This window comes from Rhodobacter sp. SGA-6-6 (assembly GCF_011043545.1).
In the GTDB taxonomy this organism is placed as follows: Bacteria; Pseudomonadota; Alphaproteobacteria; order Rhodobacterales; family Rhodobacteraceae; genus Pseudogemmobacter.
This window is the reverse complement of the sequence record NZ_JAAKGP010000002.1, coordinates 549,271-604,943: the sequence shown is the minus strand read 5'-3', so window position 1 is coordinate 604,943 and position 55,673 is coordinate 549,271. Positions and strand designations below refer to the sequence as shown.

General features: G+C 66.4%; 57 protein-coding genes and 1 tRNA gene (2 of these 58 only partly in view). 39 read left to right on the top strand and 19 right to left on the bottom strand.

Annotated elements, in window-relative coordinates; genetic code table 11:
- The 4 genes from G5B31_RS06355 to G5B31_RS06340 form a co-directional block, all read left to right on the top strand.
- A protein-coding gene (locus G5B31_RS06355; protein WP_205911810.1) for a DUF1801 domain-containing protein crosses the window boundary here: on the top strand, positions 1–333 show its 3' portion. It extends 54 nt beyond the left edge of the window; the window shows 333 of its 387 coding nt (coding positions 55–387); its start codon lies beyond the left edge, outside the window; it ends in the stop codon at positions 331–333.
- Between the two features lie 16 nt (positions 334–349).
- On the top strand, positions 350–985 hold the full coding sequence (locus G5B31_RS06350; RefSeq protein WP_165014732.1) for a CatB-related O-acetyltransferase: 636 nt from the start codon (positions 350–352) through the stop codon (positions 983–985).
- 44 nt (positions 986–1,029) lie between these two features.
- Complete coding sequence (locus G5B31_RS06345) at positions 1,030–1,248, top strand: hypothetical protein (protein ID WP_165014729.1); 219 nt, start codon at positions 1,030–1,032, stop codon at positions 1,246–1,248.
- Between the two features lie 64 nt (positions 1,249–1,312).
- Positions 1,313–1,388, top strand: a tRNA-Trp gene (locus G5B31_RS06340).
- 46 nt (positions 1,389–1,434) lie between these two features.
- Here G5B31_RS06340 and G5B31_RS06335 read toward each other — a convergent pair.
- A complete protein-coding gene (locus G5B31_RS06335) occupies positions 1,435–2,019 on the bottom strand; it encodes a hypothetical protein (RefSeq protein ID WP_165014726.1) in 585 nt (194 codons plus the stop codon).
- A gap of 194 nt (positions 2,020–2,213) precedes the next feature.
- Between G5B31_RS06335 and G5B31_RS06330 the strand changes: the two genes are divergently transcribed.
- The 5 genes from G5B31_RS06330 to G5B31_RS06310 all read left to right on the top strand — a co-directional run bounded on the left by G5B31_RS06330 (position 2,214) and on the right by G5B31_RS06310 (position 8,259).
- On the top strand, positions 2,214–3,464 hold the full coding sequence (locus tag G5B31_RS06330) for a sarcosine oxidase subunit beta family protein (RefSeq protein ID WP_165014724.1): 1,251 nt from the start codon (positions 2,214–2,216) through the stop codon (positions 3,462–3,464).
- Between the two features lie 73 nt (positions 3,465–3,537).
- Entirely contained in the window at positions 3,538–3,822 is a 285-nt protein-coding gene (locus tag G5B31_RS06325; protein ID WP_165014721.1) for a sarcosine oxidase subunit delta, read from the top strand.
- The gene (locus G5B31_RS06320) at positions 3,819–6,767 is read left to right on the top strand and encodes a sarcosine oxidase subunit alpha family protein (protein WP_165014718.1); all 2,949 of its coding nucleotides are present in this window, start codon (positions 3,819–3,821) and stop codon (positions 6,765–6,767) included. The genes G5B31_RS06325 and G5B31_RS06320 overlap by 4 nt, the downstream gene beginning before the upstream one ends.
- Positions 6,760–7,323 carry a sarcosine oxidase subunit gamma gene (locus G5B31_RS06315; protein WP_165014715.1) on the top strand — a complete coding sequence of 188 codons (564 nt, stop codon included), beginning with the start codon at positions 6,760–6,762 and terminating at the stop codon, positions 7,321–7,323. The genes G5B31_RS06320 and G5B31_RS06315 overlap by 8 nt, the downstream gene beginning before the upstream one ends.
- Before the next feature lie 276 nt (positions 7,324–7,599).
- On the top strand, positions 7,600–8,259 hold the full coding sequence (locus G5B31_RS06310; protein ID WP_165014711.1) for a cupin domain-containing protein: 660 nt from the start codon (positions 7,600–7,602) through the stop codon (positions 8,257–8,259).
- Between the two features lie 56 nt (positions 8,260–8,315).
- Here G5B31_RS06310 and G5B31_RS06305 read toward each other — a convergent pair whose 3' ends face one another.
- The 6 genes from G5B31_RS06305 to G5B31_RS06280 all read right to left on the bottom strand — a co-directional run bounded on the left by G5B31_RS06305 (position 8,316) and on the right by G5B31_RS06280 (position 11,597).
- Complete coding sequence (locus tag G5B31_RS06305) at positions 8,316–8,594, bottom strand: hypothetical protein (protein ID WP_165014708.1); 279 nt, start codon at positions 8,592–8,594, stop codon at positions 8,316–8,318.
- Positions 8,591–9,271 (bottom strand): hypothetical protein, encoded by a 681-nt coding sequence (locus G5B31_RS06300; protein WP_165014705.1) that lies wholly within the window; start codon positions 9,269–9,271, stop codon positions 8,591–8,593. Before G5B31_RS06300 ends, G5B31_RS06305 begins: the two co-directional genes overlap by 4 nt.
- A 65-nt stretch (positions 9,272–9,336) precedes the next feature.
- Positions 9,337–10,773, bottom strand: a complete 1,437-nt coding sequence (locus G5B31_RS06295) for an APC family permease (protein ID WP_240904305.1) — start codon at positions 10,771–10,773, stop codon at positions 9,337–9,339.
- Between the two features lie 9 nt (positions 10,774–10,782).
- Entirely contained in the window at positions 10,783–10,950 is a 168-nt protein-coding gene (locus tag G5B31_RS06290; protein WP_165014702.1) for a hypothetical protein, read from the bottom strand.
- A 9-nt stretch (positions 10,951–10,959) separates the two neighbouring features.
- A complete protein-coding gene (locus G5B31_RS06285) occupies positions 10,960–11,337 on the bottom strand; it encodes a hypothetical protein (RefSeq protein WP_165014699.1) in 378 nt (125 codons plus the stop codon).
- A gap of 2 nt (positions 11,338–11,339) precedes the next feature.
- Positions 11,340–11,597: a hypothetical protein gene (locus G5B31_RS06280; RefSeq protein WP_205911809.1), complete on the bottom strand. Its 258-nt coding sequence runs from the start codon at positions 11,595–11,597 to the stop codon at positions 11,340–11,342.
- A gap of 265 nt (positions 11,598–11,862) precedes the next feature.
- On the opposite strand from G5B31_RS06280, the gene G5B31_RS06275 reads away from it, so the two are divergent.
- From G5B31_RS06275 to glnT, 4 genes are read left to right on the top strand one after another with little or no spacing between them, the layout of a single operon-like run.
- Positions 11,863–12,759, top strand: coding sequence for a glutamine amidotransferase family protein (locus tag G5B31_RS06275; RefSeq protein ID WP_165014693.1), 897 nt, complete (start codon positions 11,863–11,865; stop codon positions 12,757–12,759).
- Positions 12,760–12,763: 4 nt separating this feature from the next.
- Positions 12,764–13,453, top strand: a complete 690-nt coding sequence (locus tag G5B31_RS06270) for a GXGXG domain-containing protein (RefSeq protein ID WP_165014690.1) — start codon at positions 12,764–12,766, stop codon at positions 13,451–13,453.
- 7 nt (positions 13,454–13,460) lie between these two features.
- On the top strand, positions 13,461–14,789 hold the full coding sequence (locus tag G5B31_RS06265) for an FMN-binding glutamate synthase family protein (RefSeq protein WP_165014687.1): 1,329 nt from the start codon (positions 13,461–13,463) through the stop codon (positions 14,787–14,789).
- A gap of 31 nt (positions 14,790–14,820) precedes the next feature.
- On the top strand, positions 14,821–16,128 hold the full coding sequence (gene glnT / locus G5B31_RS06260) for a type III glutamate--ammonia ligase (protein ID WP_165014684.1): 1,308 nt from the start codon (positions 14,821–14,823) through the stop codon (positions 16,126–16,128).
- Positions 16,129–16,200: 72 nt separating this feature from the next.
- On the opposite strand, the gene G5B31_RS06255 is transcribed toward glnT, so the two are convergent.
- Positions 16,201–16,563: a cupin domain-containing protein gene (locus G5B31_RS06255; RefSeq protein WP_165014681.1), complete on the bottom strand. Its 363-nt coding sequence runs from the start codon at positions 16,561–16,563 to the stop codon at positions 16,201–16,203.
- Between the two features lie 115 nt (positions 16,564–16,678).
- Between G5B31_RS06255 and G5B31_RS06250 the strand changes: the two genes are divergently transcribed.
- The 8 genes from G5B31_RS06250 (at position 16,679) to G5B31_RS06215 (ending at position 25,835) form a co-directional block, all read left to right on the top strand.
- Positions 16,679–17,092, top strand: a complete 414-nt coding sequence (locus G5B31_RS06250) for a universal stress protein (protein ID WP_165014678.1) — start codon at positions 16,679–16,681, stop codon at positions 17,090–17,092.
- A 177-nt stretch (positions 17,093–17,269) separates the two neighbouring features.
- Positions 17,270–18,613, top strand: a complete 1,344-nt coding sequence (locus G5B31_RS06245; RefSeq protein WP_165014676.1) for an NAD(P)-binding domain-containing protein — start codon at positions 17,270–17,272, stop codon at positions 18,611–18,613.
- A 392-nt stretch (positions 18,614–19,005) separates the two neighbouring features.
- Complete coding sequence (locus G5B31_RS06240; RefSeq protein WP_165014673.1) at positions 19,006–20,769, top strand: APC family permease; 1,764 nt, start codon at positions 19,006–19,008, stop codon at positions 20,767–20,769.
- Between the two features lie 167 nt (positions 20,770–20,936).
- The gene (locus tag G5B31_RS06235; protein WP_165014670.1) at positions 20,937–22,076 is read left to right on the top strand and encodes an aminomethyltransferase family protein; all 1,140 of its coding nucleotides are present in this window, start codon (positions 20,937–20,939) and stop codon (positions 22,074–22,076) included.
- 77 nt (positions 22,077–22,153) lie between these two features.
- A complete protein-coding gene (locus tag G5B31_RS06230) occupies positions 22,154–22,771 on the top strand; it encodes a dimethylamine monooxygenase subunit DmmA family protein (RefSeq protein ID WP_165014667.1) in 618 nt (205 codons plus the stop codon).
- On the top strand, positions 22,768–23,730 hold the full coding sequence (locus G5B31_RS06225; protein ID WP_165014664.1) for a PDR/VanB family oxidoreductase: 963 nt from the start codon (positions 22,768–22,770) through the stop codon (positions 23,728–23,730). The genes G5B31_RS06230 and G5B31_RS06225 overlap by 4 nt, the downstream gene beginning before the upstream one ends.
- Before the next feature lie 10 nt (positions 23,731–23,740).
- Complete coding sequence (locus tag G5B31_RS06220; protein WP_165014661.1) at positions 23,741–24,811, top strand: DUF3445 domain-containing protein; 1,071 nt, start codon at positions 23,741–23,743, stop codon at positions 24,809–24,811.
- A gap of 46 nt (positions 24,812–24,857) precedes the next feature.
- Positions 24,858–25,835 carry a GlxA family transcriptional regulator gene (locus G5B31_RS06215; protein ID WP_240904304.1) on the top strand — a complete coding sequence of 326 codons (978 nt, stop codon included), beginning with the start codon at positions 24,858–24,860 and terminating at the stop codon, positions 25,833–25,835.
- A gap of 2 nt (positions 25,836–25,837) precedes the next feature.
- Here the strand turns inward: G5B31_RS06215 and G5B31_RS06210 are convergent, their stop codons facing one another.
- Positions 25,838–26,689, bottom strand: coding sequence for a DMT family transporter (locus tag G5B31_RS06210; RefSeq protein ID WP_165014655.1), 852 nt, complete (start codon positions 26,687–26,689; stop codon positions 25,838–25,840).
- A gap of 123 nt (positions 26,690–26,812) precedes the next feature.
- On the opposite strand from G5B31_RS06210, the gene G5B31_RS06205 reads away from it, so the two are divergent.
- Together G5B31_RS06205 and G5B31_RS06200 are read left to right on the top strand one after the other, a co-directional pair.
- A complete protein-coding gene (locus G5B31_RS06205) occupies positions 26,813–29,191 on the top strand; it encodes a DUF1989 domain-containing protein (RefSeq protein ID WP_165014652.1) in 2,379 nt (792 codons plus the stop codon).
- A gap of 78 nt (positions 29,192–29,269) precedes the next feature.
- Complete coding sequence (locus G5B31_RS06200) at positions 29,270–29,656, top strand: group II truncated hemoglobin (protein ID WP_165014649.1); 387 nt, start codon at positions 29,270–29,272, stop codon at positions 29,654–29,656.
- A 91-nt stretch (positions 29,657–29,747) separates the two neighbouring features.
- Here the strand turns inward: G5B31_RS06200 and rpoC are convergent, their stop codons facing one another.
- The 9 genes from rpoC to G5B31_RS06155 all read right to left on the bottom strand — a co-directional run bounded on the left by rpoC (position 29,748) and on the right by G5B31_RS06155 (position 43,437).
- On the bottom strand, positions 29,748–33,986 hold the full coding sequence (gene rpoC, locus G5B31_RS06195) for a DNA-directed RNA polymerase subunit beta' (protein ID WP_165014646.1): 4,239 nt from the start codon (positions 33,984–33,986) through the stop codon (positions 29,748–29,750).
- A gap of 96 nt (positions 33,987–34,082) precedes the next feature.
- Positions 34,083–38,216 (bottom strand): DNA-directed RNA polymerase subunit beta, encoded by a 4,134-nt coding sequence (rpoB, locus tag G5B31_RS06190; RefSeq protein ID WP_165014643.1) that lies wholly within the window; start codon positions 38,214–38,216, stop codon positions 34,083–34,085.
- 246 nt (positions 38,217–38,462) lie between these two features.
- Entirely contained in the window at positions 38,463–38,837 is a 375-nt protein-coding gene (rplL, locus tag G5B31_RS06185; protein WP_165014641.1) for a 50S ribosomal protein L7/L12, read from the bottom strand.
- Between the two features lie 68 nt (positions 38,838–38,905).
- Positions 38,906–39,421: a 50S ribosomal protein L10 gene (rplJ, locus tag G5B31_RS06180; RefSeq protein ID WP_165014638.1), complete on the bottom strand. Its 516-nt coding sequence runs from the start codon at positions 39,419–39,421 to the stop codon at positions 38,906–38,908.
- Between the two features lie 266 nt (positions 39,422–39,687).
- A complete protein-coding gene (rplA, locus tag G5B31_RS06175; RefSeq protein ID WP_165014635.1) occupies positions 39,688–40,386 on the bottom strand; it encodes a 50S ribosomal protein L1 in 699 nt (232 codons plus the stop codon).
- A gap of 5 nt (positions 40,387–40,391) precedes the next feature.
- Positions 40,392–40,844 carry a 50S ribosomal protein L11 gene (gene rplK / locus G5B31_RS06170; RefSeq protein ID WP_165014632.1) on the bottom strand — a complete coding sequence of 151 codons (453 nt, stop codon included), beginning with the start codon at positions 40,842–40,844 and terminating at the stop codon, positions 40,392–40,394.
- A gap of 90 nt (positions 40,845–40,934) precedes the next feature.
- The gene (gene nusG, locus G5B31_RS06165; protein WP_165014629.1) at positions 40,935–41,468 is read right to left on the bottom strand and encodes a transcription termination/antitermination protein NusG; all 534 of its coding nucleotides are present in this window, start codon (positions 41,466–41,468) and stop codon (positions 40,935–40,937) included.
- A gap of 179 nt (positions 41,469–41,647) precedes the next feature.
- Complete coding sequence (secE, locus tag G5B31_RS06160; protein WP_165014626.1) at positions 41,648–41,839, bottom strand: preprotein translocase subunit SecE; 192 nt, start codon at positions 41,837–41,839, stop codon at positions 41,648–41,650.
- Between the two features lie 374 nt (positions 41,840–42,213).
- Complete coding sequence (locus G5B31_RS06155) at positions 42,214–43,437, bottom strand: NAD(P)/FAD-dependent oxidoreductase (RefSeq protein ID WP_165014623.1); 1,224 nt, start codon at positions 43,435–43,437, stop codon at positions 42,214–42,216.
- A 230-nt stretch (positions 43,438–43,667) separates the two neighbouring features.
- Between G5B31_RS06155 and G5B31_RS06150 the strand changes: the two genes are divergently transcribed.
- The 16 genes from G5B31_RS06150 (at position 43,668) to G5B31_RS06075 (ending at position 55,468) form a co-directional block, all read left to right on the top strand.
- Entirely contained in the window at positions 43,668–44,513 is an 846-nt protein-coding gene (locus G5B31_RS06150) for a DMT family transporter (RefSeq protein WP_240904303.1), read from the top strand.
- A 280-nt stretch (positions 44,514–44,793) separates the two neighbouring features.
- Positions 44,794–45,165 (top strand): 30S ribosomal protein S12, encoded by a 372-nt coding sequence (rpsL, locus tag G5B31_RS06145; RefSeq protein ID WP_165014620.1) that lies wholly within the window; start codon positions 44,794–44,796, stop codon positions 45,163–45,165.
- A gap of 11 nt (positions 45,166–45,176) precedes the next feature.
- Positions 45,177–45,647: a 30S ribosomal protein S7 gene (gene rpsG / locus G5B31_RS06140; protein WP_165014614.1), complete on the top strand. Its 471-nt coding sequence runs from the start codon at positions 45,177–45,179 to the stop codon at positions 45,645–45,647.
- Positions 45,648–45,656: 9 nt separating this feature from the next.
- A complete protein-coding gene (gene fusA / locus G5B31_RS06135; RefSeq protein ID WP_165014611.1) occupies positions 45,657–47,774 on the top strand; it encodes an elongation factor G in 2,118 nt (705 codons plus the stop codon).
- Between the two features lie 86 nt (positions 47,775–47,860).
- Entirely contained in the window at positions 47,861–49,036 is a 1,176-nt protein-coding gene (gene tuf, locus G5B31_RS06130) for an elongation factor Tu (RefSeq protein WP_165014608.1), read from the top strand.
- 70 nt (positions 49,037–49,106) lie between these two features.
- Positions 49,107–49,415, top strand: coding sequence for a 30S ribosomal protein S10 (gene rpsJ / locus G5B31_RS06125; protein ID WP_023666234.1), 309 nt, complete (start codon positions 49,107–49,109; stop codon positions 49,413–49,415).
- A gap of 12 nt (positions 49,416–49,427) precedes the next feature.
- Positions 49,428–50,153, top strand: coding sequence for a 50S ribosomal protein L3 (gene rplC / locus G5B31_RS06120; RefSeq protein WP_165014605.1), 726 nt, complete (start codon positions 49,428–49,430; stop codon positions 50,151–50,153).
- Positions 50,150–50,770, top strand: a complete 621-nt coding sequence (gene rplD, locus G5B31_RS06115; RefSeq protein WP_165014602.1) for a 50S ribosomal protein L4 — start codon at positions 50,150–50,152, stop codon at positions 50,768–50,770. Before rplC ends, rplD begins: the two co-directional genes overlap by 4 nt.
- Positions 50,767–51,063, top strand: coding sequence for a 50S ribosomal protein L23 (locus G5B31_RS06110; RefSeq protein ID WP_165014599.1), 297 nt, complete (start codon positions 50,767–50,769; stop codon positions 51,061–51,063). The genes rplD and G5B31_RS06110 overlap by 4 nt, the downstream gene beginning before the upstream one ends.
- Positions 51,064–51,223: 160 nt before the next feature.
- Complete coding sequence (rplB, locus tag G5B31_RS06105) at positions 51,224–52,063, top strand: 50S ribosomal protein L2 (RefSeq protein WP_165014595.1); 840 nt, start codon at positions 51,224–51,226, stop codon at positions 52,061–52,063.
- A gap of 3 nt (positions 52,064–52,066) precedes the next feature.
- A complete protein-coding gene (gene rpsS / locus G5B31_RS06100) occupies positions 52,067–52,345 on the top strand; it encodes a 30S ribosomal protein S19 (RefSeq protein ID WP_165014592.1) in 279 nt (92 codons plus the stop codon).
- 3 nt (positions 52,346–52,348) lie between these two features.
- The gene (gene rplV, locus G5B31_RS06095; protein WP_165014589.1) at positions 52,349–52,729 is read left to right on the top strand and encodes a 50S ribosomal protein L22; all 381 of its coding nucleotides are present in this window, start codon (positions 52,349–52,351) and stop codon (positions 52,727–52,729) included.
- Positions 52,729–53,445, top strand: coding sequence for a 30S ribosomal protein S3 (gene rpsC, locus G5B31_RS06090; protein WP_165014586.1), 717 nt, complete (start codon positions 52,729–52,731; stop codon positions 53,443–53,445). The genes rplV and rpsC overlap by 1 nt, the downstream gene beginning before the upstream one ends.
- Before the next feature lie 13 nt (positions 53,446–53,458).
- Positions 53,459–53,872 carry a 50S ribosomal protein L16 gene (rplP, locus tag G5B31_RS06085; protein WP_165014583.1) on the top strand — a complete coding sequence of 138 codons (414 nt, stop codon included), beginning with the start codon at positions 53,459–53,461 and terminating at the stop codon, positions 53,870–53,872.
- Between the two features lie 151 nt (positions 53,873–54,023).
- Entirely contained in the window at positions 54,024–54,503 is a 480-nt protein-coding gene (locus G5B31_RS06080) for a VOC family protein (RefSeq protein WP_165014580.1), read from the top strand.
- 341 nt (positions 54,504–54,844) lie between these two features.
- Positions 54,845–55,468 carry a TIGR02466 family protein gene (locus G5B31_RS06075; protein ID WP_165014577.1) on the top strand — a complete coding sequence of 208 codons (624 nt, stop codon included), beginning with the start codon at positions 54,845–54,847 and terminating at the stop codon, positions 55,466–55,468.
- On the opposite strand, the gene G5B31_RS06070 is transcribed toward G5B31_RS06075, so the two are convergent.
- Positions 55,465–55,673: the 3' portion of a type II toxin-antitoxin system RelE/ParE family toxin gene (locus tag G5B31_RS06070; RefSeq protein WP_165014574.1), read on the bottom strand. Its footprint extends 109 nt past the window's final position; only the last 209 of its 318 coding nucleotides appear in the window; its start codon lies beyond the right edge, outside the window; its stop codon occupies positions 55,465–55,467. The two genes, G5B31_RS06075 and G5B31_RS06070, sit on opposite strands and share 4 nt — an antisense overlap.

Below are 55,673 nucleotides of genomic sequence, written 5' to 3'. Positions count from 1 at the left end.
GACCGGCCGGGGGAACTCGGCGCCCTCGCGCGGCGTTGGTTCAGGGTGATGCGCGGCTGCGGCGAGGATGTGCGGGAGTTGCTGCATGACGGCTGCCCGGTTGCCTGCGTCGAGGAGGCGGCCTTCGGCTATGTCGACGTTTTCCGGGCGCATGTGAACGTGGGGTTCTTCCGCGGCGCCGGGCTGGACGATCCGGCGGGGCTGCTTCAAGGCACCGGCAAGCGGATGCGGCATGTGAAGCTGCGGCCCGCGACGCTGCCGGACGAGGCTGCCCTGACCGCGCTGATCCGCGCCGCCCATGCCGACATGCGCCGCTGCCTCGGCCGGGAGTGACCTTTCGGAGATTGCCATGCCGCTGTTCGACCCGACCCTGCGCCATCCGATGCGGTTTCCCGACGGCACCGTGAACCGCTGCATCGCGCATCTGCCCGCCGTCATCGACCATCCGAACATCACGGTCGGCGACTACAGCTATGCCAATGACTTCGACCCGCCGGAGGATTGGGCGGCGCGGCTGGCGCCCTATCTCTATCCCGGCGCGCCCGAGCGGCTGGTGATCGGCAAGTTCTGCCAGATCGCCCATGGCGCGCGCTTCGTCACCGCCAGCGCCAACCATGCCATGCAGGGCGCCACGACCTATCCTTTCGCGATCTTCGATCATACGGCGCTGGAGGCGTTCAAAGGCGCCTTCGAGACCCTGCCGGACACGCGGATCGGCCATGATGTCTGGCTCGGCCATGGTGCGCTGGTGCTGCCGGGAGTGCGGATCGGCAACGGCGCGATCGTCGGCGCCGGGGCGGTGGTGACGCGCGACGTGCCGGATTATGCCGTGGTGGCGGGCAATCCGGCCCGCGTGCTGCGGATGCGGTTTGCGCCGGAGGTGGTGGCGCATCTGCTGGACCTGTGCTGGTGGGACTGGCCGCCCGAGCGGATCGAGGCGGCGCTGCCCGCGCTGGTCTCCGGCGATCCCGCGGCTCTGGCCTGAGGCGCGGGCAGGGGCTATGCTGGGGTCGTTTCGGAGAGACCCGCATGACCCGCCTGCTGCCCCTCTGCCTGCTTCTGCTGGCCGCCTGCGTCCCCCGCGAACCCGGGCTGACCGCCACCGAGGAATACGAGATCCGGCAATATGTGCCCGATGCCGACCTGTCGGACCTGACGCCGGCCCAGGCCAGCGCCCTGTCCAGCGCGCTGCACCACGGCGACGGTTTCGACATCCCCGCGCAGATCCGGTCGATCCTGATGTGGTGAGCGGCCAGCCCGCGAGAATCCCTTGACCTTCCCCGCCGCCTGCCGTAACCCCTGCGCCGACCACAGGGGTATAGCTCAGCTGGTAGAGCGACGGTCTCCAAAACCGTAGGTCGCGGGTTCGAGCCCTGCTGCCCCTGCCATTCCCTCCATCATCGCCGAACGTGACCCGGGCCGCCGGGGAAAGCGCTATTTCTCGCTGTCCAGCTTCAGCAGGCGCGGGGCGGCGGGCTGCGCCTCCTCTCCGGCCGCGGTCTCCGGGGCAGGAGGCTCCACCAGGTTGAACACCATGCCGCGGAAGACGGCGGTGTTGGCGGGGGCCAGGTCCTGCATCTCGGCGACATAGCCGGGCGAGAACACCGCCGCCATCGGCCCCGGCGCCCAGTGAAACAGGTTGTGGAAGGTGCAGACCGCCACCATCACCCCGATCCCCTGCAGCCCGACATGCTCTTTCGAGGACAGCCGGAACATCTGCGCCAGCACGAAGGAGGCGGCCATGCCGAAGCCCACGGTGATCAGCAGGTCCATGTCGCTGGTCTGGTCCCCCGCCGCGCCATCGGCGAGGTGGAAGCGGATGTAGCGGCCGAGGCCGACGGCCAGCAGGCCCAGCAGGAAAGCCCCGGCCAGCGACAGCGGGTAGAGCGCATTGGTGGCGATCTCCCGCCCGGCCGCAGGCGGGGTGCCGCGGCCGGGCAAGGGCGCGGGGGCGCCGCTGTGCTGCTCCTGCTGGCGGATGCGGTCCAGGCGTTGCTGAAACTGGTCCTGCTGCGACACGGCCGACTCCCCCCTCCTGTCCTTTCCGCCTCGCTCTGCCGGACCAATCGGGCGGAACTTTGGCGCCCCTGCGGCGCGATGGCCTGCTCACATCGGCGGGAATGGCGAAAACCGCAGCGGCCTTGGCGGAAACGGAAGCGGTGTCGCGGATGGCAGGAGTAGAGATGGGGCGAACAGGCAAAGGAGGGCGCGGGATGCGCTATTCCGGTTTCCGGGTGATTGCCGAGGCACTGACGGGCCACAAGGGCTGGAAGCCCGTCTGGCGCGATCCGGCGCCGCAGGCGGAGTATGATTTCGTCATCGTCGGCGGCGGCGGGCACGGGCTGGCGACGGCCTATTACCTGGCCAAGGAGTTCGGGCAGGCGCGCATCGCGGTGATCGAGAAGGGCTATCTCGGCGGCGGCAACGTCGGCCGCAACACCACGATCATCCGGTCGAACTACCTGCTGGACGGCAACGAGCCGTTCTATGAATTCTCGCTGAAACTGTGGGAAGGGCTGGAGCAGGACTTCAACTACAACGCGATGGTCAGCCAGCGCGGCATCCTGAACCTGATCCACACCGACGCGCAGCGCGACGCCTTCACCCGGCGCGGCAATGCGATGATCCTGAACGGCGCCGATGCCGATCTGCTGGACCGCGAGCAGGTCCGGGCGATGTATCCTTGGCTGAACTTCGACAACGCCCGCTTCCCGATCAAGGGCGGGCTGGCGCAGCGGCGCGGCGGCACAGTGCGGCACGACGCGGTGGCCTGGGGCTATGCCCGCGGCGCCGACATGCGCGGGGTGGACCTGATCCAGAACTGCGAAGTCACCGGGATGCGGATCGAGCAGGGGCGCATCAAGGGGGTGGAGACCACCCGCGGCTTCATCGGCGCGAAGAAGGTGGGCGTGGCGGTGGCCGGGTCGTCCAGCAAGGTGATGGCGCACGCCGGGATGCGGCTGCCGATGGAAAGCCATGTCCTGCAGGCCTTCGTGTCGGAGGGGCTGAAGCCGCTGATCGACGGGGTGATCACCTTCGGCGCCGGGCACTTCTACGTCAGCCAGTCCGACAAGGGCGGGCTGGTGTTCGGCGGCGACATCGACGGCTACAACTCCTATGCCCAGCGGGGCAACCTGCCGGTGATCGAGGACGTGGCCGAAGGGGGCATGGCGCTGATGCCGGCCATCGGCCGGGCGCGGCTCTTGCGCACCTGGGGCGGGATCATGGACATGTCGATGGACGGCTCGCCCATCATCGACCGCACCCCGGTCGAGGGGCTCTATTTCAACGGCGGCTGGTGCTACGGCGGGTTCAAGGCGACCCCCGCCAGCGGCTGGTGCTTCGCGCATCTGATGGCGAAGGACGAGCCGCACAAGGTGGCCCGGGCCTATCGTTTCGATCGCTTCCTCAAGGGGCTGATGATCGACGAAAAGGGCCAGGGTGCCCAGCCGAACCTGCATTGAGGGGCGCGATGAGCATTTTCAGCAAAAGTGGGAACCGGTTTTGCGGTTCGAAAATGCGAAAAGGACTTCTCGCATGATCATCAACCATCCGATCCTCGGGCCGCGGGATTCGCAGGAATTCGTCTATCTCGGCTCGGCCGAGCTGATGAACCGGCCCGACGGCATGACGACGGGCGTCGAGGCGTTCCACAACTGGCTCTACAACCGGGACAACCCGGCCGGGGAGCATCGGGAGCTGTGGTATCACGAGCAGGGCGACCGCTCCTGGCTGGTGGTGACGCGGAACACCGTGACGCATGAGATCAGATCGGTGGAGCTGGCCCGCGACGTGGCCAAAGCCATGGGGCGGACGAAATGAGCCAAGAGAACCGCATTTCCGGCGGCCAGATCGACCGCAGCAAGACCTGGCGCTTCACCTTCGACGGCGTGTCCTATCAGGGGCATCCGGGCGACACCCTGGCCTCGGCCCTGCTGGCGAACGGCGTGCGGCTGATGGGCCGCAGCTTCAAGTATCACCGCCCGCGCGGACCGCTGTCGGCCGGGTCGGAAGAGCCGAACGCGCTGGTGCAGCTGCGGTCGGGCGCGCGGCAGGAGCCGAACACGCGGGCCACGGTGGCCGAGTTGTTCGACGGGCTGGAGGCGACCAGCCAGAACGCCTGGCCCAGTCTGAAGTTCGACGCGATGGCGATCAACGACCGGCTGAACACCTTCTTCACCGCCGGTTTCTACTACAAGACCTTCATGTGGCCGGCGTCCTTCTGGGAAAAGGTCTACGAGCCGATCATCCGCCGCGCAGCGGGGCTTGGCGCGCTGACCCGTCAGGAGGACCCGGACGACTACGACAAGGGCTTCCTGCATTGCGATCTTCTGGTGATCGGCGCCGGGCCGGCCGGCCTGTCGGCGGCGCTGACCGCGGGCCGGGCGGGCGCCCGGGTGATCCTCGCCGATGAGGATTTCCGCATGGGCGGCCGGCTGAACGCCGAGACGCTGGAGGTCGGCGGCCAGCCTGGGGCGGACTGGGCCCTGGGCGCGGTGGCCGAGCTGTCGGCGATGCCGAACGTGCGGCTGATGACGCGGACGACGGTGATCGGCGCCTTCGACCACGGCATCTACGGCGCGGTGGAGCGGGTGAGCGACCACCTCGCCGTGCCCGCCAAGGGCAAGCCGCGGCAGACCCTGTGGCGGATCTATTCCCGCCGGGCGATCCTGGCGGGCGGGGCGACGGAACGCCCCATCGCCTTCGAGAACAACGACCGGCCCGGGGTGATGCTGGCAGGCGCGCTTCGCGCCTATGCCAACCGCTGGGGCGTGGCGGTGGGGGATCGCGTCGCGGTCTTCACCAACAACGACGACGGGCTGCGCAGCGCGATGGACCTGAAGGCCCGGGGCGTGGACGTGGTGGCGGTGATCGACGCCCGCAAGGACGGCGATCTGCTGCCCGGTGTCCGCCACCTGAAGGGGGCCGAGGTCGTGGATACCGCTGGCCGGCTGGGGCTGAAATCGGTCACCATCCGGCAGGCCGACGGGCGGACCGAGACGGTGGCCGCCACCGCGCTGGGTGTTTCGGGCGGCTGGAACCCCAACGTCAACATCTCCTCCCACCACCGCTCGCGTCCCGTGTGGGACGAGGGCATCCAGGGCTTCGTCCCCGGCGAGGACGGGCCTCCGGGCCTGACCGCGGCCGGGGCGGCGGCGGGCGTGCTGTCCACCCATGGCGCGCTGGCCGGAGGCCAGGCGCAGGCGGTTGCGGCGCTGGCCGATCTGGGGATCGCGGCCAAGGCCGGCGACCTGCCGCGGGCCGAGGATGCGCCGGTGTCCATCGTGCCGAAATGGTATGTCTCGGGCGGCAAGGGCCGGGCCTGGATCGACCCGCAGAACGACGTGACGCTGAAGGACGTGAAGCTGGCGCAGAAGGAGAACTTCTCGTCGGTGGAGCATCTGAAGCGCTACACCACGCTGGGCATGGCCACCGATCAGGGCAAGACCGGCAATGTGCTGGGGCTGGCGGTGATGGCGGGCCTGACCGGCAAGACCATCCCGGAGACCGGGACGACGATCTACCGCCCGCCCTATACGCCGGTGGCGATGGGCACCCTGGCGGGCCGGTCGCGCGGCAAGGAGTTCAAGCCCTTCCGGCTGACGCCTTCGCACAAATGGGCCGAGGAGCAGGGCGCGGTCTTCGTCGAGGTCGGCATGTGGCTGCGGGCGCAATGGCTGCCGCGCCCCGGGGAAACCCATTGGCGCCAGTCGGTCGACCGCGAGGTGCTGGCCACCCGCAAGTCGGTGGGCATCTGCGACGTGACCACGCTGGGCAAGATCGACATCCAGGGCACCGATGCGGCGGCCTTCCTCGACAAGGTCTATGCCAACAACTTCGCCAGCCTGGCCGTCGGCAAATGCCGCTACGGGCTGATGCTGCGCGAGGACGGGATCGTCTACGACGACGGCACCACCGCCCGGATGGGCGAGAACGAATACGTGATGACCACGACCACCGCCAATGCGGTGCTGGTGTTCCGCAATCTGGAATATGCCCGGCAGGTGCTGTGGCCCGAGATGGACGTGCAGCTGATCTCGACCACCGAGGCCTGGGCGCAGTTCTCGGTCGCCGGGCCGAACGCGCGCAAGCTGCTGCAGAAGGTGGTGGACCAGGACATCTCGGACGCGGCCTTCCCCTACATGGGGGCGGGGAACATCACCGTCGGCGGAGTGCGGGCGCGTCTGTTCCGCATCTCGTTCAGCGGCGAGCTGGCCTATGAGATTGCGGTCCCCACCCGCTATGGCGATGCGCTGGTGCGTCGGCTGATGGAGGCGGGGCAGGAGTTCGACGCCATCGTCTACGGCACCGAGGCGCTTGGCGTCATGCGGGTCGAGAAGGGCCATGTGGCGGGGAACGAACTGAACGGCCAGTCCACCGCGCTGAACATGGGCCTCGGCAAGATGGTGTCGAAGAAGAAGGACTCCATCGGGATGGTGCTGTCGCAGCGCGAGGGGATGGTGGACCCGAACGGCTATCGGCTGGTCGGCGTGAAGCCGGTCGATCCGAAGGGCCAGCTGACCGCGGGCAGCCATTTCCTGGAACATGGCGCCGCGCCGGTGATCGAGAACGACGGCGGCTGGCTGACCTCGAAGGTCTACTCGCCGCATCTCGGCTGCGACATCGCGCTTGGATATCTGAAGGCGGGCGACCAGAAGATCGGGAAGCGGATGCGGGCGGTGAACCTGCTGGCGAAGACCGAGACCGAGGTCGAGATCGTTTCCCCGCATTTCTTTGACTCGGAAGGGGAGAGACTCCGTGGCTGACACCTTGCATGCGCTGACCGCCCTGGGGCAGGCCGCCCCGCAGACCCATCAGGTCGGGCCCTACCGGATCGAGGAACGCTTCGACGTGGCGCTGGCCTCCGTCGCCATCCGCAAGGGGCGGGCGGCGGATGTGACCCGGGCCGCGCAGGCGGCGGGGATTCCGCTGCCCGAGGCCGCGCGCTTTGCAGCGGGCAATCCGTATTCGGCCTTCTGGGTCGCGCCGGAGATGTGGTTTGTCGAGGCGCCCTTCGCCACGCATGAGGACATCGTGGCGGCGGTGAAACCGCTGTTCGGCGATGCCGCCTCGATCACCGAACAGACCGATGCCTGGGTGCGTTTCGACCTGTCCGCCCCCGACCTGGGGCCACTGATGGAGCGGCTGTGCAACGTCGATTTCGCCACTGCGCCGGACGGTTTCGCCACCCGGACGGTGATCGAGCATATCGGCTGCTACCTGATCCGCCATACCGCCGGGGCGGTGACGCTTTACGGCGCCCGCTCCTCGGCGAAAAGCCTGCTGCATTGCCTGGAGGTGACGGCGGCGGCGGTGATCTGACCCGTCGCCCGCCGTGGCGCAGCCGGCGTCCCCGCTTTCGCGGGGCCGACAGTTCGCGTGGACATGGCAGCCCGGGCCGAGCGTCCGGCTTCGACCCCGCAAGGCCCGGCGCGGCTGGCGAATCCCCCCGCTATCCCCAGCCGCCCGCGGCCCCGTAGCGGGGGCGGCAGGGTGCCGCGTGAAACTGTCGCGGAAATGGCGGGCTTGTTGCGAAGCATGTTTCCCTGTAGTGAAATTCACCGTAAGATTTGATTGGTTCCCTTGGTGAGGCCCGCTATGGAAGACATCGTCGAAACCCCCGCCCTGCCGCGCAACAAGCCGGCCTTCGATCAGGACCCACATCGCGTCCGCGAAGTGGCCGAGCGCAACCTGGAGGCGGCGATCGGCCGCGAGGTGCGCAACTTCCGCCGCCAGCAGGGAATGACGGTGGCCGATCTGGCCGCGGTGACCGGGCTGTCGATCGGGATGCTGTCGAAGATCGAGAACGGCAACACCTCGCCCTCGCTGACCACGCTGCAGGTGCTGAGCCATGCCTTCTCGGTGCCGGTGACAGCCTTCTTCAAGAGCTACGAGGAAAAGCGCGAGGCGCAGCATGTGCGGGCGGGCGAGCATATCGAGATCGAACGCCGCGGCACCCGGGCGGGGCACCAATACAACCTTTTGGGCCATATCGGCTCGAATTCCTCGGGCGTGGTGGTGGAGCCCTATATCATCACCCTGACCACCGAGAGCGACACCTTCCCGGCCTTCCAGCACGAGGGGCTGGAACTGCTGTATATGCTGGAGGGCGAGGTGGATTATCGCCACGGCGAGCAGGTCTATCCGCTGAAGCCGGGCGACAGCCTGTTCTTCGACGCCGACGCGCCGCACGGGCCGGAGGTGCTGGTGAAGCTGCCGGCACGCTATCTGTCGGTGATCTCCTACCCGCAGGGGTAGGCTCGTCGTTCGCCTTCGGCTTCTCCTCGCGGTAGTTCTGCGACGAGGGACGAAGTCTACCGAGGAGCGTTTTCCTTGTGCTGCCACAGCGCATGGCGGATTCGCGCCGTCTTGTAGGCGTCGAACACCGCCATCGCCCAGACGAACAGCCCGCCGGAGACCTTGCCGACGAAGGAGACCTCGGGCGCGGCGGTCTTCAGGGTGAAGGCGCCCAGGAGCAGCACGAAGAAGACGAAGATCAGCCCGCGGATCGGCTGGCGGTTCAGCACCTGGCCCATGCCGGGCAGCAGGATCGCCACGGCCAGCACCAGGCGGGGGTTCGGGGGCTTTCTCATCCGTTGCCTTTCGTCCAGTCCAGAAGGTCGTCGCGCAGCGCCAGCAGGCTTTCCAGCAACGGCGCGATGCGGGCGGGCGAGACCGGCATCGCGCCCATCTCGGCATCGCGGAAGATCAGGTAGCGGCCGCGGTCGGCCTCTTCCGCCAGGATCACCAGCCGCAGGCCCTTGGGCGAGATCAGCAGTTCCTTCACCTTCGGATCGGCGAAGATCGCAGCATGGCGTGCGACCAGCCCTTCGGGCGGCAGCGCCGCGGCGTTGTCCGTGCGCAGCGCGATGCCCTCGGGCGTGCCGGCGGGGGCGGGCAGCATCTGCGGCAGGGTGGAGAAATGGGTGAACGGCTCCTGTCCCGAGGGGCGGGCCATGATGTCCAGCGTGGCCGCCAGCGGCAGCGGCTCGGGCAGCGAGACCATGACCCAGAGCGCCGGCAGCTTGCGGAAGGTCAGCGTGTCGGTCACCGCCTGCAGGTCGAAGCCGTGCGGGCCGCGCCGCCCGGTCATCCGGGGAAAGCCCGAGGGCTGGATCCGCGTCCTCACCCCGTCGAACAGCGGGTGCAGCGCGTCGAAATAGCCGGCGCGCGACAGGCGGCGGCCGTGCTGCGCGCGGACGAGCCGCCAGGTCAGCCACAGCAGCAGCGCGGCCGCGGGGATGGCGATCAGGGGATAGGTCGGGGGCATCGGGGCCTTTCTGTCACGGAAACGGCCCGCCGGGCGGGCGGGCCGTCAGAGGCTTCGGCGCGGGATCAATAGCCCGCGGGCTTGGGCCAGGGCATGGTGAACTGCGTGCCGCGGTTCACGAAGCGGTAGCGCCAGAAGTGGAACCACAGCGACACCACGATGTAGAAGCCGATCATCGCCACCAGCTGGGTGCCGTAGCCCAAGAACACCGCGAAGAAGACGGTGGCGCAGATGGCCAGCAGCACGATGGCGGGCACCGGGTGGAACGGATGCTCGTAGCCGCGCTTGATGGTGCCCATCGGCCACTTCTTGCGGAACATGATGATGTTCAGCGGCATGAAGGTGTATTCCAGAAGGCCCGACAGGATCGAGAAGGTGATCACCTGGTCCAAGGGCGCGCCGAGCGCGAAGATCAGCGCGATCGGCACCAGGAAGATGATCGAGCGGTAGGGCGTGCGGAAGCGGGGATGGACCGCGCCGAACCAGCCGGGCAGATACTTGTCCCGGCCCATGGCGAACCAGGCCCGCGAGGCGTCGTTGATGCAGCCGTTGGCCGAGGCCAGCGTCGCGAACAGCGTCCCGAAGCCCAGGAACCACAGCAGGCCGGTCGAGCCCGACAGCCTTGCGGTGTCGAACAGCGGCGCGACCGAGCCGTTCACCCCGTCGCCCAGGTATTCCCAGGGCAGCACGCCCGAGCAGAGATACCAGGTCAGCGTTGCGGCGATGGCCAGCGTCATCACCCCGGCCAGCGTGCCGAAGGGCAGGGCGCGGGCGGGGGAGCGGACCTCCTCGGCGGCCTGGGTGGTGCCCTCGATGCCGAGGTAATACCACAGGCCGAAATGCATCGCCGCCAGGACGCCGATCCAGCCGTAGGGCAGTTCGTGCCCCTCGAACAGGGCGGCGTGCTGCATGATGCCGCCGCCGAGGATGCCGGAGGTGGACAGGAACAGCACGATGATGGCGCAGAAGGCGATGGCGGTGATGACCAGGTTGAAGGTCAGCGTCGCCAGCACGCCGCGATAGTTCAGCCAGGCCAGGAACATGATGACCAGGATGATGAACGGGCGCTGGTCCAGCTCGCCGGAATAGCCGGTCATCGAGGCCACGACCGAGATCAGGTAGCCCGCGGTGATCGCATTCGCGGCCTCAAGCATCGTATAGGCGAAGACGAGGTAGAGGCCGACGTTGAAGGCCATCAGCGGGCCGACGATGTGCTTGGCCTGGGTGTATTGCCCGCCCGCCGCGGCGACGGTGGAGGTGACCTCCGAGTCGATCATGGCGACGCAGGTGTAAAGGATGCCGGCGACCCAGCAGGCGATCAGCGCCGCATAGGCCCCGCCCTTGCCGACGGCAAAGTTCCAGCCCATGTATTCGCCCACGAGGACGATGCCGACGCCGAGCGCCCAGATATGCGCCGGGCCGAGGACGCGCAGGAGGCCGACCTTGGTGCCGTGCGGCCCCATGCCGTCGATGTCTTTCGAGGTGATGTCGATATCAGCCATGTTGCGCTCCTACACGTGGTGCTCTTCGGTGATGGCCTCGAGCTCGCCTTCGCGCGACGAGGTGAGGACATCCTCGCTGTAGGTGCTGTCCACCCGCAGCCAGTCGACGAGCATGTAGAGTGCGAGGAGCGCCGAGACGCCCCAGGCCGCGTATTCCAGAAGGTTCCAGGTTTCCATGTGTTCGCCTTACTTGCCGAATTTCTCGGCGATGACTTCACGATACTCGACCTCCGAGAACCGCAGCATCAGCCAGTAGTAAAGGACGATGACCGCGATCATCACGAGCAACGCGCCGAAGGTGAAGCTGTAGTCGAAGCGGGCAAGGATCAGGTCGTGCGCCGTTTCCGGGGTGAAGCCGAGCTTTTCGTATTGCGCGGCCTGCACGGCGTTCTGGCCGAGGCTTTCCCAGGTCGGATTTTCCTCGGGCGAGGCGACGGTCTTGGCCGCGCCGGCCATGTTCAGGATCAGCGGCACGAACAGGGCGCCGACGGTCAGCGCGACCAGCACCAGCACGTCGATCAGCTGGCTGGCCTTGCTCTGCTTGGGGGCTTCGTAATGCGCCATGGTCACCCCCTCCGGCCGCGGGCTTCATCAAGGAACTTGATGTCCAGCCCATACATGAAGTCGCGGTCTTCGCGGTAATGCCGCAGCATGGCGAGGATCGCCGCCGTGTTGAACAGAAGCACGATGGCGCCGGCGATCAGCAGGATGGTCCGGGCCGTGCCGTCGGGCGCCAGGTTCCACGTGGCCAGCGCCACGAAGATTATCGCAAACCACAAACCGATCACGAAGGCCCATGCCACCAGCACATCGCGCCGGTGCATGGACGCAATTCTCTGAGCAAGATCTGCCACAGTCTCCTCCCTGGGGCCATGGCTCCGGTGCGGGCGCGGCCCTTGACGCCTTTTCTCTCACCGGCAAATTTGTTTTCTGGAAGGAAAACCTTCCCGAGACCATCTGTCAACAAAAACCGGGGTTCCTGACAGCAACAGACACATGTTTCCCGGCAGGTAAAAAAAGTTTCTTCCCAGTTGATAGGCCGATTCTTCGGTGCTAGCGTTTCGGCGAAAGCAGCAGGGAGACGAATCCATGTGTGGCATCGTTGGACTTTTTCTGAAGGACCCGAAGCTGGAACCGAAACTGGGCGAGATGCTGACCGACATGCTGGTCACCATGACCGACCGGGGCCCCGATTCCGCCGGCATCGCCATCTACTCCGGGGCCCGCGACGGCCTCGGCAAGATCACCATCCAGTCCTCGCAACCCGAGTCGGACTTCAAGGGCCTGGACGGCGCCTTGAAGGAAGCCATCGGCAAGCCCGTGACCTTGCTTGAGAAAAGCACCCATGCGGTGATCGAGTTGCCGATCGACCAGATCCAGGCCGCGCGCTCGGCGCTGGCCAAGCTGCGTCCCGGCGTCAAGGTGATGAGCGTGGGCGACTCCATCGAGATCTTCAAGGAAGTGGGCCTGCCCAAGGACGTGGTCAAGCGCTTCGACGTGGCGAAGATGAAGGGCACCCATGGCATCGGCCACACCCGGATGGCGACCGAATCGGCGGTGACCACGATGGGCGCGCACCCGTTCTCGACCGGCTCGGACCAGTGCCTGGTGCACAACGGCAGCCTGTCGAATCACAACGGCCTGCGGCGCGAGCTGGTGCGGCTGGGCAAGACCTTCGAGACCCAGAACGACACCGAGGTCGCTGCCGCCTATGTCAGCCGCAAGCTGGAAGAGGGGCAAAGCCTGGGCGAGGCGCTGGAATCGGGTCTGGACGACCTGGACGGTTTCTACACCTTCGTCGTCGGCACCAAGAACGGTTTCGGCGTGGTGCGCGACCCCATCGCCTGCAAGCCCGCCGTCATGGCCGAGACCGACCAGTATGTCGCCTTCGGCAGCGAATACCGTGCGCTGGTGAACCTGCCCGGCATCGAGGATGCCCGTGTCTGGGAACCCGAGCCTGCCACCGTCTACTTCTGGGAGCGTTGAGAGAATGCAGAGCTTTGATCTTGGCAAAGAGGGCCTGCGGGCGCTGAACAGCGCGCTGCACGCCCTGAAGGGCCAGACCAACATGACGAAGTGGGAAGTGGTGAACCCGAAAGGGGCGCATGCCATCGCGGCCGGAGTGGACGCCCCCGTCGACATCACCGTGCGCGGCTCCACCGGCTATTACTGCGCCGGGATGAACAAGCTGGCGACGATCCGCGTCAAGGGCAGCGCCGGTCCCGGCGTGGCCGAGAACATGATGTCCGGCACCGTCATCATCGACGGCAACGCCAGCCAATATGCCGGCGCCACCGGGCGCGGCGGCCTGCTGGTGATCAAGGGCAATGCCTCGTCGCGCTGCGGCGTGTCGATGAAAGGCATCGACATCGTGGTTCATGGCAGCATCGGCCACATGTCGGCCTTCATGGCGCAGTCGGGCAACCTGGTGGTGCTGGGCGATGCCGGCGACGCCCTGGGCGACAGCCTCTACGAGGCGCGGCTCTTCGTGCGCGGCAAGGTCAAGAGCCTGGGCGCCGACTGCATCGAGAAGGAGATGCGGGACGAGCATTACCAGATCCTCGAGGACCTGCTCCGCCGCGGCGAGGCCGACGGCAAGGCCAAGCCGGAAGAGTTCCGCCGCTACGGCTCGGCCCGCAAGCTCTACAACTTCAATATCGACAACGCTGCGGCGTACTGAGGCAAGAATGAGCGATTTTCCCCATACCCCGCCCCGCTACTCGGCCACCTTCACCCCGGCGGTGAACGCCGAGATCCGCCGCGCCGCGGCTTCCGGCATCTACGACATCCGCGGCGGCGGCACCAAGCGCCACCTGCCGCATTTCGATGACCTGCTGTTCCTTGGCGCCTCGATCTCGCGTTATCCGCTGGAAGGCTACCGCGAGAAATGCGCCACCGACGTCTGGCTGGGCACCCGCTTCGCCAAGAATCCGATCCACCTGGACATCCCGGTCACCATCGCCGGCATGAGCTTCGGCGCGCTGTCCGGCCCGGCGAAGGAAGCCCTCGGCCGCGGCGCCTCGGAAGCCGGCACCTCGACCACCACCGGCGACGGCGGCATGACCGAGGAAGAGCGCGGCCATTCCAAGACGCTGGTCTATCAATACCTTCCCAGCCGCTACGGCATGAACCCCGACGACCTGCGCCGCGCTGACGCCATCGAGGTCGTGGTCGGCCAGGGCGCCAAGCCCGGCGGCGGCGGGATGCTGCTGGGCCAGAAGATTTCCGACCGCGTGGCGATGATGCGCAACCTGCCCAAGGGCATCGACCAGCGCTCCGCCTGCCGCCACCCGGACTGGACCGGGCCGGACGACCTGGAGATCAAGATCCACGAGATCCGCGAGATCACCGACTGGGAAAAGCCGATCTACGTCAAGGTCGGCGGCGCGCGGCCCTATTACGACACCGCGCTGGCGGTGAAGGCCGGGGCCGACGTGGTGGTGCTGGACGGGATGCAGGGCGGCACCGCGGCGACGCAGGACGTGTTCATCGAACACGTGGGGATGCCGATCCTGGCCTGCATCCCGCAGGCGGTGAAGGCGCTTCAGGACCTGGGGATGCACCGCAAGGTGCAGCTGATCGTCTCGGGCGGCATCCGCTCGGGCGCGGACGTGGCCAAGGCGATGGCGCTCGGCGCCGATGCGGTGGCCATCGGCACCGCGGCGCTGATCGCGCTCGGCGACAACGATCCCAAGCTGGAAGCCGAATACCAGAAGCTGCAGACCACCGCCGATGCCTATGACGACTGGCACGAGGGCAAGGACCCGGCCGGCATCACCACCCAGGACCCCGAGCTGTTCAAGCGCTTCGACCCGGTCCTCGGCGGGCGGCGGCTGAAGAACTACCTGAAGGTGATGACGCTGGAGGCGCAGACCATCGCGCGGGCCTGCGGCAAGAACCACCTGCACAACCTGGAGCCCGAAGACCTCTGCTCGCTGACCATCGAGGCGGCGGCGATGGCGGGCGTGCCGCTGGCGGGCACCAGCTGGATCCCCGGCCGCAATGGCGGCTACTGAAAAACGATAAGATCGACAGGGAGTTTCTTAGATGACGAATGACCTTGCCAAATGGGCAAAGGATAAGGGCGTCAAATACTTCATGGTGTCCTTCACCGATCTGGCCGGGGCTCAGCGCGCGAAGCTGGTCCCCGCCCAGGTGATCAACGATGTGGTCTCCGGCGGCGCGGGCTTCGCCGGGTTCGCGGCGGGCTTCGTCGTGACCCCGGCCCACCCCGACACGCTGGGGATGCCGGACCCCAGCAGCGTGATCCAGCTGCCGTGGAAGCCCGAGGTGGCCTGGGTCGCCGCCAACTGCACCATGGAAGGGCAAGAGCTTTCCCAGGCGCCGCGCAACGTGCTGCGCCGGGTGATCGCACAGGCGGCCGAGGAAGGGCTTCGCGTCAAGACCGGCGTGGAGCCCGAATTCTTCCTGCTGACGCCGGAAGGCGACAAGGTCGCGGACCCCTGGGACTGCGCGGCCAAGCCCTGCTACGACCAGCAGGCGATCATGCGCCGCTACGACATGATCGCCGAGGTCTCGAACTACATGATCGACCTCGGCTGGGAGCCCTACCAGAGCGACCACGAGGATGCGAACGGCCAGTTCGAGATGAACTGGAAATACGACGACGTGCTGCAGACCGCCGACAAGCTGCAGTTCTTCAAGTTCATGCTGCGCTCGGTGGCCGAGAAGCACGGGCTGCGGGTGACCTTCATGCCCAAGCCCTTCCTCAAGCTGACCGGCTCGGGCCTGCACGCCCATATCTCGGCCTGGTCGATGGACGGCAAGCAGAACGCCTTCTACGACCCCGAAGGCGAGCTTGGCCTGTCGCAGAAGGGCAAGCACTTCCTGGGCGGGATCATGAAGCACGCCTCGGCGCTGGCGGCGATCACCAACCCCACGGTGAACAGCTACAAGCGGATCAACGCGCCGCGCACCTCGTCCGGGTCGACCTGGGCGCCGAACACCGTCACCTGGTCGGGCGACAATCGCACCCATCTGGTGCGCGTGCCGGGCAAGGGCCGGATCGAGCTGCGGCTGCCCGACGGGTCGGCCAACGCCTATCTGATGCAGGCGGTGATCGTGGCGGCGGGCCTGGACGGCGTGCGGACCAAGGCCGATCCCGGCAAGCGGCTGGACATCGACATGTATCAGGACGGCCACAAGATCAAGAACGCGCCGCGGCTGCCGCTGAACCTGCTGGATGCGCTGCGCGCCTATGACAAGGACACCACGCTGAAGTCGATCCTGGGCGAGGAATTCTCCGCCGCCTACATCAAGACCAAGCAGGCCGAGTGGGACAGCTATGTCTCGCACATGTCGTCCTGGGAGATCGAGCACACGCTGGACTGCTGATCCGGAAGTCCCCCTTCCCGGTTCTCTGGCCCCGGTTGCGCCTGGCGCACCGGGGCCTCTTTTATGTCGGGGCTATTCCAGCGAGGTCTCGGCCGAGGGGATGTGGACGGCCAGCAGACAGCCGTGCGGCGTATACGAATTGTGCTCGGTCCCGTCGCGGTAGAACACCAAGTCGCCCGCCCGCAGGATGGTGCCGTCGCTTTCGTGCAGCTCCCCTTCCAGGATCAGGAACTGCTCGTGCCCGTTGTGGCGGTGGCTGCGGCTGCGCATCCCGGCCGGCATCCGGTAGACGTGGAAGCCCTCGCCGAGCGCGCGGCTGTCGTCCAGTTGCAGCACCGCATCGCCAAGCGCCACCCCGTCGGGATAGACGAAGGGCGTGTAGTCGGCTTCGCGGATATTGGCGACGCGGCGGTCGCCTTCGGCGATGGGTTTCATGGCGTCCTCTTGGAATCTTGCCGACGGGTGAACAAATCTTGACTCACGTCAAGGAATTTTCCCTAGTTTGATGATTTGTTTCCTCACAGGTCAACAGCAGCGACAGGAGACGGACATGACGAAGAAGATTCTCTGCCCCACCGACGGGTCGGACCATGCCACGCGCGGGCTTCACGCCGCCACCGAACTGGCCAAGCTGACCGGCGCGCATCTGACGATCTGCGTGGTCAACATCGCCCATGGCGGCGTGCGCGGCCCGACGATCAACCATTGGACCAATGACGAGGCCGCCAAGCTGATGGCGGATGCCGAAGCCGTGGCCCGCGCCGATGGCGTGACCGACGTCGGCACGATCGAGATCGTCTCGCGCGAGGCCGGGTCGGCCATCGTCGCCTTTGCCGAGCAGAACGGCTGCGACCACATCGTCATGGGCACCGGCGACAAGCGCGGCGTGAAGCGGCTGGTCCTCGGCTCGGTCGCCGCTGAGGTGGCGGGCCAGGCCCATTGCTCGGTGACCGTCGCCCGCTAGGGCCTTGCCGGAAATCGACCGGAGAACAGGCGAGCGGCCCTGGGGAACGCAGATTCCCCGGGGCCGTTCTGTTTCCCGTCAGGAAGAAGATTTGACAGACGCGCAACTTGTCTCTTACGGTCTCGCCCAAGGCAACGGACACGGATTGCCAGAGAAAGCACAGCTCGGAGGTTGAGAATGAAGAAAAGGGTTGCGGTCATCGGGGCGGGGCCGTCGGGCCTGGCGCAGCTGCGCGCGTTCCAGTCTGCCAGGGTCAAGGGGGCCGAGATCCCCGAGATCGTCTGCTTCGAGAAACAGTCCAACTGGGGCGGGCTGTGGAACTACACCTGGCGCACCGGGCTGGACGAGCATGGCGAGCCGGTGCATTGCTCGATGTATCGCTACCTCTGGTCGAACGGGCCGAAGGAAGGGCTGGAATTCGCCGACTATTCCTTCGAGGAACATTTCGGCAAGCAGATCGCCAGCTACCCGCCGCGCGCCGTGCTGTTCGACTATATCGAGGGCCGGGTGAAGAAGGCCGGCGTCCGCGACTGGATCCGCTTCTGCACCACCATCCGCATGGTGAAATACAACGAGGACAAGGGCAACTTCACCGTCACCGCGCATGACCTGAAGGCGGACCGGATGTATGAGGAGGAGTTCGACAACGTGATCGTCGCCTCCGGCCACTTCTCGGTGCCGAACGTGCCGGAATACCCGGGCTTCGACCGCTTCAACGGCCGCGTGCTGCACGCCCACGACTTCCGCGACGCGCGCGAGTTCAAGGGCAAGGACCTGCTGCTGCTGGGCGCCTCCTACTCGGCCGAGGACATCGGCTCGCAATGCTGGAAATACGGCGCCAACTCGATCACCACCTGCTACCGGCACGAGCCGATGGGCTTCAAATGGCCGGAGAACTGGCAGGAGGTGAAGCAACTGGTGAAGGTGGACGAGAATACCGCCTATTTCGCCGACGGCTCCTCGAAGCGGGTCGATGCGATCATCCTCTGCACCGGCTACAAGCACCACTTCCCCTTCCTGCCCGACGACCTGCGGCTGAAGACGGCCAACCGGCTGGCGACGGCGGATCTCTACAAGGGCGTGGCCTGGGTGCATAACCCCAAGCTGTTCTACCTGGGGATGCAGGACCAGTGGTTCACCTTCAACATGTTCGACGCCCAGGCTTGGTGGGTGCGCGACGCCATCATGGGCCGGATCGCCATCCCGGAGGACAAGGCGGTGCTGCTGAAGGACGTGAAGGACCGCGTGGCGGGCGAAGATGCCGGCCAGGACGCGCATGACGCCATCCATTACCAGGGCGAATACGTCAAGGAACTGATCGCCGAGACGGATTATCCCAGCTTCGACGTGGACGGCGCCTGCGAGGCCTTCTTCGAGTGGAAGGACCACAAGAAGAAGAACATCATGACCTTCCGCGACAACGCCTACAAGTCGGTCATCACCGGCACCATGGCGCCGGTCCACCACACGCCCTGGAAGGACGCGCTGGAGGACACGATGGAAAGCTACCTGCGCAACTGAGGCCCTTCCCGGGCCGAACGGAAGGGGGCGGTCTTCGTCCCCTTCCTTCTGGACCGCGGCCGGGTCTTCCGCTTGCGTTCAGCCGCCGTGCGGACCTGCCTCTTTCGCGGGCAGCCGCCGGCTTTCCCGGACCTTCGGGAAACAAAGTTTCGTCAAATTAAAATATTTCTCGCCATATGAGCTTTGGCGTGCTTTCTTTTGCGACATCGGGTCGCAGGCGCCGTCTGCGGTCCGGCCCGACGGGAAGCGGGATGACGGAGTGACGGGGCGGCAGGACCACCCGGTAAGAGGTGTGCCGACCGTAGAAACTGCAACTGGCGCGGCAGGCGGCGCGATCCGGCCCCAAGGGGCAGGGGGCGCCGAACCGGCCGCCACACAACAGGAGTGAGGGTATGACGACGGAATCCGGTTCGGGCCAGATGGTCCGGGCGCTAAGCTGGAAGGGGGCCTTCTGGGTCGCGGCGGGTGTGCCGCCGCTGGTCCTGTTCTCGATCGGCGGGATCGCGGGCACCACGGGGAAGCTGGCCTTCCTCGTCTGGATGATCTCGATGGTGATGGGCTTCCTGCAAAGCTTCACCTATGCCGAGATGGCGGGGATGTTCGGCAACAAGTCGGGCGGCACCTCGGTCTACGGCGCCACCGCCTGGCTGCGCTACGGCAAGCTGATTGCGCCGCTGTCGGTCTGGTGCAACTGGTTCGCCTGGTCGCCGGTGCTGTCCCTGGGCTGCGCCATCGCCGCGGGCTACATCCTGAACGCGCTGTTCCCGATCCCGTTGGCCGACAGCCAGCCGGTGCTGGACTGGGTGACGGCGAACCTGGCCAACTACACCGCCGAGACGCAAAGCGTGGCGGACTACATGGCCGCCAATGCCGGCACCACTGCCGAGCAGGCGATCCAGGCCGTGGCCAGCGCCGACGCCGTCTCGGCGCTGACGCCCTGGTTCCGCAGCTTCGAGGCCGCCGCGATCAACATTCCGGGCCTTGGCACGCTGCACTTCAACTCGACCTTCCTGATCGGCGTGGTGCTGATGCTGATCATCCTGTTCATTCAGGAAAAGGGCATCGCCTCGACCGCAAGCGCGCAGAAATGGCTGGCCGTGATCGTGCTGATCCCGCTGCTGCTGGTGGGTCTGGTTCCGATCCTGACCGGCGCGATCAACTGGATGAACGTCACCAACCTGGTGCCTCCGACCGCAGCCTATTCGGGTGTCGATGGCGAGTGGAACATCGGCGGCTGGACGCTGTTCCTCGGCGGGATGTATATCGCCGCCTGGTCGACCTATGGCTTCGAGACGGCGGTCTGCTACACCCGCGAATTGAAGGACCCCAAGCGCGATACCTTCCGGGCGATCTTCTACTCCGGCCTGCTTGCCATCGTCTTCTTCTTCCTGATCCCCTTCTCCTTCCAGGGCGTCTACGGGGTCGAAGGCATGCTGGCCACCGGCATCGTCGACGGCACCGGCATCGGCGAGGCGCTCGGCAACATGATCGGCGGCGGGCCGGTCATCACCCAGATCTTCGTGATCCTGATGATCATGGCGCTGTTCCTGGCGATCATGACGGCCATGGCGGGCTCGTCGCGGACCCTCTACCAGGGCTCGCGCGATGGCTGGTTGCCCAAATATCTGGGCGAGGTGAACAGTCATGGTGCCCCGCGCAACGCGATGTGGACCGACTTCGCCTTCAACGTGGTCCTGCTGGCGCTGGCCTCGGACGCGGGCGGATACTTCTACGTCCTTGCCATCTCGAACGTCGGCTACATCATGTTCAACTTCCTGAACCTGAACGCCGGCTGGATCCACCGGATCGATTCGGCCCATATGGACCGGCCCTGGAAGGCGCCGACCTGGCTGATCGGGCTGAACACCTGCCTCGCCTTCGTCAACGCGCTGTTCCTTGGCGCCGGTGCCAAGGTCTGGGGCTACGAGAACGCGCTGTGGTCGGGGCTGATCTTCGCCTCGTTCATCTTCCCGGTGTTCTGGTATCGGCACTATGTCGTCGACGGCGGCAAGTTCCCGAAGGAAGCCTACGAGGACCTCGGCCTGCCCTATGGCGAGCTGGGGCAAAGGAAGGCCGGCATCCTGCCCTATGTGGCGCTGGTCGCCGGGGTCTGCGTCGTGCTCTGGGCGAACTGGTTCTTCGTCCTGCCGGGCTGACGGCACGAAAATCGAGGCAGGGGGCCGCTTTGGCGGCCCCTTTGCCATGGAGAAGGATTATTTCGCCAACGTTCTCTCCGAAGAAAAAATGTTGCATTTCATTATTGCTTTTGGGCGGGAATCGCCAGAGACTTGACGGAAACCACTACCTTTCAGGGAGCCTGCCGATGACCAACTCCTGGCGTTTCTCCACGCTGGCCGACCGCCACCGCGCGCTTGGGTCCGATCTCGAAGACTGGAGCGGGATGGGCACAGCCTGGTCCTACACCAAGGGCGACCCCGACGCCGAATACATGGCGATCCGCACCAAGGCCGGCCTGATGGACGTGTCGGGCCTGAAGAAGGTGCACATCACCGGCGCGGGGGCCAGCCATGTGATCGAGCGGGCGACCACCCGCAACATGGAAAAGCTGATGCCCGGCCGGTCGGTCTATGCCACCATGCTGAACGACCAGGGCAAGTTCGTCGACGACTGCGTGATCTATCGCCTGGCGCCGAACAGCTTCATGGTCGTCCACGGCTCGGGCGGCGCGCATGAGCAGCTGACCATGGCCGCCACCGGCCGCGACGTGTCGATCCGCTTCGACGACAACACCCACGACCTGTCGCTGCAGGGCCCGCTGGCGGTGGACTACCTGGAGAAGCACGTCCCCGGCATCCGCCAGTTGCCCTATTTCGCCCATATGCAGACCAGCCTCTTCGGCAAGCCCGCGATGATCTCGCGCACCGGCTACACCGGCGAGCGGGGGTATGAGCTGTTCGTGCGCGGACAGGACGCCGGCATGATCTGGGACCGCATCCTGGACGAGGGCAAGTCGATGGGGATCATTCCCTGCCGCTTCACCACGCTGGACATGCTGCGGACCGAAAGCTACCTGCTGTTCTTCCCCTACGACAACTCCGAGATGTATCCGTTCGAGAACGAGGGCCCGGGCGACACGCTTTGGGAACTCGGCCTCGACTTCACGGTTTCCCCGGGCAAGACCGGCTTCCGCGGCGCGGAAGAGCATTACCGGCTGAAGGGCAAGGAGCGGTTCAAGATCTGGGGCCTGAAGCTGGAGGGCAAGAACGTCCCCGGCAACGGTGCGCCGGTCTACAAGGGCGAGAAGCAGGTCGGCGTGGTGACGCAGGCGATGCATTCGCCGCTGAACGACTGGACCATCGCCATCGCCCGCCTGCCGGTCGATTGCGCCAACGACGGCACCAGGCTGGAGGTGCGCTGCGGCACCCATGGTCCGATCGCCGCCACCACCCACTCGATGCCGTTCTACGATGTCGAGAAGAAGCGGCGCACCGCCAAGGACTGATCTCTCGTCCTGATCGCGGGGGGCTGTCGGCGCGGACAGGGCCCCCCGCGACAGGGGTTGCAGCCACGGAAGAAGCGATGACCCTGACACCTGTCGAACCCACCATCCGAAGCCGCCCGGTCTATGCGCCGCTGGAACCGCGGCCCGGCCACCTGCACCTGATCGTCGCCGATGGCGAAGGCGCCGAGGCCGTCACCGACATGCTGGCGAAATCCGCCGATGCCGGGAACCTGCTGGCCGCAGCGCATGTGATGTATTGCCCGGGGCCGAACGGCACCGACATGGCCGACCGTCTGGCCGCCCTCGGCCCGACGCAGTTCTACCGCGGCCCCACCATCCCGGCACTGCTGACCCGGCTGGAGCGGGTGCTGCTGGATGCCCGCATGGGCACCCAGTTCTATCTTGCCGGGACCGAGGGGCTTTGCGGCCAGGCGGAGCGCGCGATCATGCAGACCGGCTTCCCGGCCACGGCGATCCAGAAGGAGCACCGCGGCTCCACCGTCCGCCGGGTGCAATGCGTGCATTGCAAGGGCATCACCGAGAATGTCTCGACCGATCCCTTCACGTGCAGCCATTGCGGGCTGAACCTTTTCGTGCGCGACCATTACTCGCGCCGCCTCGCCGCCTTCCAGGGCGTCAACATAGACGCCGAAGACCCGGGCCAGGTGCCCGAAGCCGTGGTGAGGTTCAAATGAGCGGCGTCGCCAAACTGAATGTCCGGGTGGCCGAGGTCGTGCCGGTCAACGAGCTGATCACCCGCTTCCGCTTCGTCTCGCGCGACGGCGCGGCGCTGCCGGCCTTTTCCGGCGGGGCGCATACCGTGGTCGAGATGGACGACAACGGCACCCGCCGGCTGAACCCCTATTCGCTGATGTCCGACCCCGAGGATACCTCGGGCTACGAGATCAGCGTCCGGCGCGACGACCAGGGCCGCGGCGGCTCGCTCTTCATGCACCGGCATGTTCGCCCCGGAATGGAGATGGTGCTGTCGCACCCCGTGAACCTGTTCGGGCTGGACAACCGGGCGAAGAAGCACCTGATGATCGCCGGCGGCATCGGCATCACCCCCTTCCTGGCCCAGGTGGCGCAGCTGAGCCATTTCGGCGGCCGGTGGGAGATGCACTACGCCGCGCGCAACCGCGCGCTCGGCGCCTATATGGACCGGCTGACCTCGGCCCATCCCGACAAGGTGCATTGCTACTTCGATGAGGAAGAGCAGCGGATCGACCTCGGCACCATCCTGTCGATGCAGCCGATCGGCACCCATCTCTATGTCTGCGGCCCGAAGGGGATGATCGCCTGGGTTCTGTCCACCGCCGAAAGGATGGGCTGGCCGAAGCAGGCGCTGCATTCCGAGGAATTCATCGCCCCCGGCACCGGCCTGCCCTTCACCGTCGAACTGGCGGCCTCGGGCAAGACCCTTACCGTCGGGCCGACGCAATCGCTGCTGGAGGCGATGGAGGCCGCGGGGGTGGACGCCCCCTACCTCTGCCGCGGCGGCGCCTGCGGGCAATGCGAGACGGCGGTGGTGCGCTGCGACGGCACCATCCTGCACCGCGACCACTGGCTGACCCCCGAAGAACAGGCCGAGGGCAGAAAGATCATGCCCTGCGTCAGCCGCTTCGAGGGCAAGACCCTCGTCATCGACCGATAGGAGGACGGACATGAGCCTTGACTTCAAACCCGGCGCCTTCAACGACTTCTTCCGCGAAGAGACCTTCCGCGACGACTTCACCTACCGCAACTCGCCGCAGAACATCCGGCGGTTCCCGTTCCCCTTCGACCGCGACGACTACATGTATTCGGTCAACATGGAACCGCATGTGCCGGGCCGGAAGGGTTCGGTCTTCGAGCATATCTTCGACGTGGACGAGCACTACGTCGCCGAGATGATCGACCGCGCCAAGGTGCTGGCCGACGATCCGCTGCGCTGCCAGTCGCTGCCGCACATGACGCTGGCCGGCTGGGACCTGCTGGAACTGATCATGGAGACCAAGGCGCAGGAATACCCGCAGTGGTTCTCGCTGGAGAAGAACGGCAACCGCTGGCGCTGGATCAACCGGCCGCTGGGGATCGACCATACCTTCACCTTCCTGGACGAATCGACGCTGCCCTACGGGCCGTTCGAATACATCACCCGCCAGACCCAGGGCGATTTCACCCTGCAGGACGAACGCGAGGGCACGCTGTGGATGGACGCGGGCATCGCCACCTCGCAGGCCGACTGGTCGGTCGATTTCGACGTGGGGATGAACTTCCACGAATGGCACGCGCCGGTGCCGCTGGCGCATGACATGGGTGTCTTCGACCGGGCGCTGAAATTCCTGCTGAAGCTGCAGCACGGCGCGCCGGTGCGGCGGTTCAACTGGACGATGACGGTCAACCCGCTCCTTGATACCGCGCCCGAGACCTATCCGAAATGGGGGCCGACCAAGACCACGCTGACGCAGGAGAACCTCGGCAAGAAGCAGCACCTGCGGGTGGAGTTGCAGACGCTCTACCGCCTGCCGCGGTCGAACGCGATCGCCTTCGACATCCGCTGCTACCTCGCCAGTTTCGAGGAACTGGTGACGGTGCCGAAATGGGCCCGCCGCCTGCACCGGGTGATCCGCGACATCCACCCGGACCTGGCGACCTACAAGGGCTTCATCCGCAACCAGCCCGCGATGGTGGAATGGCTGTCGAAATACGATGACGGCGCGCCCACCTCGCCCGGCTGGTGGCCCGAAGACTGACGCCGCCATGGGACAGGCGGCCCCCCCCCTCCGGCTGGGTTTCCTGATGTTCCCGGGGTTTCCGATGGCCTGCCTGACCTCGGCCATCGAACCCCTGCGCGCCGCCAATGAAATCTGCGGCCGCCGCGAATTCGTCTGGCGGCTGGTGGCCGAGACCGCGGCGCCGGTGCGGTCCTCGGCCGAGATCGGCTTCGACCCGGACGAGACGCTGCAGGAAACCGACGGGCTGGACCACCTCTACCTGCTGGCGCCGCCCACGGCGGAATATGCCGATCCGCGCCGCAGCCCGGCGCGGCTGCGCTGGCTGGACCGCACCGGCATCACCCTCGGCGCCTTCTCCGGCGGCATCTTCCCGCTGGCCCGGGCCGGGCTGATGGAGGGGCGGGGCTGTTCGGTCCACTGGTGCTACGAGGCGGCGTTCAAGGCCGAGTTCCCCAATGTCGCCGCTTCGGAATCCGCCATCCTGCGCGACCGCCGCCGCAACACGGTCTCCGGCGCGGGCGCGGTCTTCGACCTGATGCTGCGGCTGGTCGAGGAACGGCTGGGCCGCGAGACCATGACCGAGGTGGCCTGCTGGTTCCAGCATCCCTTCGTCCGCGACGCCGACGCCAGCCAGAAGGTGCCGGTGGCCCGCGCCGGCAGCACCGCCGACAGCCTGCCGCCGCAGATCCGCGAGGCGATCCGCCTGTTCGAGACCCATGTCGAGGACCCGCTGCGCATCCCAGACGTGGCCTCGGCCGTCGGCCTGTCCGGCAGGCATTTCGAGCGGCTGTTCAAGCGCGAGACCGGCCAGAGCCCGCTGCGCTACTACCACCACCTGCGGCTGATGAAGGCCCGGCAGCGGGTGCTCTATTCCAACGATTCGCTGCGCGAGATCGCCGCCTCGGTCGGCTACATGACCTCCAGCCCGATGATCCGGCATTACACCGAACTGTTTGGCGTCTCGCCCAAGGACGAACGCCGCCTGACCCTCTCGCTGCGCCAGTCCCGCATGACCGCGCCGAGGGTGGAGGCGGCGGAGTAGGGCTAGCCCTGCAACGACAGCACCGCGATTCCCCCGAAGACTGCGGCGATGCCCAGCCATTGCGGCGGGGCGACCCTCTCGCCCAGGAAGCGCCAGGCCAGCAGGATGGTCAGCACCCCGAACAGCGCCGAGGCGACGGCGGCATATTCCGGGTGCGGCAGCCAGGCCGAGGCCGTCACCAGGCCGAGCGCCAGCGCGTCGAGGCCCCCCATCGCCAGAAGGAAGGGCAGGGTGCCCGGCGCGGGGCGGGTGGAGCGCCAGGCCACGGCAAGCGCCAGCGTGCAGGCCGCCGCGGTGATCCGCGTCACCAGCATCGAGGGGAAGGTGGCGCCGGTCCGGGCCGCTTCCTGCCCCAGGGCGAAGGTCAATGCGAAGCCCGCCGCTCCGGCCATTGCCCAGAGGAGCGCCGTCCAGAGACTGCCGCGGAGCGCGCCGCCGTCCGCGCGCCCGGTCAGCGCGACCCAGGCGATGCCGGCGACGATGGCGGCCACCGCCAGCCATTCCGCCGTCGCCACCGCCCGGCCCTGCGCGGCGGCGATGCCCAGCGACAGCATCGGGAAGGATCCCAGCACCGGCGCGACGATCCGCACCGGGGCGCGGTGCAGCGCCTGATACAGCCCGCCCGAGCCGACGACATAGACCACCCCCGCCGCCACCGACAGCGCCAGCGCCTCGCCGGTCATCCGCTCCCATCCGCCGAGGATCAGGGTGGGAACCGCCAGCCCCAGCCCACCCGCCACCAGCACCGTCAGCAGCATCGGCAGCATGGCCGAGCCCTGCGTCAGCTTGCGGACCAGCAGGTCGTGCAGCGCCCAGGCCAGCGCAGCGCAAAGCCCGAATCCCAAGGACAGCATTTTTCCCCTCCGCGTGCCATCGGGCTTGTTTCACCCCGGCAAGGTGTTATTCTCTCAAATTAACAAGTTTTACCTGCACGAAATTCCCGCACAAGCACCGTTGCGGGGAACCGGGGGAACGAGATGCTCGACCAGGCCTATCCCACCGTCATTCCCGGGCCGCCGCGCCCGAGCCGCATCCTGACGCCGCAGAACCTGTCGCGCCATCACGGGCAGGAGCGGCATGTCATCCCCGGCGGCGGCGCGGCAATCCTGCAACTGATGCCGGGCGACCGGCTGACCCTGATCAACGATGAGGGCGGCCAGCCCGCCGAGATCGTTGCCGCCGCCGCCGACGGGCGGATCGACGCGGCGATCCTCGGCCAGGCGCCGAATTCCACCGCCGAGGGGCTGAAGGCGATGCTGGCGCTCGGCGATGCCGCGGGCGAGGGGCTTGCCCGCCTGCGCCGCGGACTGGCGGCGCGGCAGATCGACCTGGCCAAGGCCGGCGCGCTGCGGGTCTTCGCGCCCGACACCCAACCCGGCGCGCGGGCGGAGTTCACCGCGCTGGACGGCGGCTGGCTGGTGATCGCCGCCCCGGGCCTGCCGATGGCGCCCGAGGCGCAGGACACCGCCACGCCGCTGACCCTGCTGATCCAGCGCGCCAAGCCTCGGACGGTGGGCCATTACGACCTGCCCGATCCGCTGGCCGACCCGATCCTCGACCTGCGGGTGAAGTCGGCCACGGCGGAAAGCTATTTCGTCAAGGCCGGCGACTATATCCAGATCCTCGACGTCGATGGCCGGCAATGCACCGATTTCCAGTGCTTCGACGCCCGCAAGCTGGAGAAGGGCCTGCAGCACGCGCTGGACGTGACCACCTCGCGCACGCTGATGGGCCATGCCTATTCGATGCCCGGCCTGCATTCCAAGTATTTCGACCAGGACTGGCTGCCGCTGGTCGAGGTGGTGCAGGACACCGTGGGCCGGCACGACGCCTTCGCCATGGCCTGTTCGTCGAAATACTACGACGACATCGGCTATCCCGGCCACGTCAACTGCTCGGACAACTTCAACACCGCGCTGGCGCCCTATGGCGTCAGCCCGCGGCCGGGTTGGATGGCCGTCAACCTGTTCTTCAACACCAATATCGACGCCCATGGCGTTCTGGTCTCGGACGAACCGTGGAGCCGCCCGGGCGACTATGTGCTGTTCCGGGCGCTGACCGACATCGTTTGCGTCAACTCGGCCTGCCCGGACGACACCTCGCCGGCCAACGGCTGGTATCTGTCGGACATCCATGTCCGCACCTATTCCGGCGCGCAGAAGTTCAGCCGCGCCATCGCCCATCGACCCACCCCTGCCTCGGAGCCCCGGATGACCAAGGAAACCGCCTTCCATTCCCGCATCTCGGAGCGGACGCGGTATCTTGAGGAATACCGGGGCTACTGGCTGCCGCATGTCTATTCGCAGAACGGCGCCATCGAGGAATACTGGGCCTGCCGTCAGGCCGCGGTGGTGATGGACCTGTCTCCGCTGCGCAAATTCGAGGTGACGGGGCCGGATGCCGAGGCGCTGATGCAATGGTGCGTCACCCGCGACATGAAGAAGCTGTCGCAGGGGCAGGTGGTCTATACCGCGATGTGCTACGATCACGGCGGGATGCTGGACGACGGCACCGTGTTCCGTCTGGGCAAGGACCAGTTCCGGTGGATCGGCGGCGACGACTACTCGGGCATCTGGTTGCGCGAGCAGGCCGAGAAACTGGGGCTGAACGTCATGGTCCGCTCCTCGACCGACCAGCTGCACAATCTTGCGGTGCAGGGGCCGAACAGCCGCGAGATCATGAAGCGGGTGATCTGGACCGCGCCGCACCAGCCGACGATCGAGGAGCTGGGATGGTTCCGCTTCACCGTCGGCCGGATCGGCGGGCCCGCCGGGGCGCCGGTGATGGTGTCGCGGACCGGCTATACCGGCGAGTTGGGCTTCGAGATCTTCTGCCATCCGAAGGACGGCTCGACCGTCTATGATGCGGTCTGGGAGAACGGGCAGGACCTGGGGCTGAAGCCGATGGGCCTTGCCGCGCTGGACATGGTGCGGATCGAGGCCGGGCTGATCTTCGCCGGCTACGATTTCAGCGACCAGACCGACCCGTTCGAGGCCGGGATCGGCTTCACCGTGCCCTTGAAGTCGAAGACCGACGATTTCATCGGCCGCGATGCGCTGATCCGGCGGAAGGAGCATCCCAGCCGCAAGTTCGTGGGGCTGGAGATCGATTCCAACGTCGATGTCGGCCATGGCGACTGCCTGCATGTCGGCCGGGCGCAGGTGGGGGAGGTGACTTCCTCGATGCGCTCGCCGCTTCTGGGCAAGAACATCGCGCTGGCGCGGGTGGACGTGGCCCATGCCGAGGTCGGCACCGCGCTGGAGGTGGGCAAGCTGGATGGCCAGCAGAAGCGCCTGCCGGCGGTGATCGTGCCGCTGTCCGCCTACGATCCGAAGAAGACCCGCCCGCAGGGCTGAGACAGAAGGGGCGCCCCCGGCAGGAAGGGGGCGCCGCTGTCCCCCGTCCGGGGGCGGGACCGCAATGGGAGGCCCGCAATGCAGACGATGATCGACCGGATCGGGGGAGAGCCCCGGGTCCGCGCCATGGTCGAGAGGTTCTACGACCTGATCGAGACGGTGCCGCAGGGCCGCACGATCATGGAGATGCACCTGAAGGGCCACGGTCTTGCCCATGTCCGGCCCGAGCAGTTCGAATTCCTCTGCGGCTTCTTCGGCGGGCGGCGCTACTACCACGAGAAGCACGGCCACATGAACCTGCGCGAGATCCACGACCATGTGGAAATCCGCGCCCGGGATGCCGAGGACTGGCTGGAGCTGATGGAACAGGCGATGGCCGAGACCGGCGTGCCGCAGCCCGAGGCGAAGCAGATCATGGCCACCTTCCGCCGCGCCGCGCTGACGCTGGTGAACATGGCGGACTGACGGCCCGCCGCCGGGCCGGAACGAAGAACCCCCGCCGGCCTTGCGGCCGGCGGGGGTTTTGCTTTCGTCATCAGACCCGAAGGCCGCAAGATCAGTCGCGGCTCTCGATGGTGTCGACCAGGCTGGAATCGACCTCGGTCTCCATCGTCTCCATCGGGGCGGCCAGCGCGGCGGCCTCGTCGGCCTCGCTCCGGCGCGCCTCGATCACGGTGGCGTCCCGTTCGCCGGCGATCTTCTTCACCCGCTGGGTCGCCCCGCCGGTGCCGGCCGGGATCAGCCGGCCGACGATGACGTTCTCCTTCAGCCCGACCAGCTTGTCGCGCTTGCCCTGGACCGAAGCCTCGGTCAGAACCCGCGTGGTCTCCTGGAAGGAGGCCGCCGAGATGAAGCTGCGGGTCTGCAGCGACGCCTTGGTGATCCCCAGCAGCACCGGCTCGGCCTTGGCCTCGCGCAGGCCGCGGGCGCGGGCCTTGGCGTTCTCCTCCTCCAGCTCCTGCTTCTCGACCTGTTCGCCTTTCAGCAGGGTGGTGTCGCCGGAGTCGAGGATTTCCAGCTTCTGCAGCATCTGGCGGACGATGACCTCGATGTGCTTGTCGTTGATCTTCACGCCTTGCAGGCGATAGACGTCCTGCACCTCGTCGATCATGTAGTTGGCAAGCGCCTCGATCCCCATGATCCGCAGGATGTCGTGCGGAGCCGGGTTGCCGTCCATGATGTAGTCGCCCTTCTGCACGAAGTCGCCTTCCTGCACCGGAATATGCTTGCCCTTAGGGATCATGTATTCCATCGGCTGCAAGGTCTCGTCGACAGGCTCCACGGTGATGCGGCGCTTGTTCTTGTAGTCCTTGCCGAAGCGGACATAGCCATCGGCTTCCGCGATGATGGCGTGGTCCTTCGGACGACGGGCCTCGAACAGTTCCGCCACGCGGGGAAGACCCCCGGTGATGTCCTTGGTCTTGGCGCCTTCGCGCGGGATACGCGCCACCACGTCGCCCGGACGCAGTTCCTGCCCGTCCTCGACGGAAAGGATGGCGTCGACCGACATCGGATAGCTGATCGGGTTGCCGGCGTCGTTGCGCACCGGATCGCCGGTGGCCGGATCCATCAGGATGATCTCCGGCTTCAGCTCGTTGCCCTTGGGCGCGGACCGCCAGTCGGAGACGATCTTCTGCGTCATCCCCGTCGCGTCGTCCGTGTCCTCGCGCACCGAGAGGCCCGAGATCAGGTCCTTGAACCGCGCCACGCCCGCCTTTTCGGCGATGATCGGCAGGGTGAAGGGATCCCATTCGAACAGCTTCACGCCGCGCTTCACCGACTGGCCGTCCTTGACGTGCAGCTTGGCGCCGTAGGACAGCTTGTGCGCCGCACGTTCCTGGCCGGCGTCGTCGACGATGGCGATGGACATGTTGCGTCCGATCACGATCTGGTCGCCCGCCGCGTTGGTCAGGACGTTGGGGTTGCGCAGCTCCACCTTGCCCTCTTGCGAGGCTTCGAGGAAGGACTGCTGTCCGCCCTGCGCCACGCCGCCGATGTGGAAGGTCCGCATCGTCAGCTGGGTGCCCGGCTCGCCGATCGACTGCGCGGCGATGATGCCGACCGCCTCGCCGATGTTCACCTGGGTGCCGCGGGCAAGGTCGCGCCCGTAGCACTGGGCGCAGACGCCTTCCTCGGCCTCGCAGGTCAGCGGGCTGCGGATGCGGACCGAGACGATGCCGGACGAGTTCAGCATGTCTGCCTTGCGCTCGTCGATCATCTCGCCCTTGGCCACGACCACCTCGTCGCTGCCCGGCAGCACGATGTCCTCGGCCGCGACGCGGCCCAAGACCCGTTCGCCGAGCGGCGAGATCACCTCGCCGTCGTTCACCGCGGCGACCGCGGTGATGGCGTTCTCGGTGCCGCAGTCATGCACGCGGATGATGCAGTCCTGCGCCACGTCCACCAGGCGGCGGGTCAGGTAGCCCGAGTTCGCGGTCTTCAAAGCCGTGTCCGACAGGCCCTTGCGGGCGCCGTGGGTGGAGTTGAAGTATTCCAGAACCGTCAGGCCCTCCTTGAAGTTCGAGATGATCGGCGTCTCGATGATCTCGCCCGAGGGCTTGGACATCAGGCCGCGCATCCCGCCCAGCTGCTTCATCTGGGTGACCGAACCCCGGGCGCCGGAGTGGGCCATCATGTAGACCGAGTTCGGCTCCTTCTCGGCGCCGTTCTCGTCGGTTTTCGAGGCGGAGATGGTGGACATCATCGCCTCGGTCACCTTGTCGTTGCACTTCGACCAGGCGTCCACGACCTTGTTGTATTTCTCGCCCTGGGTGATCAGGCCGTCCAGGTATTGCTGCTCGAAGCCGGCAACCTGGTCCTTCACCTCGTTGACGATGGTCCACTTGGAGTCCGGGATCACCATGTCGTCCTTGCCGAAGGAAATCCCGGCACGGAACGCCTCGCGGAAGCCGAGGCCCATGATCTGGTCGCAGAAGATCACCGATTCCTTCTGGCCGCAGTAGCGGTAGACGGTGTCGATGACGGTCTGCACATCCTTCTTGCGCAGCAGCCGGTTGACCAGCTCGAAGGGCGCCTTGGCGTTCATCGGCAAGAGGTTCCCCAGCCGCAGCCGGCCCGGGGTGGTCTCGTAGCGCTTCCAGACGATGTTGCCGGTCTCGTCCACCTGTTTCAGGCGGGCCTTGATGCGGGCGTGCAGATGCACCGCGCCGGCGGCCAGCGCGTGTTCCACCTCGTCGATGTCGGCGAAGGCCATGCCTTCACCGACCATGCCCTTGCGCTCCATCGTGGCGTAGTAGAGGCCGAGCACCATGTCCTGCGAGGGCACGATGATTGGCGCGCCGTTGGCGGGCGACAGCACGTTGTTGGTGGACATCATCAGGACGCGCGCTTCCAGCTGGGCCTCAAGGCTCAGCGGGACGTGCACGGCCATCTGGTCGCCGTCGAAGTCGGCGTTGAAGGCCGAGCAGACCAGCGGGTGAAGCTGGATCGCCTTGCCTTCGATCAGGATCGGCTCGAAGGCCTGGATGCCCAGACGGTGCAGCGTCGGCGCGCGGTTCAGCAGCACCGGATGCTCGCGGATCACCTCGTCCAGGATGTCCCAGACCTCGGGGCGTTCCTTCTCGACCAGCTTCTTGGCCTGCTTCACGGTGGAGGACAGGCCCTTCGCCTCAAGCCGCGAGTAGATGAACGGCTTGAACAGCTCCAGCGCCATCTTCTTCGGCAGGCCGCACTGGTGCAGCTTCAGTTCCGGCCCGGTCACGATGACCGACCGGCCCGAGAAGTCCACCCGCTTGCCCAGCAGGTTCTGGCGGAACCGGCCCTGCTTGCCCTTCAGCATGTCCGACAGCGATTTCAGCGGGCGCTTGTTGGTGCCCGTGATCACGCGGCCGCGGCGGCCGTTGTCGAACAGGGCATCGACGGCTTCCTGCAGCATCCGCTTTTCGTTGCGGACGATGATGTCGGGCGCGCGCAACTCGATCAGCCGCTTGAGGCGGTTGTTGCGGTTGATGACCCGGCGATAGAGGTCGTTCAGGTCGGAGGTGGCGAAGCGGCCGCCGTCCAGCGGCACCAGCGGGCGCAGTTCCGGCGGGATCACCGGCAGCACGGTCAGCACCATCCATTCCGGGCGGTTGCCGGATTCCAGGAAGGATTCGACGATCTTCAGCCGCTTGATGATCTTCTTCGGCTTCAGTTCGCCGGTGGCCTCCTTCAGCTCCTCGCGCAGCTGCTCGGCGGTCGCCTCCAGGTCGATGGCGGCCAGCATCTCGCGGATCGCCTCGGCGCCGATGTTGGCGGTGAAGGCGTCGGCGCCATACTGGTCCTGCGCGTCGAGGTATTCCTCCTCGGTCATCAACTGGCCGTAGGTCAGGTCGGTCAGGCCCGGCTCGATAACGACGTAGTTCTCGAAGTAGAGGATGCGTTCCAGATCACGCAGCGTCATGTCCAGCATCAGGCCGATGCGGGACGGCAGCGATTTCAGGAACCAGATATGCGCGACCGGGGCGGCCAGTTCGATATGGCCCATCCGCTCGCGGCGCACCTTCTGCAGGGTGACTTCCACGCCGCATTTCTCGCAGACGACGCCGCGATACTTCATGCGCTTGTATTTGCCGCAGAGGCATTCGTAGTCCTTGATCGGCCCGAAGATGCGGGCGCAGAACAGGCCGTCGCGCTCGGGCTTGAAGGTGCGGTAGTTGATGGTTTCCGGCTTCTTGATCTCGCCATAGGACCACGACAGGATCCGCTCGGGCGAAGCCAGAGAGATCTTGATCTCGTCGAAGGTCTTCACCGGGGCGACCGGGTTGAACGGGTTGTTCGTCAGTTCCTGGTTCATTTCCAATTCCTTGAAAGGGCGCGGGGCTCAGAGGGAGGGGCTTCCCGATTTTCGACGAAAATCAGGAAGCCCGGGTTTTCGGCGAAAACCCGTTCCTCACTCTTCCTCCGCATCCAGGAGTTCCATGTTCAGGCCGAGGCCGCGGACTTCCTTGACGAGCACGTTGAAGCTCTCGGGAACGCCCGCCTCGAAGTTGTCCTCGCCCTTGACGATGCTTTCGTAGACCTTGGTCCGGCCGGCCACGTCGTCCGACTTCACGGTCAGCATCTCCTGCAGGGTATAGGCGGCGCCATAGGCTTCCAGCGCCCAGACCTCCATCTCCCCCAGACGCTGGCCGCCGAACTGCGCCTTGCCGCCCAGCGGTTGCTGGGTGACCAGGCTGTAGGGCCCGGTCGAGCGCGCGTGCAGCTTGTCGTCGACAAGGTGGTGCAGCTTGAGCATGTATTTCACGCCCACCGTCACCTTGCGCTGGAACCGCTCGCCCGTGCGGCCGTCGAAGACGTCGGACTGGCCGGACTGGTCGAAACCGGCCCGTTTCAGCGCGTCGTTCACGTCGGCTTCCTTCGCCCCGTCGAAGACCGGGGTGGCGATCGGCACGCCGCGGGTGACGGTCTGCGCCATCTCGACCAGATCGTCCTCGTCGCGGCCGGAGAAGGCCTCGTCCCAGGTCTCGTCGCCATAGGCCAGGCGCATCGCTTCCTTGACCGGGGTCAGGTCGCCCGACCGGCGGTAGTCGCGCAGCGCGTCGTCGATCTTCAGACCCAGGCCGCGGGCGGCCCAACCCATGTGGGTTTCCAGGATCTGGCCGACGTTCATCCGCGACGGCACGCCCAGCGGGTTCAGCACCAGGTCGACCGGAGTGCCGTCCGCCAGGAACGGCATGTCCTCCATCGGCACGACCTTGGAGATGACGCCCTTGTTGCCGTGACGGCCGGCCATCTTGTCGCCCGGCTGCAGCTTGCGCTTCACCGCCACGAAGACCTTGACCATCTTCATCACGCCCGGGGGCAGGTCGTCGCCGCGGCGGACCTTCTCGACCTTGTCCTCGAAGCGCAGGTCGAGGGCGCGTTTCTGCGCCTCGAACTGGTCGTGCAGGGCCTCGACCTCCTTGGCCTGCGCCTCTTCGGCGACGGCAAGCTGCCACCACTGGCCGCGCGACAGCGTGCCCAGCAGGTCTTCGTCGATCTTCGACCCGGCCTTGATGCCCTTCGGACCCTTCACCGCCTCGCGGCCGAGGATCAGCGATTTCAGCCGCGCGTAGATGTTGCGCTCCAGGATCGCCAGCTCGTCGTCGCGGTCGCGGGCGAGGCGTTCGACTTCCTCGCGCTCGATCTGCAACGCGCGCTCGTCCTTGTCGACGCCGTGGCGGTTGAACACCCGCACCTCCACCACGGTGCCATAGGCGCCCGGGGGCAGCCGCAGGCTGGTGTCGCGCACGTCGCTGGCCTTCTCGCCGAAGATGGCGCGGAGGAGTTTTTCCTCTGGCGTCATCGGGCTTTCGCCCTTGGGGGTGATCTTGCCGACCAGGATGTCGCCCGGCTGCACTTCGGCGCCGATGTAGACGATCCCGGCCTCGTCGAGGTTGCGGAGCGCCTCCTCGCCGACGTTCGGGATGTCGCGGGTGATCTCTTCCGGCCCCAGCTTGGTGTCCCGCGCCGCGACTTCGTATTCCTCGATGTGGATCGAGGTGAAGACGTCATCGCGCAGGATGCGCTCGCTGATCAGGATCGAGTCCTCGTAGTTGTAGCCGTTCCACGGCATGAAGGCCACGATCACGTTCCGGCCGAGGGCCAGCTCGCCCATGTCGGTGCAGGGGCCGTCGGCGATCACCTCGGCCCGGGCCACGCGGTCGCCCACCTTCACCAGCGGGCGCTGGTTGATGCAGGAGGACTGGTTCGAGCGCTTGAACTTGCGCAGACGGTAGATGTCCACCCCCGGCTCGCCCGGTTCCAGCATCTCGGTGGCGCGGACGACGATACGGGTGGCGTCCACCTGGTCGATGACGCCGGCCCGGCGCGCCATGATCGCGGCGCCGGAGTCGCGGGCCACCACGGCCTCGATCCCGGTCCCCACGAAGGGCGCGTCGGATTGCAGCAGAGGCACTGCCTGCCGCTGCATGTTCGAGCCCATCAGGGCACGGTTGGCGTCGTCGTTCTCGAGGAACGGGATCAGCGAGGCCGCGACCGACACCAGCTGTTTCGGCGACACGTCGATCAGGTCGATGGCATCCGGCGGGTTCAGCATGAATTCCCCGGCCTTCCGGCTGGAGATCAGGTCGTCGGTGAACTTGCCTTCCGCGCTTTGCGCCGCGTTCGCCTGGGCGACGGTGTGGCGCATCTCCTCGGTCGCCGACATGTAGATCACCTCGTCGGTGACCTTGCCGTCGATGACCCGGCGATAGGGGGTCTCAATGAAGCCGTATTTGTTCACGCGGGCGAAGGTCGCCAGCGAGTTGATCAGGCCGATGTTCTGGCCTTCCGGCGTCTCGATCGGGCACATCCGGCCGTAGTGGGTCGGGTGGACGTCGCGGACCTCGAAGCCCGCGCGCTCGCGGGTCAGACCGCCCGGGCCAAGCGCCGAGAGGCGGCGCTTGTGGGTGACTTCCGACAGCGGGTTGGTCTGGTCCATGAACTGCGACAGCTGCGACGAGCCGAAGAATTCGCGCACCGCCGCCGCCGCCGGCTTGGCGTTGATCAGGTCCTGCGGCATGATCGTGTCGATCTCGACCGAGGACATCCGCTCCTTGATCGCGCGTTCCATCCGCAGCAGGCCGACGCGATACTGGTTCTCCATCAGCTCGCCGACGCTCCGCACCCGGCGGTTGCCGAGGTGGTCGATGTCGTCGATCTCGCCATGGCCGTCGCGCAGCTCCACCAGCGCCTTGATGCAGGCGATGATGTCGTCGCGGTCCAGCGTCCGCTGGGTGTCGGGCTTCTCGAGGTCGAGGCGCATGTTCATCTTCACGCGGCCGACCGCGGAAAGGTCATAGCGTTCCTTGTCGAAGAACAGCGTGTCGAACAGCGCCGAGGCGGCCTCGACGGTCGGCGGCTCGCCCGGCCGCATCACCCGGTAGATGTCCATGAGCGCGGTGTCGCGGCCCATGTTCTTGTCCACCGCCATGGTGTTGCGGATGTAGGGGCCGACGGTGACGTTGTCGATGTCCAGCACCGGGATGTCGGTGATGCCCTGGTCCAGGAGCAGCTTGACGGTGCCGCCCTTGATCTCGCCGTCGCGGTCGTAGTCCAGCGTCAGCTCGTCGCCGGCCTCGACCCAGATCTCGCCGGTTTCCTCGTTGATGACGTCCTGGGCCACGAAGCGGCCGACGACATGGTCGAAGGGCAGCAGCAGCTCGGTGATCTGGCCTTCGTCGATCCATTTCTTGACCATCCGCGGCGTGGCCTTCTCGCCCGCCTTCAGGATGACCTCGCCCGAGGCCGCGTCCACCAGGTCGTAGGACGGGCGGGTGCCGCGCACGCGCTCGGGGAAGAACTTGGTGACCCAGCCCTTGTTCTTGACGTGGCGGAAGTTCACCGTGTCGTAATAGGCCGACATGATGGCTTCCTGGTCCATGCCGAGGGCATAGAGCAGCGTCGTCACCGGCAGTTTCCGGCGGCGGTCGATGCGGGCGAAGACGATGTCCTTGGCGTCGAACTCGAAGTCCAGCCAGCTGCCGCGATACGGGATGATGCGGCAGGCGAACAGCAGCTTGCCCGAGGAATGGGTCTTGCCCTTGTCGTGGTCGAAGAACACGCCCGGGGAGCGGTGCATCTGGCTGACGATCACCCGTTCGGTGCCGTTGACGATGAAGGTGCCGTTGGGCGTCATCAGGGGCATGTCGCCCATGTAGACGTCCTGTTCCTTGATGTCCTTCACCGACCGGGCGCCGGTCGATTCATCGACATCGAACACGATCAGGCGCAGCGTCACCTTCAGCGGCGCGGCATAGGTCAGGTCGCGCTGCATGCATTCGTCGACGTCGTATTTCGGCTTTTCCAGTTCATACTTGACGAACTCCAGCACGCTGGTCTCGTTGAAGTCCTTGATCGGGAAGACCGACTGGAAGGTGCCCTGAAGCCCTTCGCCGTCCAGCGGCCTGTCGGCGTCGCCCGACCTCAGGAACAGGTCGTAGGAGGATTTCTGAACCTCGATGAGGTTCGGCATCTCGAGGACTTCGCGGATCTTGCCGAAATAGCGGCGGATACGTTTCTGGCCAACGTAGACTTGCGCCATGCTCTTCGTAACCTTTCATTTTCCCGCGGCGGGCTTCCGTCGGGCCACGGAAGCGCGCCGCCTGGGCGGAGAGGGAGAGAGAGGTTCCATACCTGCCGCCTGTCCCGTCAGGCGGCTCCCGAACCTGTCGTCGCACCCGGAAAGACGCTTTCCCCGAAAGCCCCTTTCAAGACGCGATTTGGCTGGGGACGGAAGGATCCGTCCCCAGCCGGAAATCAGCGAAGCGGGAAGTCCCGCACCGTCCGATTACTTCAGCTCGACCTTGGCGCCAGCCTCTTCGAGCTTCTTCTTCATCGCCTCGGCGTCGGCTTTGGAAGCGCCTTCCTTCACCTTGCCGCCGGCTTCGACCAGGTTCTTGGCTTCCACCAGGCCCAGGCCGGTGATCGCGCGCACTTCCTTGATCACGTTGATCTTGTTGGCGCCGGCGTCGGTCAGGACGACGTCGAACTCGGTCTTTTCCTCCACGGCTTCAGCCGCGGCGGCCGGACCGGCAGCCATCATGACGGCGCCACCGGCGGCCGGCTCGATGCCATACTTGTCCTTCAGGATGGTCTTCAGTTCCTGGGCTTCCAGAAGGGTCAGACCGACGATGTCTTCGGCGAGTTTGTTCAGATCAGCCATTTTTGCTTTCCGTAAGTTCAGATGGGGTTCCAACGACGCGGGGACAACCCCCGCGCGAGACGCGAGGGTCAGGCCGCGGCCTTCTCCTCGATGGTCGACAGGATGCTTGCGATGTTCGAAGCAGGCGCGCCAATGGCACCGGCGATGTTCGAGGCGGGCGCACCGATGCAGGACACGATCTGAGCGATCAGCTCTTCACGCGACGGCATCGAGGCCACGGCTTTCACACCGGCCTTGTCCAGGATCGTGTCGCCCATCGCCCCGCCGAGGATCACGAAATTCTCGTTCCCCTTGGCATAGGCGTCGCAGACCTTGGCCGCAGCCACGGGGTCTTCGGTGAAGGACAGCACGGTCATGCCCGTCAGCAGGTCGGCCATCTTCGCGGCCGGCTTGCCTTCCAGGGCGATCTTGGCGAGCGTGTTCTTGGCAACGCGCACGGACCCACCCACGTCGCGCAGCTTCGCGCGCAGGTCCTGCATCTGTGCAACCGTCATTCCCGCGTAGTGGGCTACCACCACGACGCCAGAGCTTTCGAAGATCTGGCCGAGTTCCTCGACCACTTTCTCTTTTGCGGCTCTATCCACAGTTCCACTCCAAGATTGGGGTTTCCCCCGGCTCACTTCTGCCCCCTTGCAGGGGCGTTTCGGTCCGTTTCAGGGTTCCGAAGGCAAGACCGCCCGAAGGCGAGATCGTCTCGTTCCCCATCTCGGGCAGGATATTAAGGCGTTTGCGCGCCACCCGCCGTCTCGGACAGGACGGGGCTAAAGGATCTCTCCCCTTCGCCCCGCCATCCCTTGGCCCGAGGGCCGCGGGAATTCGTTGGGTGGGGCCGGGGCCCCACCGCGGCGGGTCACGCCTGCGCGGTCGTCGCCAGGTCCACCGACACGCCCGGACCCATGGTCGAGGAGAGCGAGACCTTCTTCACATAGGCGCCCTTGGCCCCCGAGGGCTTGGCCCGGGTCACGGCGTCCACGAAGGCGCGCACGTTCTCGGCCAGCTTGTCCTCGGCGAAGCTCACCTTGCCGATGCCGGCATGGATGACGCCGGCCTTCTCGACCTTGAACTGCACCTCGCCGCCCTTGGCGGCCTCGACGGCGGATTTAACGTCCATCGTCACGGTGCCGACCTTGGGGTTCGGCATCAGGTTGCGCGGGCCCAGGATCTTGCCCAGACGGCCGACCAGCGGCATCAGGTCCGGGGTGGCGATGCAGCGGTCGAACTCGATCTTGCCGCCCTGGATGGTTTCCAGCAGGTCCTCGGCGCCGACGATGTCGGCACCCGCCGCCTTGGCCTCATCGGCCTTGGCGCCGCGGGCGAAGACGGCCACGCGCACGGTCTTGCCGGTGCCGTTCGGCAGCAGGCAGACGCCGCGGACCATCTGGTCGGCATGGCGGGGGTCGACGCCCAGGTTCATCGCGATCTCGACGGTTTCGTCGAATTTCGCCGAAGCCGCGGATTTCACCAGCTTGACGGCGTCCTCGACCGAGAGGTTGGACTTGCCGGCAAAGGCTTCCTGCGCCTTCTTCACGCGCTTTGCGATCTTGGCCATGATGATCAGCCCTTCACTTCGATGCCGCAGGACTTGGCAGCGCCAAGGATGATGTTCATCGCCGCCTCGACGGTGTTGGCGTTGAGGTCCTTCATCTTGGTCTCGGCGATCTTGCGGACCTGCGCCGCGCTGATCGTGCCCGCCACTTCGCGGCCCGGCTTGGCCGAGCCCTTGGTGCGGTTGCGCTTGCCCTGCGGCTTCAGGCCGGCGGCTTCCTTCACCAGGAACGAGGCCGGCGGCGTCTTCAGCTCCATGCTGAACGACTTGTCGACGTAATAGGTGATGATCGTCGGGGTCGGCGTGCCGGGCGGCAGGTCCGCCGACTTCGCGTTGAACTCCTTGACGAAGGCCATGATGTTCAGCCCGCGCTGACCCAGGGCCGGGCCGACGGGCGGCGACGGGTTCGCCTGACCCGCCTTGATCTGCAGCTTGAGGCTGCCTGCGACTTTCTTGGCCATCTGGCCTACTCCTTCTCACAGCGCCCTCTGGCGCGGTTTAGTGGTCCGGTCCGCCGCCCCGAAGGGGGCTCGCCTCCCACGCGCTTCGCCTCAGGCCTCTTTCGAGACCTGGGTGAATTCCAGTTCGACGGGCGTCGCCCGCCCGAAGATCGAGACCGAGACCTTCAGCCGGCTGTGCGACTCGTCCACTTCCTCGACCATTCCGTCGAAGCCCTCGAAGGGCCCGTCGGTGACCTTGACCTTCTCGCCGATGTCGAAGCGGATCAGGTTGCGCGGCTGCGCCTCGCCCTCTTCGACCCGGTTCAGGATCGCGTTGACCTCGGCGTCGCGCATCGGCATCGGCTTGCCCTGCGGGCCGAGGAAGCCGGTGACGCGGTTGATCGAGCTGATCAGGTGGTAGCCGCGGTTCGACATTTCCATGTGGACCAGCACATAGCCCGGCATGAAGCGGCGTTCCGAGGTCACCTTCTTGCCGCGGCGCACCTCGATCACCTCTTCGGTGGGCACCAGCACTTCGTCGATCTCGTCCTGCAGACCGGCGTCTTCCACGGCAGTCTTGATCTGATCGGCAATCTTCTTCTCGAAATTCGAGAGGACGCTTACCGAATACCAGCGCTTTGCCATGGCCTCACTTCACCTTCTGCCTTGCGGGACCGGATCGCCCCGTCGTCTTTTGCCCGGAACAAAAAACAGCGCGCACCCCGAATCGATGCGCGCCGGTTGTCCTTTGGTTGGCCCGGGGATTAGCCGGTGCCGACCGATTGATCAAGGGGCAAGCGCCAGGCGGGCCGCCCCTTCGGCCCTCAGGCGCCGAAGATCAGCCGCAGGCCGGTGCGGATCGCCAGGTCGACCAGGCTGAAGAAGGTTGCGGCAAGGGCGGCGAGGATGAAGACCATGACCGTGGTCAGCATCACCTCGCGGCGGGACGGCCAGTGGATCTTGGCCACCTCGCCGCGGACCTGCTGCATGAACTGGAGGGGGTTGGTGCGGGCCATGGGCTTTCCGCCTTTCAGGATTCCGGGGTCGGCTGGCGACATACGGAATGCCGGGCCGGAATTCAAGCGCCGAGGCAGGGAAGGGGCCGACGATTGCTGGAGATGGGCTTCAACAGGTGTCGGCTTCTGCTCTCGCCGGACGGCTTCGGCTTCTTGGCGAAGGCGCGTGCCTTCGCCACAGCGCAACGCTTCCCCTTGTCCCGGCCGGGCCCCAAAGGCCCGGCCAGCGCCCGCCCCGCCCTCGGCGGGCGCTTCTCGCCCGCCGGGTCGGGCGCTGGCCTCTCGGGGTTAAGGACTGCCACCGTCTCCGGGTGCAGCCGCCGCGCACGGGCGGGGGCGAGGCAGTGCCTCGCCTGTTCCCGCCCGCTCTCAGACTACCCCCGCTCGGCGATATGTCCCGCCAGCCGCCTTGCGTCGCGCCAGGCGCCCCAGATGAAGGCGGAGGCGCGGCAGGACAGCCAGGACATGCCGACGAAATAAAGTCCGGGCACCCTGGCCACGCCCTTGTCGTGGGCGGGGCGGCCCTTGTCGTCGAAGGCCGGGACCTGCAGCCAGGAGAAATCCAGCGCATAACCGGTGGCCCAGATGATCGAGGCGATGCCTTCGGCCTTCACGTCCAGTTCCCGCACCGGGGTCGTCGCGCAGGCGGGAAGCGGCCCGATCTTCCGCGCTTCCGGTTCCTGCGGCAGGTCGATGCCGTTCGCCTCCAGATAGGCGTCCGCCTCGTCCAGCACCGAGAGGTAGTTGGCATCCCCCGCCTGGATGTTCGCGGCAAGGTCGCCGGCGAAGGTCAGCTTGCCGTCGCGCCAGCCCTCGGCCCGGCCGACCAGCCCCATGCCGCGGGCGGCGAGGTCGCGGAAGTCGACGGTCTTGCCGCCGCGGGCGCCGGAGACGGCGATGGTGACGTGTTCCGTTCCCGGCGCCATCACCGGCATGTCCCATTTGCCGAGCACCCCCAGCCACCAGACGAAATCCCGCCCGCGGTAGCGGATCGGCGGGCGGTCGTGCGGGCCGACCGAGAGAAAGACCTTGCGGCCGGCGCGCAGGAGTTCATCGGCGATCTGCACGCCGGAGGAGCCGGCGCCCACCACCAGCACCGCGCCTTCGGGCAACTGGCCGGGGTTCTTGTAGTCGGCGGAATGGATCTGGACCAGCCCGGCCTCCTCGGGCACCAGCGGCGGGATCACCGGCTTCTGGAACGGGCCGGTGGCGGAGACGATGTTCCTGGCCTCGAACACGCCCTCGCTGGTCTCGGCGCGGAAGCGGCCATCGGGCAGTTGCGTCACCGCGTTCACCGTGACGCCGCAGCGGATGGGCATCCTGATCCGCCGGGCATAGTCCTCGAAATATTCGACGATGCGGTCCTTGGGGGCGAAGGCATAGGGATCGACGCCCTCGAAGCTGAGGTTGGGGAAGCGGTCGTGCCAGGCCGGGCCGTTGGCGACCAGGCTGTCCCAGCGGCCGGTCCGCCACTTCTCTGCCAGCCGGTCGCGCTCCAGCACCAGATGGTCGATGCCGCGGTCGGAGAGATGTTCGCTCATGGCGATGCCGGCCTGGCCGCCGCCGACGATCAGCGTGTGGATGGTCTCGACGCTCATTCCGCTCTCCCTGTCCCTTGGGGTGGCTTCAGGCCAAAGCATGTATGGGAGACTCTGGATAGGGAAAACCAATTTCTCCCTTGCTGTCGGTTAGGTGCTGCCTAATCCGGGCGGCAAGGCGAGGGGGCTTCCGCCCGCCGGTGCCGCCTGATAGCCAAGGGCCGAGGGAAGGGGAAATCCAGGTGCCGGTATCCGAGAATTTGCGGGGCATCCTTTTCATGTGCCTGTCGATGGCGGCTTTCACCATCAACGACACCTTCATGAAGGATGTGACCCGGACGCTGCCGCTCTATCAGGCCATCGCGCTGCGCGGGGTGATCTCGGTCGCGGGCCTCGGCCTGCTGGCCTGGGCGACGGGGGCCTTCCGCTACCGGCTGCCGCGCAAGGACGGCTGGCTGATCCTGTTGCGGTCGCTGGCCGACGTGGTCTCGACGCTGTTGTTCCTGACCGCGCTCCTGCACATGCCGCTGGCGAACCTGTCGGCGATCCTGCAGGTGCTGCCGCTGGCGGTGACGCTGGCCGCGGCACTGGTCTACGGCGACAAGATCGGCTGGCGGCGGATGACGGCGATCCTGGTCGGCTTCGCCGGGGTGATGATGATCATCCGGCCGGGGACCGAGGGCTTCGACCGCTATGCCCTGCTGGGGCTGGCCTCGGTGGCCTTCGTGGTGGTGCGCGACCTGTCGGTGCGGCCGTTGCAGGGACAGGTGCCCTCGGCGCTGGTGGCCCTGGGTGCGGCGGTGGCGGTGGCGGTGATGGGCTGGATCGGCACCGCGGCCGAGGGCTGGCAGCCGATGACCGGCCCGGACGGCGGCAAGGTCCTCGGCGCGGGGCTGTTCCTGATCGTCGGCTACCTGAGTTCGGTCACCGCGATGCGGCATGGCGACATCGGGCTGGTGGCGCCGTTCCGCTATACGTCTCTGCTATGGGCGATCGTGCTGGGCTATGCGATCTTCGGCAACCTGCCGGACGGCTGGACGCTGCTCGGCGCCACCATCGTGGTGGGGGCGGGGATCTTCACGCTGATGCGGGAACGCGCGCTGCGGCGGAGGACGGTTTCTGCGCGGAAATCTTGACGGCGCCGGCGGAGGCCGCGCCCCCGGACCCGCAGTTGACAACCCCTGCGACTCCCCCTATAGCCCGCCTCACCTTGGGCAGGGAGGATTCCTTTTTCCGGGGTCAGAGCGCTTGAAGTGGTCATGATCCGGGCTTCCCGCCCCGATCCTCTGGAAGTCCACCGCGTCACCGTCCGTTGGGCGGTGGGGGCGGTGTTCGTGTTTTGCGATTCGCGCAAGGCATGGTCGAGAAGCGGCGCACCACAAGGCATGGGTGCGAGTATCGAAACGAGGAACGTGAATGCCGACGATTCAACAGCTGATCCGGAAGCCCCGGGAAGCGAACGTGCGGAAGTCCAAGTCGCAGCACCTGGAATCCTGCCCGCAGAAGCGCGGGGTCTGCACCCGCGTCTACACCACCACCCCGAAGAAGCCGAACTCGGCCATGCGGAAAGTCGCCAAGGTGCGGCTGACCAACGGCTTCGAGGTGATCAGCTACATCCCCGGCGAGAAGCACAACCTGCAGGAACACAGCGTCGTGCTGATCCGCGGCGGCCGGGTGAAAGACCTTCCGGGTGTGCGTTACCACATCCTGCGCGGCGTTCTGGATACCCAGGGCGTCAAAGACCGTCGTCAGCGCCGCTCGAAATACGGCGCCAAGCGTCCGAAGTGAGGTAACAGCAGATGTCCCGTCGTCACGCCGCAGAGAAGCGCGAAATTCTCCCGGACGCCAAGTATGGCGACCGCGTCCTGACCAAGTTCATGAACAACCTGATGCTCGACGGCAAGAAATCCGTCGCCGAGTCGATCGTCTACGGCGCGCTGACCCGCGTCGAGAGCCGCCTGAAGCGCGCCCCGATCGAGGCTTTCCACGAAGCCCTCGACAACGTGAAGCCCTCGGTCGAGGTGCGCAGCCGCCGCGTCGGCGGTGCGACCTACCAGGTTCCGGTCGAAGTCCGCACCGAGCGCCGCGAGGCGCTGGCGATCCGCTGGCTGATCACCGCCGCCCGCAAGCGCAACGAGAACACCATGGAAGAGCGCCTGGCCGCCGAACTGGCCGACGCGGTGAACAACCGCGGCACCGCGGTGAAGAAGCGCGAAGACACCCACAAGATGGCGGACGCGAACAAGGCGTTCAGCCATTACCGCTGGTAAGAGGACAACATGGCACGCGAATATCCGCTGAACCTCTACCGCAACTTCGGGATCATGGCCCACATCGACGCGGGCAAGACCACCACGACCGAGCGGATCCTGTTCTACACCGGCAAGAACCACAAGATGGGCGAGACGCATGACGGCGCCTCGACCATGGACTGGATGGAGCAGGAGCAGGAGCGGGGCATCACCATCACCTCGGCCGCGACCACGACGTTCTGGGAAAAGACCTACGACGGCAAGGAACCGACCTCGAAGAAGCACCGCTTCAACATCATCGACACCCCCGGCCACGTCGACTTCACCATCGAGGTCGAACGCTCGCTGGCGGTGCTCGACGGCGCGGTCTGCCTTCTGGACGGCAATGCCGGCGTGGAGCCGCAGACGGAAACCGTCTGGCGTCAGGCCGACCGCTACAAGGTGCCGCGCATCGTCTTCGTCAACAAGATGGACAAGATCGGCGCCGACTTCCAGAAGTGCCTGGACATGATCAAGGATCGCACCGGCGCCACCACGGCCCCGATCGCTTTCCCGATCGGCGCCGAGGACAAGCTGGAAGGCATCGTCGACCTGGTGACCATGGAAGAATGGGTCTGGGAAGGCGATGACGTCGGCGCGACCTGGGTCCACCGTCCGATCCGCGACGGCCTGAAGGACGAGGCTGCCACCCGCCGCTCCACCCTGGTGGAACTGGCGGTCGAGCAGGACGACGCCGCGATGGAAGCCTATCTGGAGGGCAAGGAGCCCAGCCAGGACGAGCTGCGCGCGCTGATCCGCAAGGGCACGCTGGCGATGGCCTTCGTTCCGGTCCTGGGCGGTTCCGCCTTCAAGAACAAGGGCGTGCAGGCGCTGCTCAACGCGGTGGTGGACTATCTGCCCTCGCCGCTGGACATCCCGCCCTACGTCGGCTTCGCCCCCGGCGACGAGACCGAGACCCGCAACATCGAGCGCAAGCCCGATGACGCGGAGCCCTTCTCGGCGCTGGCGTTCAAGATCATGAACGACCCCTTCGTCGGCTCGCTGACCTTCACCCGCATCTATTCGGGCGTCCTGAAGAAGGGCGACCAGATGATGAACTCGACCAAGGGCAAGCGCGAGCGCGTCGGCCGGATGATGATGATGCACGCCATCCAGCGTGAGGAAATCGAAGAAGCCTTCGCGGGCGACATCATCGCGCTGGCGGGTCTGAAGGAAACCACCACCGGGGATACGCTCTGCGATCCGTCCAAGCCGGTGGTGCTGGAAACCATGACCTTCCCCGAGCCGGTGATCGAGATCGCGGTGGAGCCGAAGTCGAAGGCCGACCAGGAGAAGATGGGCATCGCCCTCGCTCGCCTGGCCGCCGAGGACCCGTCCTTCCGCGTCGAGACCAACTTCGAATCCGGCCAGACCATCATGAAGGGCATGGGCGAACTTCACCTCGACATCCTCGTCGACCGCATGCGGCGCGAGTTCAAGGTCGAGGCGAACATCGGCGCCCCGCAGGTGGCCTATCGGGAAACCATCAGCCAGCCGCACGAGATCGACTACACCCACAAGAAGCAGACCGGCGGCACGGGCCAGTTCGCCCGCGTCAAGCTGCAGATCTCCCCGACGGAACCGGGCGAAGGCTATTCCTTCGAATCGAAGATCGTCGGCGGCGCGGTGCCGAAGGAATACATCCCCGGCGTCGAGAAGGGCATCAAGTCGGTCATGGACTCCGGTCCGCTGGCGGGCTTCCCGGTGATCGACTTCAAGGTGGCGCTGGTCGACGGGGCCTTCCACGATGTCGACTCCTCGGTCCTGGCCTTCGAGATCGCCACCCGGGCAGCCATGCGCGAGGGCCTGAAGAAAGCCGGCGCGAAGCTGCTGGAACCGATCATGAAGGTCGAGGTGGTGACGCCCGAGGAATACACCGGCGGCGTGATCGGCGACCTGACCTCGCGTCGGGGCATGGTCACCGGGCAGGACAGCCGCGGCAACGCCAACGTCATCAACTCGATGGTGCCGCTGGCCAACATGTTCGGCTACATCAACACCCTGCGTTCGATGACGAGCGGTAGGGCGGTGTTCACGATGCAGTTCGACCATTACGACGCCGTGCCGGACAACATCTCGCAAGAGATCCAGAAGAAATACGCATGACGGTGCGGCGGGGTGAACCCCGCCCTACCACCCCGTAGGCCGGGGGTCCCCCGGCATCACCGACAACCGAACGAGGAGTTGCCCCCATGGCAAAGGCAAAGTTTGAACGGACGAAACCGCACGTCAACATCGGCACGATTGGCCACGTTGACCACGGGAAGACGACGCTGACGGCGGCGATCACGAAGTATTTCGGCGAGTTCAAGGCGTATGACCAGATCGACGGCGCGCCGGAAGAGCGGGCCCGCGGGATCACGATCTCGACGGCGCACGTGGAATACGAGACCGAGAACCGCCACTACGCCCATGTCGACTGCCCCGGCCACGCCGACTACGTGAAGAACATGATCACGGGTGCGGCGCAGATGGACGGCGCGATCCTGGTGGTGGCCTCCTCGGACGGCCCGATGCCGCAGACGCGCGAGCACATCCTGCTGGGCCGCCAGGTGGGCATCCCCTACATGGTGGTCTACATGAACAAGGTGGACCTGGTCGACGACCCGGAACTGCTTGAGCTGGTCGAGATGGAAGTGCGCGAGCTGCTGTCGTCCTACGACTACCCGGGCGACGACATCCCGATCATCAAGGGCTCGGCCCACCAGGCGCTGATCGGCGAGCGCAAGGACATCGGGGAAGACTCGGTGCGGGCGCTCTTGAAGGCGGTGGACGAGTATATCCCGACCCCGGCGCGTGCGGTCGACCAGCCGTTCCTGATGCCGATCGAGGACGTGTTCTCGATCTCGGGCCGCGGCACGGTTGTGACCGGCCGGGTCGAGCGCGGCGTGATCAACGTCGGCGACGAGGTGGAGATCGTGGGCATCCGCGACACCAAGAAGTCGGTCTGCACCGGCGTCGAGATGTTCCGCAAGCTGCTGGACCGCGGCGAGGCGGGCGACAACATCGGCGCGCTGCTGCGCGGCGTGGACCGTGACGGGGTGGAGCGCGGGCAGGTGCTGTGCAAGCCCGGCTCGGTGAAGCCGCACACCAAGTTCGAGGCCGAGGCCTATATCCTGACCAAGGAAGAGGGCGGCCGCCACACGCCGTTCTTCGCCAACTACCGTCCGCAGTTCTACTTCCGCACGACGGACGTGACGGGCACCGTGCAGCTGCCGGAAGGCACCGAGATGGTGATGCCGGGCGACAACCTGAAGTTCGAGGTGGAGCTGATCGCGCCGATCGCGATGGAAGAGAAGCTGCGCTTCGCCATCCGCGAAGGCGGCAGGACCGTCGGCGCGGGCGTGGTGTCCAAGATCATCGCCTGAGACTGAACCGGCAGGGTGCGCGGGTCCGCGCGCCCTGTCCTTTTGAAGAACCCCGAAGGAAACCAACACGATGCAAGGCCAGACCATCCGCATCAGGCTGAAAGCCTTCGATTACCGCGTCCTGGATGCCTCGACGCAGGAAATCGTCAACACCGCCAAGCGGACCGGCGCGCAGGTGCGCGGCCCGATCCCGCTGCCGAACAAGATCGAGAAGTTCACCGTTCTCCGCGGTCCGCACATCGACAAGAAGTCGCGCGACCAGTGGGAAATCCGGACGCACAAGCGTCTTCTCGACATCGTCGATCCGACCCCGCAGACCGTGGACGCGCTGATGAAGCTCGACCTGGCCGCCGGCGTCGACGTCGAAATCAAAGTGTAAGGAGCGGGAAAGATGCGCTCTGGAGTCATCGCAAGGAAGCTGGGCATGACCCGGCTGTTCATGGAAGACGGGAAGCAGGTTCCCGTCACCGTCCTGCAACTGGACGGGCTGCAGGTCGTGGCGCAGCGCACCGCCGAGAAGGATGGCTACACCGCCGTCCAGCTGGGCGCGGGCGCGGCCAAGGCCAAACGCACCACCGCGGCGCAGCGCGGTCACTTCGCCAAGGCGAACGTGGCGCCGAAGCGCAAGCTGGCCGAGTTCCGGGTCACCCCGGACTGCCTGATCGACGTGGGCGCCGAGATCACCGCCGACCACTATCTGGCGGGCCAGTTCGTCGATATCGCCGGCACCTCCATCGGTAAAGGCTTCGCCGGCGGCATGAAGCGGCACAACTTCGGCGGTCTGCGGGCCTCGCACGGCGTGTCGGTCTCGCACCGCTCGCACGGCTCGACCGGCCAGTGCCAGGACCCCGGCAAGGTGTTCAAGGGCAAGAAGATGGCCGGCCACATGGGCTCGGTCCGCGTGACCACGCAGAACCTGCAGGTCGTGCGCACCGATTCCGACCGCGGGCTGATCATGGTCAAGGGCTCGGTCCCCGGTGCTGCCGGCGGCTGGGTCACGATCAAGGATGCGGTGAAGAAGCCGGAAGCCAAGGACGCGCCGCGTCCGGCCGCGATCCGCGCTGCCGCCGCTGCTGCTCCGGCCGCCGAAGTGGCTGCCGAAGGGGGTGAAGCATGAAACTCGATGTGATCAAGCTGGACGGCAAGAAGGCCGGCTCCATCGATCTGGACGAGGCGCTGTTCGGCCTGGAGCCGCGCGCCGACATCCTGCACCGCGTGGTGCGCTGGCAGCGGGCCAAGGCCCAGGCCGGCACCCATTCGGTGCTGGGCAAGTCGGACGTCAGCTACTCGACCAAGAAGATCTATCGCCAGAAGGGCACCGGCGGCGCACGCCACGGCTCCAAGAAGGCGCCGATCTTCCGTCACGGCGGCGTCTACAAGGGGCCGACGCCCCGCAGCCACGCCCATGACCTGCCGAAGAAGTTCCGCGCCCTCGGCCTGCGCCACGCGCTGAGCGCCAAGGCCAAGGCCGGCGAGCTGGTGATCGTCGACACGATCGCGCTGGCGGAAGCCAAGACCGCGCAGCTGGCCAGGACCGCGAAGGAACTGGGCTGGAAGCGCGTGCTGGTGATCGACGGCGCGACGGTGGACGCGAACTTCGCGCTGGCCGCCCGCAACGTCGAAGGCATCGACGTGCTGCCGACCATCGGCGCCAACGTCTATGACATCCTGAAGCGTGACATCTTGGTGATCACCAAGGCGGGTGTCGAAGCCCTGGAGGCCCGACTGAAATGACTGCGAAACCCGAGCATTACGACCTGATCAAGAAGCCGGTGATCACCGAGAAGGCCACCATGGCCTCGGAAGCCGGCGCCGTGGTCTTCGAGGTCGCCATGGACGCCACCAAGCCGCAGATCAAGGCGGCGGTGGAGGGCGTCTTCGGCGTCAAGGTGAAGGCGGTGAACACCACCATCACCAAGGGCAAGGCGAAGCGCTTCCGCGGCCGCGCGGGCGAGCGCAGCGACAAGAAGAAGGCCTATGTGACCCTCGAAGAGGGAAACACCATCGACGTTTCGACCGGCCTCTGATAGAAGCCGCGCGAATCTGGCGGCCCCGGCACTCCGGGGCCGTCTGGTTTTACCCCGGATGCGGATTTTCGACGAAAATCCGGGCCCGGGTTCCACCGGGGAGCTTCGGCGCCCTATACCCCGGACCTCATGGTCCTGAAGCAAACGGAAGACAGTAATCATGGCACTCAAGTCGTATAAGCCGACGACGCCTGGCCAGCGCGGGCTGGTTCTGATCGACCGTTCGGAGCTGTGGAAAGGCCGGCCTGTCAAAGCCCTCACCGAGGGTTTGCAGAGCCATGGCGGCCGCAACAACACCGGACGGATCACCATGCGCCACCAAGGCGGCGGGGCCAAGCGCCTCTACCGCGTGGTGGACTTCAAGCGCCGCAAGTGGGACCTGCCCGCGACTGTGGAACGGATCGAATACGACCCGAACCGCACCGCGTTCATCGCGCTCGTGAAATACAATGACGGCGAGCTGGCCTATATCCTGGCGCCGCAGCGCCTGGCCGTGGGCGACAGTGTCGTCGCCGGCGCCAAGGTCGACGTGAAGCCCGGCAACGCCATGCCCTTCTCGGGGATGCCGATCGGGACCATCGTCCACAACGTCGAGCTGAAGCCCGGCAAGGGCGGCCAGCTGGCGCGCGCCGCCGGCACCTATGCCCAGTTCGTCGGCCGTGACGGCTCCTACGCGCAGATCCGGCTGTCCTCGGGCGAGCTGCGTCTGGTCCGTCAGGAATGCATGGCGACCATCGGCGCGGTGTCGAACCCCGACAACTCGAACCAGAACTTCGGCAAGGCGGGCCGGATGCGCTACAAGGGCATCCGCCCGACGGTGCGCGGCGTCGCCATGAACCCGATCGACCACCCGCACGGCGGCGGCGAAGGCCGCACCTCGGGCGGCCGTCACCCGGTTACCCCGTGGGGCAAGGGCACCAAAGGGAACCGCACCCGCACGAACAAGACCACCGACAAGATGATTGTCCGGTCGCGTCACGCCAAGAAGAAAGGGCGCTGATCCATGTCCCGTTCCGTATGGAAAGGCCCGTTCGTCGACGGCTATGTCCTGAAAAAGGCAGAGACCGCGCGCGCTTCGGGCAAGAACGAAGTGATCAAGATCTGGTCGCGCCGTTCCACCATCCTGCCGCAGTTCGTCGGCCTCACCTTCGGGGTCTACAACGGCAAGAAACACGTCCCGGTCGCCGTGACCGAAGAGATGATCGGCCAGAAGTTCGGTGAATATTCGCCGACGCGGACCTACTACGGTCACGCCGCCGACAAGAAAGCCAAGAGGAAGTAAGCCATGGGTGCGGAAAAGAACCCCCGCCGCGTGGCGGACAACGAGGCGATGGCCGTGGCGCGGATGCTGCGCACCTCGCCGCAGAAGCTGAACCTGGTCGCGGGCCTGATCCGCGGCAAGAAGGTGGAAAAGGCCCTCAGCGACCTGACCTTCTCCAAGCGCCGCATCGCCGGCGAGGTGAAGAAGTGCCTGCAGTCGGCCATCGCCAATGCCGAGAACAACCACGGTCTTGACGTGGACAGCCTCGTGGTGGCGGAAGCCTGGGTCGGCAAGAACCTGGTGATGAAGCGCGGCCGTCCGCGGGCGCGCGGCCGGTTCGGCAAGATCATGAAGCCGTTCAGCGAGATCACCATCAAGGTTCGTCAGACCGGGGAGTCGGCATAATGGGTCAGAAGGTCAATCCGATCGGTATGCGTCTCCAGGTCAACCGCACCTGGGACAGCCGCTGGTTCGCCGAATCGAAGGACTACGGCAACCTCCTGCTGGAAGACCTGCGGATGCGCGAGTTCATCCACAAGGAAGCCAAGCAGGCCGGCGTCAGCCGCGTGATCATCGAGCGCCCGCACAAGAAGTGCCGGGTGACGATCCACACCGCCCGCCCGGGCGTGATCATCGGCAAGAAGGGCGCCGACATCGAGACGCTGCGCAAGAAGCTTGCCGCGTTCACGAAGTCGGAACTGCACCTCAACATCGTCGAGGTGCGCAAGCCCGAGATCGACGCCCAACTGGTGGCCGAGTCCATCGCCCAGCAGATGGAGCGCCGCGTCTCCTTCCGTCGCGCCATGAAGCGCGGCGTGCAGAACGCGATGCGGATGGGTGCCCTGGGTATCCGGGTGAACGTCGGCGGCCGCCTCGGCGGCGCGGAAATCGCCCGGACCGAATGGTATCGCGAAGGCCGCGTGCCGCTGCATACCCTGCGGGCCGACATCGACTATGCGCTGTCGGAAGCCGAAACCCCCTATGGGATCATCGGCGTGAAGGTCTGGATCTTCAAGGGCGAGATCCTTGAGCATGATCCGCAGGCGCATGACCGTCGTCTGGCGGAAGCTGCGGACGGCCCCGCGCCACGCGGCCCCCGCCGCGACCGCGAGCGCGCGTAAGGAGTAGAGGACAATGCTGCAACCGAAGCGCACCAAGTATCGCAAGATGCACAAGGGCCGCATCCATGGCGAGGCCAAGGGCGGTTTCCTTCTCAACTTCGGCTCCTTCGCCCTGAAGGCGACCGAGCCCGAGCGCGTCACCGCACGGCAGATCGAGGCGGCCCGCCGCGCGATCACCCGCCACATGAAGCGTCAGGGCCGGGTCTGGATCCGCATCTTCCCGGACGTTCCGGTCTCGACCAAGCCGGTCGAGGTGCGGATGGGCTCGGGCAAGGGCTCGGTCGATTTCTGGGCCGCCCGCGTCCAGCCCGGCCGGATCATGTTCGAGATCGACGGCGTCAGCGAGGAGATCGCGCGCGAGGCGCTGCGTCTCGGCGCGATGAAGCTGCCGGTCACGACCCGGATCGTGGCGAAGGAAGACTGGTAAGTCCGGCGGGGTAATCCCCGCCCTGCAAGGCCCCCGCCGGAGACGGCGGGGGCCTTTGCTTTTCCGGGCGCCCCGATTTCCGGGAACCGGCAGGGCCGGGTCATGTTACCCTCGCGGCAGGGCGCGAGGGGAAAACCGGAAAGGAAAAGCCATGAGCATCGCCAAGAACACCATCTGCCTCTGGTTCGACCGGGAGGCCGAGGCCGCCGCCCGCTTCTATGCCGAGACCTTCCCCGACAGCCGCGTCACCGGGGTGCATGTCGCCCCGGACGACTACCCGTCCGGCAAGAAGGGCGACGTGCTGACGGTGGATTTCATCGTCGCCGGCATCCCCTGCATGGGGCTGAACGGCGGGCCGGTGTTTCCGCAGAGCGAGGCCTTCTCGTTCCAGATCATGACCGAGGATCAGGAGGAGACCGACCGCTACTGGAACGCCATCGTCGGCAACGGCGGCAAGGAAAGCGACTGCGGCTGGTGCAAGGACCGCTGGGGCCTGTCCTGGCAGATCACCCCGCGCACCCTGACCGAGGCGATGGCCGCCGGCGGCGAGGAGGCGCGCCGCGCCTTCGCCGCGATGATGACGATGCAGAAGATCGACGTGGCGAAGATCGACGCGGCCCGCAGGGGGTAGGAGAGGGCGGAGTCGGTTCTGGAAAGCCCAAGGCTTGGCCGGGCGGGAGAAGGCGAGGCATTGCCTCGCCCCCGCCCGTGCGTGGCGGATCACCCGGAAACGCTGGCAGCCCTGAACCGCGAGAGGCCAGCGCCCGACCCGGCGGGCGAGAAGCGCCCGCCGAGGGCGGGGCGGGCGCTGGCCGGGTGCTTTGGGCACCCGGCCGGTCTGGTTGAAATGGTGCGCCTTGGCGAAGGCGATGGCCTTCGCCAGGACAGCGAGCAGGAGATTCCCGGCCGCAAGGGCCTTCCCGTCCGCGCCCGGCGCTGCTAGGGCAGGGCATCCAGCGGAAGGATGCTCCCATGGCCGAGATCGCCTCGCTTTTCGTCACCCGCCTTTACCGCGCCAAACTCAACGGGCTGGCGCGGAAGAAGGTGGATTACGAAGACCTCCGTGCCTCCTGCGAGATGATCGCCGAGGAGGACGAGGCCGGGCAGGCCTGGTGCGAAGAGCATGGCTATCCCGGCTATACCTCCTATTCCTCGCTGGCCGACCTGACTTGGCGGTCGCCGGTCTTCGCCGATCTGGAGAAGGCCATCGACAAGCATGTCGCCACCTTCTGCGAGGAACTGGCCTTCGACCTGCAGGGGCGGAAGCTGAAATGCAATGCGCTGTGGATCAACATCCTGCCCGAGGGCGGCACCCATTCCAGCCACATCCACCCGCATTCGGTGATCTCCGGCACCACCTATGTGGCGATGCCCGAGGGCACCTCGGCGCTGAAGCTGGAAGACCCGCGCCATGCGATGATGATGCACGCGCCCCTGCGCCGGAAGGACGCGCCGCAAGAGCTGCGGCCCTTCGTCTATGTCACGCCGGAGGTGGGCGAGGTGCTGCTGTGGGAAAGCTGGCTGCGGCACGAAGTGCCGATGAACATGGCCGAGGAGGACCGGATCAGCGTCAGCTTCAACTACGGCTGGGCTTAGTCTTCCAGGTCCTCGGTGAACGAAAGCGCGTCGAGGTTGCGGCGCTGGTGAACGATCCGCAGGATCACAACCGCGCCGCCCGCATGGCGGATCGGGTTGAAGAAGATGACGTGTTGGTCATGGGCCAAGGACCTCATGCCCTTGTTCAGAGCATCCCGCGGGCGGCCGCATCGGCCATCCCTGGCAATACGCTCGAAGGCGGCCG

Coding starts and splice junctions, on each gene's coding strand:
- G5B31_RS06350 (WP_165014732.1), top strand. CDS start 350: ATGCCGCTGTTCGACCCGACCCTGCGCCATCCGATGCGGTTTCCCGAC.
- G5B31_RS06345 (WP_165014729.1), top strand. CDS start 1,030: ATGACCCGCCTGCTGCCCCTCTGCCTGCTTCTGCTGGCCGCCTGCGTC.
- G5B31_RS06330 (WP_165014724.1), top strand. CDS start 2,214: ATGCGCTATTCCGGTTTCCGGGTGATTGCCGAGGCACTGACGGGCCAC.
- G5B31_RS06325 (WP_165014721.1), top strand. CDS start 3,538: ATGATCATCAACCATCCGATCCTCGGGCCGCGGGATTCGCAGGAATTC.
- G5B31_RS06320 (WP_165014718.1), top strand. CDS start 3,819: ATGAGCCAAGAGAACCGCATTTCCGGCGGCCAGATCGACCGCAGCAAG.
- G5B31_RS06310 (WP_165014711.1), top strand. CDS start 7,600: ATGGAAGACATCGTCGAAACCCCCGCCCTGCCGCGCAACAAGCCGGCC.
- G5B31_RS06305 (WP_165014708.1), bottom strand. CDS start 8,594: ATGAGAAAGCCCCCGAACCCCCGCCTGGTGCTGGCCGTGGCGATCCTG.
- G5B31_RS06300 (WP_165014705.1), bottom strand. CDS start 9,271: ATGCCCCCGACCTATCCCCTGATCGCCATCCCCGCGGCCGCGCTGCTG.
- G5B31_RS06295 (WP_240904305.1), bottom strand. CDS start 10,773: ATGGCTGATATCGACATCACCTCGAAAGACATCGACGGCATGGGGCCG.
- G5B31_RS06290 (WP_165014702.1), bottom strand. CDS start 10,950: ATGGAAACCTGGAACCTTCTGGAATACGCGGCCTGGGGCGTCTCGGCG.
- G5B31_RS06285 (WP_165014699.1), bottom strand. CDS start 11,337: ATGGCGCATTACGAAGCCCCCAAGCAGAGCAAGGCCAGCCAGCTGATC.
- G5B31_RS06280 (WP_205911809.1), bottom strand. CDS start 11,597: ATGCACCGGCGCGATGTGCTGGTGGCATGGGCCTTCGTGATCGGTTTG.
- G5B31_RS06275 (WP_165014693.1), top strand. CDS start 11,863: ATGTGTGGCATCGTTGGACTTTTTCTGAAGGACCCGAAGCTGGAACCG.
- G5B31_RS06270 (WP_165014690.1), top strand. CDS start 12,764: ATGCAGAGCTTTGATCTTGGCAAAGAGGGCCTGCGGGCGCTGAACAGC.
- G5B31_RS06265 (WP_165014687.1), top strand. CDS start 13,461: ATGAGCGATTTTCCCCATACCCCGCCCCGCTACTCGGCCACCTTCACC.
- glnT (WP_165014684.1), top strand. CDS start 14,821: ATGACGAATGACCTTGCCAAATGGGCAAAGGATAAGGGCGTCAAATAC.
- G5B31_RS06255 (WP_165014681.1), bottom strand. CDS start 16,563: ATGAAACCCATCGCCGAAGGCGACCGCCGCGTCGCCAATATCCGCGAA.
- G5B31_RS06250 (WP_165014678.1), top strand. CDS start 16,679: ATGACGAAGAAGATTCTCTGCCCCACCGACGGGTCGGACCATGCCACG.
- G5B31_RS06245 (WP_165014676.1), top strand. CDS start 17,270: ATGAAGAAAAGGGTTGCGGTCATCGGGGCGGGGCCGTCGGGCCTGGCG.
- G5B31_RS06240 (WP_165014673.1), top strand. CDS start 19,006: ATGACGACGGAATCCGGTTCGGGCCAGATGGTCCGGGCGCTAAGCTGG.
- G5B31_RS06235 (WP_165014670.1), top strand. CDS start 20,937: ATGACCAACTCCTGGCGTTTCTCCACGCTGGCCGACCGCCACCGCGCG.
- G5B31_RS06230 (WP_165014667.1), top strand. CDS start 22,154: ATGACCCTGACACCTGTCGAACCCACCATCCGAAGCCGCCCGGTCTAT.
- G5B31_RS06225 (WP_165014664.1), top strand. CDS start 22,768: ATGAGCGGCGTCGCCAAACTGAATGTCCGGGTGGCCGAGGTCGTGCCG.
- G5B31_RS06220 (WP_165014661.1), top strand. CDS start 23,741: ATGAGCCTTGACTTCAAACCCGGCGCCTTCAACGACTTCTTCCGCGAA.
- G5B31_RS06215 (WP_240904304.1), top strand. CDS start 24,858: ATGTTCCCGGGGTTTCCGATGGCCTGCCTGACCTCGGCCATCGAACCC.
- G5B31_RS06210 (WP_165014655.1), bottom strand. CDS start 26,689: ATGCTGTCCTTGGGATTCGGGCTTTGCGCTGCGCTGGCCTGGGCGCTG.
- G5B31_RS06205 (WP_165014652.1), top strand. CDS start 26,813: ATGCTCGACCAGGCCTATCCCACCGTCATTCCCGGGCCGCCGCGCCCG.
- G5B31_RS06200 (WP_165014649.1), top strand. CDS start 29,270: ATGCAGACGATGATCGACCGGATCGGGGGAGAGCCCCGGGTCCGCGCC.
- rpoC (WP_165014646.1), bottom strand. CDS start 33,986: ATGAACCAGGAACTGACGAACAACCCGTTCAACCCGGTCGCCCCGGTG.
- rpoB (WP_165014643.1), bottom strand. CDS start 38,216: ATGGCGCAAGTCTACGTTGGCCAGAAACGTATCCGCCGCTATTTCGGC.
- rplL (WP_165014641.1), bottom strand. CDS start 38,837: ATGGCTGATCTGAACAAACTCGCCGAAGACATCGTCGGTCTGACCCTT.
- rplA (WP_165014635.1), bottom strand. CDS start 40,386: ATGGCCAAGATCGCAAAGCGCGTGAAGAAGGCGCAGGAAGCCTTTGCC.
- rplK (WP_165014632.1), bottom strand. CDS start 40,844: ATGGCCAAGAAAGTCGCAGGCAGCCTCAAGCTGCAGATCAAGGCGGGT.
- nusG (WP_165014629.1), bottom strand. CDS start 41,468: ATGGCAAAGCGCTGGTATTCGGTAAGCGTCCTCTCGAATTTCGAGAAG.
- secE (WP_165014626.1), bottom strand. CDS start 41,839: ATGGCCCGCACCAACCCCCTCCAGTTCATGCAGCAGGTCCGCGGCGAG.
- G5B31_RS06155 (WP_165014623.1), bottom strand. CDS start 43,437: ATGAGCGTCGAGACCATCCACACGCTGATCGTCGGCGGCGGCCAGGCC.
- G5B31_RS06150 (WP_240904303.1), top strand. CDS start 43,668: ATGGCGGCTTTCACCATCAACGACACCTTCATGAAGGATGTGACCCGG.
- rpsL (WP_165014620.1), top strand. CDS start 44,794: ATGCCGACGATTCAACAGCTGATCCGGAAGCCCCGGGAAGCGAACGTG.
- rpsG (WP_165014614.1), top strand. CDS start 45,177: ATGTCCCGTCGTCACGCCGCAGAGAAGCGCGAAATTCTCCCGGACGCC.
- fusA (WP_165014611.1), top strand. CDS start 45,657: ATGGCACGCGAATATCCGCTGAACCTCTACCGCAACTTCGGGATCATG.
- tuf (WP_165014608.1), top strand. CDS start 47,861: ATGGCAAAGGCAAAGTTTGAACGGACGAAACCGCACGTCAACATCGGC.
- rpsJ (WP_023666234.1), top strand. CDS start 49,107: ATGCAAGGCCAGACCATCCGCATCAGGCTGAAAGCCTTCGATTACCGC.
- rplC (WP_165014605.1), top strand. CDS start 49,428: ATGCGCTCTGGAGTCATCGCAAGGAAGCTGGGCATGACCCGGCTGTTC.
- rplD (WP_165014602.1), top strand. CDS start 50,150: ATGAAACTCGATGTGATCAAGCTGGACGGCAAGAAGGCCGGCTCCATC.
- G5B31_RS06110 (WP_165014599.1), top strand. CDS start 50,767: ATGACTGCGAAACCCGAGCATTACGACCTGATCAAGAAGCCGGTGATC.
- rplB (WP_165014595.1), top strand. CDS start 51,224: ATGGCACTCAAGTCGTATAAGCCGACGACGCCTGGCCAGCGCGGGCTG.
- rpsS (WP_165014592.1), top strand. CDS start 52,067: ATGTCCCGTTCCGTATGGAAAGGCCCGTTCGTCGACGGCTATGTCCTG.
- rplV (WP_165014589.1), top strand. CDS start 52,349: ATGGGTGCGGAAAAGAACCCCCGCCGCGTGGCGGACAACGAGGCGATG.
- rpsC (WP_165014586.1), top strand. CDS start 52,729: ATGGGTCAGAAGGTCAATCCGATCGGTATGCGTCTCCAGGTCAACCGC.
- rplP (WP_165014583.1), top strand. CDS start 53,459: ATGCTGCAACCGAAGCGCACCAAGTATCGCAAGATGCACAAGGGCCGC.
- G5B31_RS06080 (WP_165014580.1), top strand. CDS start 54,024: ATGAGCATCGCCAAGAACACCATCTGCCTCTGGTTCGACCGGGAGGCC.
- G5B31_RS06075 (WP_165014577.1), top strand. CDS start 54,845: ATGGCCGAGATCGCCTCGCTTTTCGTCACCCGCCTTTACCGCGCCAAA.